Origin of the sequence: Thalassovita aquimarina (assembly GCF_018219815.1) — a bacterium.
Taxonomy (GTDB): domain Bacteria; phylum Pseudomonadota; class Alphaproteobacteria; order Rhodobacterales; family Rhodobacteraceae; genus Thalassobius; species Thalassobius aquimarinus.
In genome coordinates this window covers 170,390-223,434 of the sequence record NZ_JADMKU010000006.1, presented here as the reverse complement: position 1 = coordinate 223,434, position 53,045 = coordinate 170,390, and the positions used below count along the sequence as shown (strand labels likewise).

Sequence of the window (53,045 nt, the reverse complement as noted above, 5' to 3'; positions counted from 1 at the left end):
CTCGTTCGTTTCATTGTCCGTCCTCATGTTGGGGCGGACTCTAGTTCCAAATGGTGGAAAAATCCCGTGGCAGGTCACCACATCCCTTATCGGGCGCAACTGTACGCCTCACTCGGCACGCGATACACTTAAGGTGCTTGGGGACGAGCTCAGCACCTCTCCCAAAGACCGTAAAGCCTTGTCCCTCAATCTTGGCCATACCACCGAAAAAATCATGGAAACCTACTATGGCAAAATGTCTGATCAGCAACGCCGCAGCATCATCGAGGGGCTCTCCGCGGATGGCTTGCTAACCGCCAAAGAAAACGCAATGGTACTCGACTTCTACGAAAGCCGCTTCGAGCGTGGCAGCGACGAGCACAACATGGCCAAACGTCTGCCGACAAACGCGCAGCCGCCCGCGACGGAGATGAAGTGCTGGAATAGGCATTACTTAGTCGGGCGCCTCTTTACCCTAAGGTTCTATGAACCATCCGTTGCGCTACTCCCCTGTGGATGCAGCATCTGGCCTGGATGACCGCTTGAATGAACTTCCGCCGTTACATGAGGCGCGAGAAAATATGGCCAGTGGACAATTCCTTTGTTCTTCACTCATTTACATTGACCTTGCCACTAGCGACCGCCACGACACCTGCCAGCCCAAAGCCAATTCCCTTTTTCAGAGAGCTTGGCAAAAAACGTGGCCCGGAAATTCAACCGAGCCACAATGCCATCACGTCCAGTGTGCGACAGATCTTTTTTCGAAGCTTTCGCGAAACTGTTTTGTCGAATTGGACATCAACTCTCCGGTTCCCCAATCCAGAATGACTGCATATCTGCGCACCGCGTCCATCTCATTGATTTCACCGTCCTTGTACATCTGGGCGACCTTTTCGGGATTCATGCGCGCCCAGCCGACCCGGTTGGCCCGAATATGGGCGCGGGCCTTTTCTGTCGCTTCCAAGTCCAGTTCATAGTCCAGCATGTCGGTGTCGATTACTTTGATCACCACTCCATAGTCCAGTTCTGCCCGTTCGACAGAGACGTATTCGTCTATCACGTCCTGGCGAACGCGCTCGGGGTCGCGCTCCAGCGGGTCACCATACCCCCCACCGCCCGCGGTGGGCCGAGTGAACTTGTCACCGCTCTTGATCTTATAGTTCGAGAACACCGAGCCGAGCCACTTTTGTTCACGAGTTTCGGCATGCTCGACCATCAGGCCGTGTGGCATCGACGGCAGGCCACCTTCAATACCCCAGACGACGGCACGCTCGCGGTCGCAGATGTAAGACATCACGGTGTTGTCGGCTTCCAACAGCGTTGATGCCTTTATGACACCTGCACCGCCCCGCCATTTTCCGGGTCCGGGGCTGTCCTGCTTGATCTGGAATTCGTCCGCACGTGTTGGGTTCACACGTTCGTTTCCTTCGGAAGGCTGCGACATCAAGCCGGTCCCGAAACAGGCCGTAGTAACATCACTGCCGTCTTTGCCATTACGCCCGCCCCAGCCGCCTGGCAACCATTCGTAGAACATGTAAATCGGCTTTTCCGGCTTGCGCAGATCATTACCTCCGGCAAGCAGGTATTCCAGGTTGAAAGCGCAGGCAATTGCTCGTTCTGGCATGATCTGCGACCACATCTCGAAGATCGCGTTCATGATCTTTTCAAATGGCATCAGGAAACCGGTAACGGCCACGGGCCACTCGGCACTCACGACGCTGTTCTTCGGCGCCTTCACCTCTACCATGCGGTAGAAACCGCTGTTGAGCGGAAGATCGGGGAAAAAGGTTTTCATCCCCGCCACAACCGCCGAGAAGGTCGCCCCAGCAGCGGAATTGTAAATCGAGGCAATTGTCGGATGGCTGCCCTCGAAATCATAGGTGATCTGGTCACCCTTGATTGTCATCTTGATGTGGATCGGGATCATTCCCTCGCCCGCGCCAGGATCACGGTCGATATAATCCACCGACTCCCAAGTACCGTCAGGCAGATCCGCAATCCGCTGCCGCACAGCGCGTTCGACATAGTCCTGCACCGCATCCATACCGCTGGTGACCTGATCACGGCCATACTTGCCCACCAGACGGTGAAGCTCGCGTTCTGCCACTTGGGTGGCCTGAGCCTGTGAATGGATATCCCCGATTATGGAGGCGGGGTCACGCGTATTGGCCGCGATCATGTTTGCAACGTCAGAACAGAACTTCCCCTTGTGAAACAGGCGGATTGGCGTAATTCGCACGGCTTCACCAAACATTTCGTGCGCTGTCACGTTGAACGAACCGGGGACCGATCCGCCCAAATCCGACCAATGGCCGTTGGACTGGGAAAAACCAATCAGCGTTTCTTCGTCAAAGATTGGGCGGATAAGGCGGACATCACTGAAATGCGTGCCGCCCGCATAGGGATCGTTAATCGCGTAGACATCACCTGGATACATGTCACCCCTGAAAGCGCGAATCACGTCCTTGCAGGTGTAGTGAAGCGTGCCGACATGCACCGCTATGTCAGCATTGCCCTGCGCGACGCAATTTCCCTCGGCGTCATGCAGGCCGTTCGAGAAATCGCGGTTGTAGATCACGAAAGAATAGCAGGTTCTGAGCATCTGCTCGGCCATTTGGTCGACCGAGGTGATGAACGAGTTCTTGAGAACTTCGAACGTGACCGGGTCCAATTCTTGTTTGGTTGTGCTATTCATGGCTCAGGCTCCCACGCGGATAAGAATGTTCAAGTATTGGTCAACCTTGGCGGTGGCCTCGGGCGGGACGACGACGGTCGAGTCGACCTGCTCCACGATCGCAGGCCCGGCGAATTCCGCTCCGGCCTTCATCTGCGCGCGATCGTAAGTCGATGCCTGGCGTTTCTCACCTTTGAACCACACGTCGCGCGTGCCAGTCGGCTCGGGCGTGTGCTGGACCACCTCGAAAGACGGCAGTTCGGCCTTCTGAACGACGCCAGTCGCCTTGACACCGACGCGAAAGATGCTGACGGGGGCGTCTTCACGGCGGAAATTGTATTCGCGCTCGTGTTCGTTGTGAAAGCTATTCACCAGGTCCTGCGTATCGATGATTTTGGATGGCGCCGAGACGGCAAGCGAGCGCCATTGGCCCTGGTACATCATCTCGACCGAGCGTTGCAGAACGGTATTCTCGGGCGATACGCCTTCATGGCGCAGCCGTTCGATGGCCTCTTCCTCGATCTTGGAAAAGGCCGCTTCTAGATCTTCAGCCGAGGTCGTAGACGCATCCGCCATGAAGCTGTCGGAAAAGTCGTGCTGGATGTCGACCAGCAGGCACCCCATGGCCGACGTCACGCCCGGGTTCGGCGGCACGATGACAACCGGGATCGACAGTTCCTTGGCCACAGCCGCGCCGTGCAATGCGCCGGCTCCTCCGAAGGCGACAAGCGCAAAGTCACGCGGATCGTGCCCGCGGCTGATCGACAAAAGCCGCACGGCGTTCGCCATGTTGGCGTTGGCGACATCGATGATCGCCTCCGCCGCCTCGTGCAATTCCATGCCGAACGGTTCGGCCACCGTCGCGCGCACGGCCGCTTCGGCCAGCGCGGGATCGAGGGTGATATCCCCGCCCGCCAGACTGCGCCCCAGCCGGCCAAGCACCACGTTCGCATCGGTATTGGTGGCAACTTCGTTCCCGTTCGAATAACAGGCCGGCCCTGGATTGGCGCCCGCAGACTGCGGACCGTTGCGCAGCGAACCGCCTTCGTCTTTCCAGGCGAGCGAGCCCCCGCCGGCGCCGATCGTCAGAACCTCGATGCTGGGAAACCGGATGGGATAGCCGTATTCGATATACCAGTCCTTGGTTACTGTGGCCTCGCCGCGGTAGGTCAGGGACACGTCGGTGCTGGTGCCGCCCATGTCGAAACCAATGGAATTCTCATAGCCGCAGAGATTGCCTATGAAACGGCTGGCGATGGCCCCTGCCGCGATCCCCGAGCCAGCGAGGCGTGCCGCGAAATCCTTGACGCTCGCCGGTGTCATGACGCCCCCGCCGGAGTGAAGAAGCAGAAGGTCGCGCTGGTATCCGCCGGCCTCAAGCTTGTCGCCGAGCCGAGAGACATAGTCGACCACGACCGGCGACACGGCGGCGTTGACCATGGTGGTCGAAAACCGTTCGTGTTCGAAGATCTCAGGCATGATATCTGACGAGATCGATATATGAACATCGGGCATGATCTCGCGCAGGATGGCGCGCATGCGCACTTCGTTCTCGTTGTTCACGTACGAGTTGATGAAGCAGACCGCAATCGCCTGAACACCGCGCCTTTTCAGGATCGTGGCCACTCGGCGCGCGTCCTCTTCATCCAGCTTTTGCAAAACCTTTCCGGCTGCATCAACGCGTTCCTTGACCGTCAGGCGATCACGGCGCGGGATATACGGTTTGGCGACGTCCTTGTAGGTATCCCACAAGTCTTCCTTGTTGGAGCGGCGTATCTCCACGACATCCCGAAAGCCTTCGGTACAGACCATCGCAACGCGCGGAAGCTTGCGGGTGATCAGCGCGTTCGTGGCGACGGTGGTACCGTGCGAGAACATCGTGACGTCCGCTAGGTCCACATTCGCGTCGGACACGCCGGTCATGATGGCGCGCATGGGATCATCGGGTGTCGACGGCGTCTTTTCGATCCGGATCTGGCCGGATTGCTCGTCCATTATACAGACATCGGTAAACGTACCACCGACATCCACGGCGACTCTGGTTTTTGTCATCAAACATTCCCATCCTGTTGTGTGCGTGCTGGACGCCCGAAAAACATTCTCCGACAACACCGCGGCACCGATGCCCGACCGGTTTCCTAGTGCTTGCCGGAAGTGACTGCCGCCTCCACCCGCGTGTTCTTACGCGTGTCCGAAGGCGTACATCCGTATTTAACCCTGTAATACTTGCAGAACTGCGCCTGATCGTAGAAACCCCACCTGTGCGCGATCTGTGCCAAGGTTGACGACTCGTGCACCATCCTCAGCGTTTCGTGGCAGCGGGCCAGCCGCTGCTCGCGAATGTAGCCCACGACCGAGTAGTCGTTTTCGGCGAACAGGCCCTGGAGATACCGCAATGATATCCCACAGGATTCCGCGACCATCTGAGAATTGAGGTTCGGGTTCGCGAGGTTGTCGCGAATGAATTGTTCCGCGCGCTGCAAATGCGCGGCGCGAATACTGGACGACGCGCTATCGAGGATACGGTCGTCGCTTCGCATCGACAGGCAAAGCAAGTCCAGCAGGTGCTGGCCAGCCATCTCGCGCGCCGCGCTGTCGATGGCATCTATACTTTCCAGGGCATTGCGCACCGCACCCACGAAATACGAGCCTATCCCGGATGTTGCGTCGAAAGTCAGCGCACCCAGCCGATCGGTGGGGCCGAGGCGGGATTGCACGCTGGATGTCGGCACCTTCAGCACCCAGAGCTTGTTTCGCTGGGCATGAGAGAACTCGTAGGGCATGTCGCCCCGCTCGACGAGGAAACTGCCAGGCCCGCAACTGGTCTGACGCGAGGACTGTTGGAAATGCACGTCAACTCTATGCGGTATCGTGATCAGCAGGCTGTTGTCTTTCTCCTCTTTGAAATGGCTCTTGTTGCGACGGTACATGACGCTATCGCACTCCATCTCGGAAAGCCCCACGACGCCGAGCGCCCAGGATTTCAGATTGCCCTTGAAATCCACCGGGTTCCGGCATTCCGCGGACAGCGGAAAATAGGTGCTCGACAGAGTCTCAGACCACACCTTGTTCTTGTCGATATCTTCACAATGGTCGGTAGAAAAAAACATCCTCTCCCCCCGGTCAGAATGAGCATCGCAAGCATTGTTCCCTTGGTGTTCGACAAACCTTAGCCGCTGATGCCCAGAAAACTTGGTGATTTACGCATAAAAGTTTGCAACCTGCGTGCGCTACCTCTTTGCAGCCTAGAGAAACTCGACTTCGATAAAGGCGAACTCGAAATCGTTGCCGTTTCTCACATCGTGTTCCACGCCGAGTTTCCGGAAATAGGGCACACCCGCCTTCAACTCAGAAAGTGTGGTGTCGCCATTCTTATCGACGATCTGCAGAACACCGTCTTGCATTGGCACCACGACGTAATCGTATTCGTGCCGGTGCCAACCCGTGTTGTCGCCGCGTTGCGCAAAGCGCCATTCCGTCACGCGCGTCCGCGCGTTGTCGACAAGAACCTTCGGCGTCGCCGTCCCCTTATCGGTTGAATTGCACATTATTCACCCTTTCCGCTTACATGTCCTTCACCGCCCTCAAAGGCCATTCTACCCAACGGCATCGGCGGCCATTGCGCATATGCTAACCATCAGTTTGGCCCCAGTCGAATGCAATTGAAAAGCACCACATCAGAGGTGCGCGGTTTTCCACCTTGTCACCGTGGCGTTTGCTGCCGCCACGCAACGCCAAAGTAGACTGGCAAGGGAGGGAAAGCCCGGCGGCAATGCGATCATCCCCCACTAAACACGCAGCTCGTCGAAACCTCAGGTGAGCAGGGAAATCACGACCGGCAGTGTCATCGCGGAAAGGGCCGTTCCGTAAAGGACCGTGCGCGCAGAGAGCGATACGCTGATCCCTTCTGCACGGGCCATAACGTAGACATTGGCGGCCGGTGGCAATGCCCCCATTATAATTGCGGTCGCAACCCAGACCGGATCGAAACCCGAAATCAGCGTAAAAGCCAAGGCAACCGCAAGCGGGTGGCCGACCAATTTCGCCGCAAGGCAGGCCGCCAGCCGGTGCTCCAATCGTCCTGCCCGGCTGCGAGCTAAAGTCAGACCGAGCGAGAAAAGCGCAGCGGGGGCGGCTGCGTTCTGAAACCCGGTCAGGGGCGTGTCGATGAAGGCGGGCAACGCGCCCCCGGAACGCGCAAAGATCAGCCCGGCCAGAGTCGCCAGGATGAAAGGATGGGTGAGGACCTTGCGCAGGGACTGGACGATGCGCGTCGCTCCCCGCGCACCGGTGCCGATCATCAGTGGCCAGATGCTGAAGATAAGCAATACGTCGGCGCAAAAGATAAAGGCCGCCGGCGCGCCCGCCTCGGGACCAAGAACCGCGACCGTCAGGGCCGGCCCCATGTACCCGATGTTCGAATAGCTGGCGGCCAGGCCGAAAACGGCCGGATGATCGCCGGTTTCGTTCCTCCTGCCGATTAGCCAGCCCAGCGCGAACATCGTACCCGTGATCGCGGTGGTTATCGCAAGAAAGCCAAGCAAGCTGTATGCACCGGGCGGCACGATCCGAACAGACTGAAACAGCAGCGCTGGCAAGGCCACGTAGAAAATGAACGCGTCCAGCCAGCGCTGCTGCTCGGCACTGTGCCGCAAGAGGGTTTGGGCAACGACCCCGACAATGATGTAAAGAAAGAAGGGGGCGATCAATCCAAGTCCGACAATCATGGGGCAACTTTCGAAAAGCCCGGCGTGACGCGCACAGGGGTGTCGGGGCAGATGACCATGGCGCGATCTTATTATCGATGCATCGCCTAAGCACAAGTCGGCACTGTTCAGAATTGCAGTTTGGGCGACAGAAAACTGGAGGAAAAATACGATTTCAGCGCCTTCATTGTGGGTGTTAGCGCCGTGGCGCGATTGAATGCGAGCCCCACATCCATCGTCGGAATTTCCACGTCCATAGGCACCGTTTCGATGCGACGCCCCTCAAGCGACCACGGCCGATAGACCATGTCAGACAGGATTGTGACACCCTGCCCGTTGGCGACCAGCGAGCGGACCGCCTCGACTGAGGATGTGCGCAGTTTGATGTTCGGATGGGCGTCGTGGCTGTTCCAGTATTTCATGCTCGAATGGGCCGCCTCGTCCACCGTCAGCATAACATAGGGTTCCTGCGCGAGCTGGCTTAGCGACACCTCTCTTCTTTTGCAGAACGGATGGCCGGCGGGCACCCAGGCGCGTCTGGGCGATTTCAACAATGTCAGCGTTTCTATGCCCTCGCGGTGGATGTTCGAGGTCAGAGCCACCGCCATGTCGATCTGACTGGTCAGCAGTTGTGCTTCTATACTCTGCCGGTCCAATTCGACGATCTGGATATCAATGCGCGGGAAGAGCTGCGCAAGCCGCCCCAAGTGGTAGGGCAGGAAATACCCGATCACAGTGTAGGTCGCGGCAAGCCTGAGGCTTCCGCTAATATCCGACGTGCCGCGGTTAATCTGGTGCGCCGCGTCCACCTTTTCGAGAATGTCGCGCGCGACCTGCAGGAATTCCCGGCCGGCCTTTGTCAGTTCCATCCCATGTGCCCGGCGATTGAACAGCGAAGTGCCCAATATTTGCTCAAGTTCGCGCACGGATCCGGTGACCGAAGATTGCGAAATCGACAGCAACTTGGCCGCCCGGCTGATCTGTCCAGTGTCAGCTGTCGCAACAAAGTACTTCAACTGTCTGAAATTCATGGAATTTTCCACCTCTCTCGCAATTCCATAAAGGTATCTGAAAATTCAATAATGCATCAATGAAAAAAAGAAATACCAATTTCGCTCCGAATCGCGATGGTATGAGCATGCCAACAGAAGTGGTATGGGCATTCCAACAGGAGGACGTGACCATGAAAGAAGCAGTCGATCTTAATTGCGACATGGGTGAAGGCTTCGGCCAATGGCAACTGGGCGACGCCCCTGATGATGAGATCATGCAGATCGTCAGCTCGGCCAACATTGCAGCCGGCTTTCATGCGGGAGATCCCAACTCCATGGATCGCGTAGTCAAGCTGGCGCAGGAGCACGGCGTGGGTCTTGGTGCGCATCCGGGCTATGCTGATCTTCAGGGATTTGGACGTCGTTACATAAAGACGACCACAGCCGAGCTCATCAATGATATCATCTACCAAATCGGAGCCATTCGCGAATTCGGGCGGCGTCACGGTGCCCCGCTGCAGCATGTCAAACTGCATGGCGCACTCTATATGGAAGCTGCAGTTAATGAGGACCTATCGCAAATGCTGGTCGATACGCTGCAGGGCACCAGCCCCGACACGTTTCTTTTCTGCATGGGTATATCAAAGACCTATGCCGCGGCGAAAAGAGCCGGACATCCGGTAATCCGGGAATTCTACGCGGACAGGGACTACGACAATTCGGGCTCAATCGTCTTTCGTCGTCAAGTCGACCGTCCCGATCCTGCGCAGATCGCGGCGAAATGCGTGAAGGCCTGCAAAACCGGCAAGGTCACAACGGTCGAAGGCGACGAGATCGAAATCGAGTTCGAGTCTATCTGCTTTCACTCCGATACGCCCGGCGCATTGTTGATGGGTCAGGCCATCCGGAACGGCCTGCAGGATGCGGGCATCCGTATCGCTCCCGCGGCAGAAATCGTTAAAACCCCTCAATAACATCATCCAACAGGAGACCTAAATGGCACAGGTTCTTTCCCCCGTCCCCGGCACCTTCTACACGCAGGCAGCCCCGGGCGAGCCGCTGTACAAACAACCGGGCGACGCGGTCGCGCAAGGCGACACCATCGGGCTGATCGAAGTCATGAAGACCTTCATCGAAGTCAAGGCCGAAAACGCGGGCACATTCAACGGGTATAAGGTTGAAAACGGCGCAGCGATCAACGCGGGCGAGCCCCTAGCGGAGCTCGAGGACTGAAAATGCCGATCGAGCGCTTGCTGATTGCCAACCGTGGCGAAATCGCGGTGAGAATCATTCGTGCCGCCAAGGCGATGGGTCTCCACACGATCCAGGCTCATTCCGAGGCTGACGCCAATATGCTGGCGGTGCGCATGGCGGATGAAGCCGTCTGCATCGGACCGGCGCATGCGGCGCAGTCTTATCTCAATATCGACGCTGTCGTCGCGGCGGCGCAGTCGACCAAAGCCGACGCGGTGCATCCTGGCTACGGCTTCATGGCCGAGAACGCGCAGTTCGCGCGCGCTTTGGAGACTGCGGGCATCACGTTTATCGGCCCCTCGGCGGATACCATCGACCGGATGGGCGACAAGGTGGCCGCGCGGCAGGCTGCGATGGCCGCAGGGGTCCCCGTGGTGCCCGGATCGAAGGGACGGCTGGATACGGTGGAGGACGCGGTGAATGTGGCCGCCGAAATTGGCTATCCAGTGATGATCAAGGCCGCCGCAGGAGGCGGTGGCCGAGGCATCCGTATCGCCCAGACCGAAGAGGAGCTTCGCAAGATGGCGCCGCAGGCGCAAGCCGAGGCCAACGCGGCATTCGGCGACGGCGGCCTTTATCTGGAACGCGCGATCATCTCACCCCGCCATATCGAGGTGCAGATCATGGGGGACGGCACAGACGCGGTTCACTTTTTCGAGCGCGAATGCTCAATGCAGCGTCGTCGCCAGAAAGTTTGGGAAGAAGCGGGCGCTGCATGTCTTGAAGAAAGTACGCGCGCCCATCTGTGCGATACTGCCGTGGCGTTGGCCAAGGCCGTGAACTATGTGGGCGCCGGAACGCTCGAGTATCTTTACGACAGCAAAACCAAGGAGTTCTTCTTCATCGAGATGAACACCCGCATCCAGGTGGAGCATCCGGTCACCGAAATGCTTACAGGCATCGACTTGGTGCAGGAAATGATCCACGTGGCCGGTGGCGGCAAACTGCGGCAGACCCAAGCGGACATCACCCGTACCGGCCACGCCATCGAGGTGCGCGTGAACGCCGAAGACCCGTTCATGCAGTTTCTGCCCTTTCCGGGACAGGTCGGCGCATTGCGCGTCCCACAGGGGGATGGCATCCGTTTCGATCACTTCCTTTATGAAGGCTACACGATACCGCCGTTCTACGATTCCCTTCTGGGCAAGCTGATAGTGCATGGCAAGGACCGGGACACCGCCATCGGCATGATGGCTTCCGCGCTCGAGGAACTCGAGATCGGCGGTATCAAGACAACGAAACCATTGCATCTTGCCTTGGCCCGGGATCCTTCCGTGCAAGCGGACGATTTCCACACGCAATGGCTGGAACCGTGGCTGACTGCGGGCAATCTCAAACCAACTCCCTAACCACAGGAGGAACATCGTGAAGACACGCTATACCTATGGCGGCGACGAACACATCTATATCGAGATGGATGATGAAATGTCGCTCGATGCCTTTTTCAAATCCTTGTCGATGAGCAATGCGGTGCGTGAGGCCAACATCAAGGGCGTGACGGAAATCTGTCCCGCGAACGCATCGTTCCAGGTCCGGTTCGACCCGGATGTGATCGCGCCAGACGAGATGATGGCGAAAATCAAGGAACTGGAACACCGGGCCGAGAACGCGGAAAAGCGCCTCACGACCCGTATCATCGAAATCCCGGTCTACTACCAAGATCCGTGGACGCATGAGACGTTGATGCGGTTTCGCGAACGCCACCAGGATCCGTCGGGAACGGACCTGGATTATGCGGCGCGGATCAACGGATTCGACAGTGTCGAAGCCTTCATCGAGGCGCATCACTCGCAACCCTGGTTCGTGTCGATGGTGGGTTTCGTTGCGGGCCTGCCGTTCCTCTATCAGCTGGTCGAGCGCGAAAAACAGCTTCAGGTTCCCAAGTACCTGCGCCCGCGCACTGACACCCCCAAACAGACGGTTGGCTATGGCGGCTGTTTTTCCTGCATCTACTCGGTGCGGGGCGCTGGCGGCTATCAGATGTTCGGCGTGACACCGATGCCGATCTTCGACCCCAAGCAGAAGCAAAGCTACCTCAGCGACTTCATGGTCTTCTTCAAGCCGGGTGACATCGTGAAGTGGAAGCCGATAGACCGCGCAGAATACGACCGCATCCTGACCGAGGTCGAGGCGGATACCTACGTGCCCCGAATCGCCGAAGTTGAATTCGACCTGGACGCATTCAATGCGGATATGCCCGGAACCAATGCCAAACTGATGGAGGCGCTCAATGTCGCTTAAAGTCATTCAACCCGGCCTGTCGACGTCGATTCAGGACTTGGGCCGCCCCGGCTATTTCCACCTTGGCATTCCGATCGGCGGCGCGATGGACCGTTTCGCGCTGCGCGTTGCCAACATGCTGGTCGGCAATCCCGAAGGTGCGGCAGGGCTGGAAGTTGTCTTCATGGGCCCGACGATAGAGTTCGAAAGGGATGCGCTAGTTGCCGTGACCGGTGCGGACCTGCCCCCCAAGGTCGACGGTGTCGCCCAGGAAGGCTGGACCGCGTTCGAAGTCAAGGCTGGCCAGACCCTGAGCTTCGACTTTCTGAAGTCCGGTGCACGGGCCTATGTCGCCATAGGCGGCGGAATTGACACTCCCCCTGCTCTTGGCAGCCGGTCCACCTATCCCATCGGTGCACTAGGTGGCGTCGACGGCCGCAACATTCAGGCTGGCGATGTCATCCCCTTGGGTGAGGCGGACACGATCGAAGCCGGGCTGAACGTGCCCGAAAACCTGCGACGCCTGCCGGGGAAACCGACCGAACTGCGTGTCCTGCCGGGACTTTATTGGCACCGCCTGACCCCGGCCGCGCAAGAAGGTTTCTTTGCCGATGACTGGTCGGTGGCGCTCGAAGCGGATCGCATGGGATACCGGTTCAAGGGGGGCAAGCCACTCGAATTCGTCGAGCGCGAGCAACCCTTCGGTGCCGGCGCTGACCCATCCAACATCGTGGATGGTTGTTATTCCTACGGCTCCATTCAGGTGCCCGGCGGGCTTGAACCGATCGTCCTGCACCGCGACGCGGTGTCCGGGGGTGGGTATTTCACGCTTGGGGCTATCATCTCGGCGGATATGGACCTGATTGGACAACTGCCACCGCATACCCCCGTCAAGTTCCGCAAAGTCGATATGGACGAAGCCCTGGCTGCCCGGGCCGCACGCAAGAAGATGCTTGCCGAAGTGCGGACCCATCTGGGCTAGTGCAGCCACGAAAGCGTCCGGCGCCCCGCCCAGCCTGCAGGCGCCGGACAGACCGACCGCTTGAGAACGACATTCCTAGTAAACGGCCGACTTATCCCGTACCAGCCTGAAAGAGGCATTTTCGGTCTGGCAACGCAGGCCAAATATCTAGGTTGGGGTCGATGCCTGCCCCGCGTTAGGGAAACCAGTGCTCCATGTCTGACACGCCTCGAAAACCGGACAAACTCACATCACCGCCGCAATCCAAGCGGCGCGTCCTGCGGATACGGGGCACCGATGTAACTCTGCTGGAAGAAGTGCGTCAGATGGCGGTGGCGGATCTCGGGTTCGATATCGAACATGAGTCACTGGATTTCCTGACCTGCCAGCGCCGGGCGGCAATTGATCCGCTGAATTACGACATCTACGAACAGTGCTTTCACAATCTCGATATCGTCTGGTTCTGGGGGGCGCTTCAGCCGATCGAAACCAGCCGCATAAAGCAATGGGACAATATCGGCGATCTCGCCAAAGCGGGCGGCATCAGTAAGTATACGTGGCAAGGCCACGGCGACGCCCCGGTCCGCAAGTTATACGTCCAACCTGACGGCACGCTTGGCCAGCAGCCGATGCCCACGATCAGCATGTTACCGACGGCACATAACGTCGATAGTTTCGGCTTTGACCGCCGCCTTTTCGGGAACGAAGGCGCAGAAGGCTCAAGCTGGGCCTGGCTTCTGGACCGCAGAGCCCGAGGGCGGATCGCTTTGGTTGACGAGCCCGCAATCGGCATATTCGACGTCGCCCTCGCGGCTGAAGCGAATGGCGATCTCACTTTCAACGATATCGGCAACATGACCGTAGAAGAGATCGACAACCTTATGGGCTTGCTCGAAACGCTGCGCCAGCAGGGTTTCTTTGTCGGCAGTTGGCTGACCCCCAATCAGGCCGAAGCGCTGGTCCATGCGGACCGGGTGTCGGTACAAAGTATGTGGTCGCCCTCGTATAGCAACCTTGGTGCGATGGAGGCCACGTTCTGCGAAAGCTGCCCCCGCGAAGGTTATCGCGCCTGGCACGGCGGCGCATCGCTGGCGCGGCATCTGACGGGCCCCAAGCTCGACATGGCTTATGAGTACCTGAACTGGTGGCTTTCGGGCCCTGCCGGGGCCGTGATGGCTAGACAGGGGCACTACATGACCAACGCGGAAGGCGTGCGCGAATACCTGAGCCCCGAGGAATGGGGATATTGGTACGACGGGGACGTGGCTCGATGCGACCTGAAAGGTCCGGACGGCAGGGTCGCGGTCCGTGCGGGCCGGCGGCGTCCCGGCGGTGCCTACCGCGAGCGCGTCAGCCGGATCGCTCTGTGGAATACGGTGATGGACGAATACAATTACGCGGCGCGCGCCTGGAAACGGTTCATCGCCTCCCTGGGGAGTTCCGCGCAATGACGTCAAAGCCCAAAAGCCCAGGTCAGGAACCCCTGTACGAAACCATCAGCCGGGTTTTGCGCCATAACATCGTTTCCGGGCGGTTGCCCGACGGCCTTGTCCTGGTCGAAGGCCCGATCGCCAAGCTGATGCAGACAAGCCGCGCGCCGGTGCAGGCGTCTTTGCGAATTCTATACGCCGAAGGATTGATCCACCGTTTCCGCGGGCGCGGCTACCTTGTGGGCCAGGGCACCAACAGCCCGGCGCCGATCCGGAAACCTTTGGATGAGTTCGATTTCGAAATACCGCCAGCCTCGCGGTCTTCACTTGCCGTTCGCGGCACCTGGATCAGGGTGTATGACATGGTCGAAGCGGAAATAGCCGCCTGCCAGATCTTTGGCGAGTTCCGGGTGATCGAAACAGAGCTGGCAAATCAACTGGGCGTCAGCCGTACCGTGGCGCGCGATGTGCTGAGTCGGCTAAATGAGCGTGGCCTGATACGCAAGGGGGCGACCTCGCATTGGCTGGCGGGTCCTCTGACCGCGCGGACGTTGCGCGAGAAGTTCGAGCTGCGCAGCATCATGGAACCAGCCGCGCTGCGGATGGCGGCCGATTTCATCGACCATGCGCAAATCGCGCGAATTTCTGCGCAGATCGAAAACGGCCAGATCAAGGATGCGGCCGCACTGGAGGATGCTCTGATGCGGCACTGTCTGGGCCGTGCCCCGAACAGCGCCCTGGTCGAGATCATCGCCAACAACCGGCTGCTGCTGTCGGCGATGGACAAGGCTCTGAGCGACCTGGGCCTTCCGGTGGATACAGTCGCCCTGGAACAGTACGGTACCCTGTTCGAACTGATCGGATCGCGCCAGATCAGCGCGTCGACCGAGTATCTCAGGGAACATTTGCGCATCCTGTCCTATAAAAGTCTGGCCAGACTGAAGATCGTGGCGCTGATCCCCGAGAGCGAGTCGATTCCAAAATATCTGACTCGGGTGTGAAAACGGATACTGTATGCGTGATTCATTTTTTTAGAGGCCGATTTCTTGAGGTTTCGACATATTTTCTAGTTTAGATCGTCTTATCTGGGCCTGAAATTGGCAAAGATGACTCTTGCAACAAATCCTAATCAGTTATTTCATACGTTATACATTTTGTTTTGAGGCGCAAACCTAGGTGCCCAAAACGGACCGCGCCGCTCGAAACCGGTATGCGTTCGCAACAATGAGGGCTTGATGAAGCAGAGTGATCCTATCTTCCGACTTGACGGCGTCACGCGCAGATATGGAAATCTGACCGCGCTGGACAGCATTGATTTCACCGCAGAAGACAACAGCTACATTTCGCTTCTGGGGCCTTCGGGATCGGGAAAGACGTCTCTGTTGCGCGTGATCGCGGGCTTCGAGGCGCCTGATTCGGGGCGCATCTGGTTTCAGGGGCGGGACATCACCGATTTACCGGCGCACGAGCGCGGCATCGGATTCGTTTTCCAGAATTTCGCCCTGTTCCCGCACCTCACGATATTCGAGAACGTGGCTTTCGGCCTGCGCAACGGAGCGATCAATCCTCCCGAGGCCGAAATCATCCAACGCGTCAAAGAGACCATCGAAATGGTGGGGCTGACCGGGCTTGAAGATCGCAATCCGGACCAGATTTCAGGCGGCCAGAAGCAACGCGTGGCACTGGCGCGTTCGCTTGTGATGCAGCCCAAGCTTGTTCTGCTCGACGAACCGCTGGGCGCGCTGGACGCTAACTTGCGCGAGCGCATGCAAACCGAACTGCGCACGATCCGCGAACGGCTGGACGTGACCTTCCTTCACGTGACCGGCAGCGAAACAGAAGCCCTGGCCATGGGCGACAAGGTCGCTGTTCTGGACTCGGGCAGGATCGTTCAGTTCGGAACGCCGGAGGAGATTTACGATGCCCCGATCATTTCGGACGTCGCGCTGTTTCTGAACAGGTTCAATCTTTTCGACGGCACGTTAAAGGATGGCGTCTTTCACGGAGCTTTCGGCTCAGTGCCGGTTTCGGGGGCGAGAGCCAACGAAACCGACGTCTATGCGATCCGGTATGACCGTACGCAGATATTCGACACTGGCTCCACCGATCTGCCAGGGCCCGCCCTGCCGGCACGCTACCTTGCAAGCGAATACCTCGGGTCGTCGATCGTTTTCCTGTTCGAAACCGAAGATAACAAGACGGTCGAGGTTGACCATCATCTCAGCTTGGGAGAGCCGCGCGATCTGGAAGTCGGCCGGGATTACGTCCTGTCGTGGAGCCCCGAACAGGCCATCGTATTCGGCAAGGAGTTAGCAAGATGAGCGCTGCAGGCACCAATACTAAAAAGACGCACTCGTTCCAGCTGCTTGCCCCGGGCGTGGTCTGGATGATCCTGTTCCTGGTCGCACCGATCATGATGATCGTCTACGTCTCGTTCTGGACGCAAACGACCTTTGCGATCAATTCCACCCTGACATTGGACAGCTGGCGGAACTTCTTTGCGTCCGAGGCCTATGTCGGTGCGCTCTGGACGACGATCCGGCTGTGGCTGATCGTCCTGACGCTGACGTTCATCGTCGGCTACCCAGCGGCGCTTTACGTCGGCCTTCTGGTAAAAAGTAAAACCGTATCGACGGTCCTGCTTGTCCTGTGTGTCATCCCGTTCTGGACGTCCTTCCTTATTCGGGTGCTGGCATGGCGCCCCATGCTGGGCAAAGAGGGAGCGATCAACATCATTCTCCAGAAAATCGGCCTCATCGACACGCCGATCGAAGTGTTGCTTTTCTCGGAGCTCTCGGTGATCATTGGCATGACCCAGATCTACGTGGTCTTCATGGTCGGGCCGATCGCCTTCATGCTTGGACGGATCGACCGCAACATCATCGAGGCAGCGCGCGATCTGGGCGCAGGGTTTGGACGAATTTTCTGGAAGATAATTTTTCCGCTCAGCCTGCCCGGTGTCGTCGTCGGCGCCATCTTCGTCAGCGTCATGGTTCTGGGCGAATTTGCCACCTCCGGGGCTTTGTCCGGGCGCAAGGTGAACCTGCTGGGCAACATCATCGTCACCCAAGTGGGATCTCTGAAATGGGCCATGGCCTCTGTCGTCGGGGTGATTCTGACCATCCTACTGGGCATCGTCGTCGCGGGTTTTCTCCGTATCGTCGATCTGAAACGGGAGATTTGAGCGATGGAATCTAAGGTTCTGAAACCCGTCCTAGCCGTCTATGCCGGTTTGTTCATACTGTTTCTCTACGGTCCGTTCATCGTGCTGGGCATCTTGTCCTTTCAGCAGGGCCCGGAGGGTGGCCCCCAGTTTCCGATCATCGAATGGTCAACCTACTGGTACAAACATCTGTTCGGGCTGACACCTCCGTCGCGGATCGCTCCGCTGCCGGTGGGAGAAGCTTTGGTGCGCTCGCTGACGTTGGCCTTTATGACGATGGTGACATCCACAGTCTTGGGCGTGATGGCTGCGCAGGCTTTCCGCAAGCGGTTCCGCGGCGCCGGGCTAGTGTTCTACTTGATCGTTCTCGGTATGATGGTGCCCGGCGTTCTGACCGGCCTTGGCACCTCGCTTCTGGCCAATAACGTGGTCGGGATCGAGCGCCACTGGTGGAGCACGGCCTTCGTCGCCCACGTGGTTTATACGTTCCCGTTCGCCTTCCTGGTGATGCTCGCGATCCTCAACCGTTTTGACGGCTCTGTAGAAGAGGCGTCGTGGTCGCTGGGCGTCTCGCCCATCACGACATTCCGGAAGGTGACATTTCCGCTGATTTTCCCAGGTGTCCTGTCGGCGATGCTGTTCGCCTTCACGCTCAGCTTCGATGAATTCCCACGGACCCTGTTTGCCTCGGGGCGCGACCAGACATTGCCACTGGCGATCTACGGCACCTTCTCGGTCGAGATTCACCCCAACATCTTTGCGTTTGGCGTCATGACGACCCTGTTCTCGTTCGCCCTGCTCAGCGTCTACGGCATCCTGATGGCGCTGAGCGTGCGGCGCGCCAAGAAGATCGCAATGCAGGAAGATATCTCATGAACACCGTGATCGTTACAGGTGCGGGATCAGGGATTGGCCTCGCCATTGCAACGAAGCTCGCCTCGATGGACTTCAACGTAGTCGTGAACGACTACGACGGCGACGCCGCGAAAGCCGCGGCCGAGAAGATCGGCGGCTTTGCAGTGCAGGGCGATGTCTCGAACGAGGCCGACGTTGCGCGCCTGGTAGAGACCTGCCTCTCGGAATACGGCGCGCCCAGCCACTTGGTCAACAACGCGGGTCACGTTCATCAAGCCCGCTTCGTCGACCTGGAGCCCGCGGATTTCGATCGCATGATCGCGGTGCACCTGCGTGGCACGTTCCTGTGCTCCCGTGCTGTGCTGCCTCACATGATCGCGCGAAAGTCGGGATGCGTGGTGAACATGGCCTCTCAACTCGGGCAGATCGGCGGAGTTGAGCTGGTGCACTACTCTGCGGCGAAGGCAGGGATCATCGGCATGACCAAGGCACTGGCCCGCGAGGTTTCGATCCAGGGCGTGCGGGTCAACGCGGTGGCCCCCGGCCCAATCAACACGCCTCTGGTGCGCGCGCTTTCGGAAGAATGGCGCACGGCGAAGGCTGCCGAACTTCCACTGGGACACTTCGGAGAGCCCGAAGATGTCGCCGAAACAGTTGCATTTCTTTGTTCAGACTCGGCGCGCCTCTACGTGGGCCAGACGCTGTCGCCAAACTCGGGAGACGTAATGCTATGACATCAGTTTCATTGATCACCGGCGCGGGCATCGGTATCGGACGCGCGACGGCCAAAGCACTGGCGGCACGCGGTGATCATGTCGTAGTAACCGACGTGCTCGAAGATGATGGCCGCAGCGTCGTCCAGGAAATCCGCAATGCCGGGGGCGAGGCCGAGTTCCAGCACCTTGATGTCCGCGACACGGACCGTGCCAAAGCGGTCGTCAAGGATATCGAAACCCGGTTCGGACGGATCGACACGATTGTCGCCAATGCAGGTATCGCCCACCGGGTCCCGCTGGAACAGCTGACCGACGAAAAATGGGACCATACCTTCGATATCGACCTCAAGGGCATGCTACGTGTAATCCGGCCTGCGGTTGCTAACATGAAGGCGCGCGGCAGCGGCGCGATCGTCTGCCTGTCCTCAATTATGGGCGTTGCTTATGGCTGGGATGAACATGTGCACTATTCGTCTGCAAAGGCCGGCGTGGTTGGCCTTGTGCGTGGTCTGGCGGTAGAACTTGGAGGCCATGGCGTTCGGGTAAATGGTGTCGCACCGGGATATATTCGCACCGCGCAACTTTTGTCCGAGAAACACTCACTCGGCCCCGAGGGCGCCAAGACCGTGGGCGATATCGTTCCTCTTGGTCGCATCGGGCAACCGGATGACATCGCGGATGTCGTGAAATTCCTGGCGTCAGATGCTGCTCGGTATCTGACGGGACAGGTCATTACTGTGGACGGTGGGCTTACGGTCGGGCGCTACTGAACACACGAAGAAGGGCAGCCTTCCAAATAACAATACGAATGAAACGACCTCAACAAGGAGAAGACAAGTGACACGTTCAAATCTCTCAAGAAGGAACTTTCTGAAAACCACGGCAGGGGGCGCAGCGCTGGCAACTGGCGGTCTGCCGTTCCTCGGCGCGCAGCAGGCCTTTGCCGCCAACCTGGCGAACCAGGAGCTGCGGACCGTGGGTCTCTCGGTTACAGTTCAGGAACGGATCCTGAACGATTTCCAGGAAAAATCCGGAGTCGGCTCGGTGAGTGGCAAGGCGGATATCTTCCCCAACACCCAGACAGAAATCCTGTCCGGCTCGGACGCCTATGACTGCTGGGAAATCATCGGCGAGCGTCTTGCCGCGATGGTTGCTACGGACAAACTGGCGCCAGTCGCCGCGGCCGACCTAAAGAACTGGGCCGGTATCCGCGACACCTTCACCAAGCCATCGGACCGTTGGGCGCTGAACCAGCAGATCGTCGGCCAGATCTGGGAAGACGAAAGCCAGACGCGCCTGAACATGGTGCCGACTGTGTATAACTACGACTCCATCGGCTATCGCCCTGACCTGGTGGATGCCGAAGAAGCATCGAACTGGTCTTCGCTGTTCGATCCCAAGTTCAAGGGCAAGACCGGCCTGAACGTCGACCCGCTGATCGCGTTCGGCCAAGCGGTTCTGGCAATGAATGAACTGGGCCTTCTGGAAGTGTCCAACCCCGGCAACCCGGATGCGAACGCCATCGAAGAGGCCGCCAAGTTCTTGATCTCGAAGAAGAAAGAAGGCCAGTTCCGCGCCCTGTGGGGCGATTTCGGAGAATTGGTGAACTTGCTGGCTTCGGGCGAGATGGTCATCGCGGATGCCTGGCAGCCGGCGGTGATGGCGGTCAAGGCACAAGGGGTCGAGTGCTCTTATGCCACGATGAAGAGCGGGTATCGCGGCTGGGCTATCGGTATCTCCCCGCTCAAGACCTCGCCCAACCTCGAGGCAGTCACGGCCTATGCCGACTACTGGCTGTCCGGCCCGCCCGCGATCGCCGTATCGGAACAGGGCTATTACTCGCCTACCACCAACGTCAAGAACGTGATGGATCCCGACAAGTACGCATTCTGGTACGAGGGCAAGCCCTGGGTCGGCGCGACCGAGCGTGGCATCAAGGAAGGCGACCTGCGCGACGGCGGCTCGCTGGAAGAACGCGCAGCCAACGTCGCCTACTGGCACCAGTGGCCCGACGAGTACGACCTGCTCATCCGCAAGTGGGACGAATTCCTCTCGGCGTAACACGCGATCGGTTCAGCCGGCCTTCCGGCTGAACCCCCTCCCTTTTCCCAGGAACAGGATTGATTTCCCTTGGCCTACGATCTTCAACTCACAAATGTCTACAAGACCTATGACAATGGAACTCCGGCCGTCATCGACTTCAATCTCGATGTCGAAAAAGGGGAATTCATTGCCTTTCTGGGCCCGTCGGGATGCGGGAAATCCACAACCCTTCGAATGATTTCAGGGTTTGAGACAGTGACGTCCGGCGATTTGATGATCCGTGGAAAGCGCGTGAATGATCAATTGCCTGAGAAACGGCCGACATCGATGATCTTTCAGAACTACGCGCTGTTTCCGCACATGAATGTTCGCCAGAACGTTATGTTCGGTCTGGAAGTCAAGAAACTGCCCCGGCCAGAGGCGAACCGCAAGGTCGACCAGATCCTCGAAAAACTCGGCCTGAGCGACATTTCCGAGATGCCGACGGCGCGCCTGTCTGGCGGGCAACGCCAGCGCATCGCGCTTGCACGCTCGCTTGTTGTCGAGCCCGATATCCTGCTTCTAGACGAGCCGCTGGGCGCACTTGACGCGAACCTGCGCAAGAGCATCCAAAACGAGTTAAAGCTGCTCCAGCGCGATCTTGGCATTACATTCGTCTTCGTGACCCACGCCCAATCCGAGGCGCTGGCGCTATCCGACCGGATCGTGGTGATGAATGCGGGGCGCGTGGAACAGATCAGCCCCCCGCGCGAACTTTACACCCACCCAAGAAGCCAGTTCGTCGCCCGCTTCATCGGGTCAAACACGATCCTGCCCGGTATCGTCCGGGGACAGCAGGACGGCAATATCATGCTGGAAACCGCGTTCGGCGTGTTGGGCGGCGCGAACCGTGCCGGCATCAAGGTCGAGGACGGGCGCGAAATGAGTATCATTTTGCCCGCCGAAGCCGTGGATCTGGTTCCCGCCGATTTGCCCGAAGAGGAAATGCGCGCGAGCTTTGGCTCGAATACCATACCATGCACGATCGAACGGCTTCAGATCGTCGGGCATATCATGCACATGATCGTCCGTTTCGCTGACGGCAAACAGATCAATATCGAAGGGCATGTAGACAAATACCGCAACCGCCTGAAGGCAGGCGGCAGCGCTTTTGTCGCCTGGAAATCTGCCAACGCCACAGTGATCGACCACTAAGGGGGAGACCAATGGAACATGCAACCGCATGTGAGATGTCGCATGGCCTGCAATCCGGCAAACTTGATCCCGTCGCCCTGACCGAAGAGGTATATGACCGGCTCGAGCGGCACGGCGACAACGCGATCTACATCGAAACGACCCGTGCTCGCGCCATCACCGAAGCGAAAGCATCTCGCCTGAGGCTTCAGGCTGGCCTGCCCGCCAGCCAACTGGATGGTGTGCCGGTTGCCTGGAAGGACCTTTTCGATCTGAAGGGGCGCGTGACGACGGCCGGAGCCGTCGTCACGAAGACGGATGCGCCCGCGGCAGCGGATGCGCCGGTGATCGCAACGGCACACAGGGCCGGTATGATTACGACCGGCACAGTCAACATGACCGAATTCGCCTATTCCGGCATCGGATTGAACCCGCACTATGGGACACCGAGAAACATCCATGCCCCGGCCAATCAAAAACGTAGTCCAGGCGGATCCTCCTCGGCATCCGGCGTGGTCGTGTCGGCGGGTATCGTGCCCTTGTCTATGGGGTCGGACACGGGAGGGTCGGTACGTATCCCGGCCTCGTTCAACGGCGTTGTCGGGTACAAGACCTCGACGGGACGCTATCCGATGGCCGGCGTCTATCCCCTGGCGCCGTCGCTGGACACGATCGGCCCGCTCGCCAACACAGTCGCCGATTGCGCGTTGTTCGATGCTGTCCTGCGAGGCAAGGGCGCGCCCGAGGCAACGCCATCCGAGCCCAGATCGTTGTCCTTCGCCATTCCGGATCAGATCCTGCTCGAGGATCTCGCACCGGCCGTCGCGGCGAATTTCGATGCGACCGTTTCGCGGCTAGAGGCGGCGGGGGGCCGTATCACCCGCCTTTCCCTGCCCGAGTTGTCCGAGCTGACCGACCTTATCGCGCGCCACGGTTTCTTGGCGGGTGCCGAGGCATTAGCGCTGCATCACGATCGTGTACTGGGACCGGCAGCCGAAAAAATGGATGCCCGCGTCGTGCGTCGCATAAGGCTGGCCGAAAGCATGAGCGCTGTCGACATCCTTGTGCTGCAACAGGCCCGTCTACGCATGCAGGCCTCAACTGCAGCACGGATTGGAAATACTATTTTGCTCTGCCCGACCACAGCTACAACAGCGATGGAGACCTGCTCGCTTGAAGCTGATCAGGAAGAATTCTTCCGCCACAACGGCCTCACATTGCGCAATACCTCTTTGGGAAATTTCCTTGATTGGTGCGGCGTTTCGATCCCGAACGGCACGGACGCAGATGGCATGCCGACGGGCTTTTTGCTTTCCGCTCCGTCGGGCCAAGACACCGCGCTACTAGGAGCGGCCTTGGGGTGCGAAGAGATTATCCGCGGCTAGCGCCGCGTTACCACCAACTTAAGGAACGAAGAGGAGACAGAAGTATGACCAAGAAAATCTATTGTGCCTTCGGCACGGATATCGACTCGGTTGCGGGCCAGATCGGCTCTTACGGGGGTGGAGACTCACCGAACGACATCCAGCGGGGGATTTTCGCGACCGAGGTTGGCGTGCCGCGTCTGCTGCGCCTGTTCAAGAAATACGAAATGCGCACGTCTTTCTTTATTCCCGGCCACTCGCTCGAGACATTCCCAAAAGAGATGGACATGATCGTCGAAGCGGGACACGAAATCGGCGCACACGGGTACATGCACGAAAATCCGGTTGCGATGACCCCTTCGCAGGAAGAAGACGTGCTGTGTAAGTCGATCGAGCTGATCAAAGGCCTGACAGGCGAAGCGCCCAAAGGCTATGTCGCACCCTGGTGGGAAATGTCCAACGTGACCGCGGCCTTGCTCGGAAAATATGGCTTCTCCTACGACCACAGCCAAAGCTACCGTGACTTCCAGCCCTTCTATGCGCGGGTCGGCGATGAGTGGAACGTGATCGACTACTCCAAGACCGCCGCCGAATGGATGCATCCGCTGAAACACGGCAAGGAAATCGACCTCGTCGACATTGGCGCCAACTGGTACGTCGACGACCTTCCGCCGATGATGTTCATCAAGAACGCCCCCAACAGCCACGGCTTTGTCAGCCCCCGAGACATCGAGCAGATGTGGAAGGATCAGTTCGATTGGGTCTACCGCGAAATGGAATATGGCGTGTTCCCAATCACGATTCACCCCGACGTGGCAGGGCGTCCGCAAGTCCTCTTGATGCTGGAACGCCTCATCGATTACATCAATGGGCACTCGGGCGTCGAATGGGTGGACTTCAACACCATTGCGGACGACTTCCGCAAGCGTTACCCTTTCGATAGCGACAAGCGCCCCGAAGTGATCTGAACCGGCAAGGGGCAGCGCGACAGCTCGTTGCCCCTTTCGCCAAGGTACGAGGTTTTCCGATGTGTAATGCATGTGGTTTCCCTACGCGGCCCGGACACTGGACCGATGCGGGCGCGGATAACGCCGGCGACAGGTTACGTTTGCAACATCGCCGAGCACAGATTCTCAACAAACTGCTCAATGGCTATGGGCTTACCGCCCGCCCTCCCGGGCATGGCCCTGGTTTCGCAGTATCGTCGTTTTCCGGTCGTACGGCTCTAGTGCCCGACCTCGAAGCAGTTTGGGATGAGGCCGCGCGCCAGGTAGGTCATCCTCTTGACCCGCTCGATCCCCGGTTCACCGCTCCCGCCGATACCGGCCCATGAGCCGTTTTCCCGATGATGGCCGATTGCGGCTGACGATCCTCGGCGGCTACCTCGGATCAGGGAAAACGACGTGGCTCCGCCATCAGCTGTTCGAAGGCGTTTTTCGCGGCGCGCATATCTTGGTCAACGAAGCCGCTGAAACACCTGTGGACGACACGCTTCTAGCATCACAAGCGGCGAGCGTGACGATGCTCGCCGGCGGATGCGCCTGCTGTACGGGCAAGGACGATCTTGTCGCCGCATTGCGAATGCTGAGCGACAGCCAGAGCCGAAAGCGCACCGATGACCGTAGCACTAGGCGGATCGTTCTTGAAACCAGCGGCCTAGCCGATCCGGCGGCCATTCTGGACGCCATACAAAAAGATAGCGTTCTGGTGCATCACATCCGAGTGGACGAGATCGTGGTACTCGTGGACGCGCTGAACGCCGCAGATCAACTACGCACCGAATATCTTGGTCGCGCCCAGATCGAAGCTGCCGACCGCATTATCCTGACCAAGGTCGACTTGGTTCCCGATCCGACGCTTGCCACCGTTCTGGCAACCGTGCGAAAGCTCAATCCGGCAGCCAAAATCGAGGCCGCCGTGAAAGGCCAAGAATTCGCCTTGCCCGACCTGCCAGAGGTGCCACCTTACAACCTGCCCCGGATCAAGGATGCTGGCGAAGCGATTGCGCCGACCAGAATCGATATTCCCGATGACGTGGACTGGGCCGGTTTTTCCGTCTGGCTCTCGGCGCTGCTCTATGCTCGCGGTGATGACCTGGTTCGCGTCAAGGGGGTTTTCGAAACCCCGGCCGGCCCTTTGCTTATCCAAGCTGTTCGCAAGTCCGTCCAACCGCCCGAGTTGCTACCACCTGAGGCCGGTCAGCGCCAGAACCAGATCGTTTTCATCGGACGAGGCTACACGGGCGACGAATTGCGCCGGTCGCTGAATTATTTCGCACGCTGTTGAAGTTTGGACTGCCACCTTGACGACGATTAGCCGGTTCCCAGGATTGATTTCAATGCGCTCTCTGCTACCAATCGGCGTATCAACCCAAAGGGCTCCGGTTCCGAACGGATGAAAGTTCAGTGGCAGGTCAAGCTTAGTTGGACGCAACGCCGGTGAACTGCTGGCCGCTGCGTGCTGGCGATGGGAATGGGGGCCGCGTGGAGGTTATCGCACTGACGAAACATGCCTATCCGACGCTGTCGGAAACCGTGGCCTTTACTTCCGAACGCGCGCTTGGCACGCTGACGGACCTGTAAACTATGACGGAGCTGCACCCCATGCCCGGCGCGCGCATCGACCTACTCGGACAAACCGCCCTTGTCACCGGCGCAAGCCGGGGCATCGGGCGGGCCATCGCCAAGGCGCTGGCGACATGCGGTGCGGATGTGATCGGCGTGGGCACGGCGATCACCGGGCAAGCGGACGATCTGCAACACGAATTCGAGGGGCTGGCGGGCAGCTTTCGGCCCCTAGATTGCGACCTGTCCGACCGGGCCGCGATAGACCGGATGATCGTGCATCTGGATCAGGCGGGGCACAAGATTGACATCCTCGTCAACAATGCCGGGATCATTCGCCGCGCACCAGCCGCGCAGCATCCGATCGAGGATTGGGACGCGGTGATGGCGGTGAACCTTGACGCCGTCTTCCTGCTCAGCCGCGAACTGGGCCGCCGAATGGTGGAGCGGGGGCATGGCAAGATCATCAACCTTGCCTCGGTGCTGTCCTATCAGGGTGGCATTCTGGTGCCCGGCTATGCGGCGGCCAAGGGGGCGGTAGCGCAGTTGACAAAATCACTGGCCAATGAATGGGCCGCGCAGGGCGTGAACGTGAACGCCGTCGCGCCCGGCTACGTCGCGACCGATAATACCGCCGCGCTGCAAGCCGACCCCGAGCGGGAGGCAGCCCTGATGGCGCGCATCCCTGCCGGATGCTGGGGGCAGCCCAATGATATCGCATGGCCCGTGGCGTTTCTGGCCAGTGATCTTGCCAAGTTCATCCACGGGGAAACCTTGGCTGTCGACGGGGGATGGTTGGCCCGATAGGGCGCCATTCTCCCCGTGACGCAGGAAGGCTGGCGACGCTCAGGTCGCGCCGCCAACAGTGATCCAGCAATGTTCCTGCGACGATGTCTGCATGGCTTCGACCGTTTGCTGCACCGCCCAGGCCTCGCGGAAATCGGGTGTGCATTTTCCACGCGACATATGCGCGTCAATCAGTTCGGCCACTTCGATGATCTTGAGGTCATTGAACCCCAGATGGTGGCCCGGCGCGGGGCAGAAACGGTCATACGGCGGGTGGGAGGGTCCTGCCTCGATCCGTTTGTAACCTGCCCCGGCACCAGACCCCGAGTAGACCAGAAGTTCGTTCATGTTCTCCTGGCTGAATGAGATGGCGCCCTTGGACCCGGTCACTTCGAATGACAGATCCATGGTCCGCCCGGTGGCCGCCCAGTTTGCCTCGATACTGCCCGCCACGCCGCTGTCGAACCGGACCAGCGCGTGGGTCATGTCATCAACCACCACTGGGCTGCGCTCGGTCGCCCCGGCGGCCACGGGCCGGGTGGGATATATGGTCTGACAATCGGCGCTGACCTCGGCTATCGGGCCCAGCAGGTGCCGCGCCATCGAAATGATGTGGCTGCCGATATCGGCCAGCGCACCGCCGCCCTGCGGATCGGTGCGGAACGAATGCGGTGCATCCGGATTGGCCATATAGTTTTCGGCATGGCGCCCGCGAAAGCCTGTCACCTCGCCGATCTCGCCCGAGGCTATGATCTCGCGCGCAAGCGCCACCATCGGGTTACGAAGGAAGTTGAAGCCAACCGAGGTCACGACGCCTGAGACCTCTGCGGCTTCGGTCATTTTCAGAGCGGAGGCGGCAGTGGTCGAAAGCGGTTTTTCGCAATACACCGTTTTGCCCGCCGCAATGGCGGCCAGCGCCATCGGCTCATGCAGGATGTTGGGCGCGGTGATGGCGACGATGTCGACCGCATCATCGGCGATCATCTCCTGCCAGTCGGATGTGGCGCGTGCAAAGCCAAGCGCGCTGGCACCTGCCTGCGCGATTTCGTCTGTTGCATCCGCCAGCATGGCCTTGACCGGTTGTGCCGGCAGATCGAACAGCCCCGACACCGCCCCGAACGCATTGGCGTGACACCGCCCCATGAAACCCGAACCGATAAGCCCAATCCCGAGTAGTGATTTTTCTGTTGTGCTGCTCATGGATCACTCCGCCGCGACTTGTTGTGTGTGATGCGACACCGCATCGATCAGGTTTTCCTCGGTCATCTCATCGCCTGTAAACTCGGCCACGACATCCCCCTCGGACATCGCCAGAACACGGTGACTGACCCCCAGAACCTCGGGCATCTCGGAGGAGATCACGATCACCGCGAGCCCCTGTTCGGCCAGATCGGCGATCAGTTCGTGAATGGCCGACTTCGAGCCGACGTCGATGCCACGGGTCGGTTCATCCAGGATGATCAGCTTGGGGTCCGCGCAAAGCCACTTGGCCAGCACGAATTTCTGTTGGTTCCCGCCCGAAAGCAGCGAAACGGGCTGATCGGGGCCGGTGGTCTTGATCGACAGGGCCGATCGGTATTTTTCGAACACCGCCATTTCCTTGGTCCGGTTCATCACCGACAGTTCGGAAAACAGCCTGAGATGCGGCAGCGAGGTATTTTCGCGTCCCCCCATCATCAGCACCAGCCCCTGTTCCTTGCGGCTTTCGGGGACCAGCGCCATGCCCATGTCAATCGACTGGCGGGCTGCTGGCAGATCAATCTCGCCCTCTTTCCAGTAAAGCGTGCCCGCATCGGCCTTGCGCACGCCAAAGATCGTTTCGACCACCTCTGAACGCCCCGCACCGACCAGGCCGTAGAGCCCCAGGACCTCGCCTTCATGAACCGAGAAGGACACATCACGAAACAGACCCTGTTTGCTGAGCCCCTCGACACGCAGAACCTCGGCGCCGAACTCTTCCTTGGCCTTGACGAAGAACGTATCAAGCGTGCGCCCGATCATCATGCGCGTGATCTGGTTCAGGTCCGTCTCGCTCGTATCCAGAGTACCCTGCACCTGCCCGTCACGCAGGACTGTGATGCGATCGGTGATGTCGAAAATTTCGTCCATCTTGTGCGAGATGTAGACGATGCCCACGCCGCGCTCTTTCAGGCTACGGATAGTATGGAACAGCTGATCCTTTTCCGTATCGGTCAGCGACGCGGTGGGTTCGTCGAAGATCACCACGTTGGCGCTGAAGGCTTCGGCGCGGGCGATTTCGACCATCTGCTGCATGGCAACCGACAGCGTGCCAACCCGCGCATCCGGCCCGAAGCCACAGCCCAGAGCCTCGAGCGCGGCGGTCGCGTTGCGCCGCAATTCGCGCTTTTTCAAAACGCCGAACCTGTTGGTGGGCCAGGCGCCAAGGTAAATGTTCTCGGCCACTGAAAGTTCGGGTGACAGCGACAATTCCTGGTGTATCAGCAAGATGCCCTTCTGCCGCGCATCCAGCGGACCGGCCACCTGGATCGTCTTGCCCTGATACACGATTTCCCCGCTATCCGGCTGATGCAGCCCGGCAAGCGTCTTCATGAGGGTGGATTTGCCGGCACCGTTTTCACCGACGAGCGCATGCACCTCGCCGGGGCGGATATCGAAACTGACCTTGTCCAAGGCTTTCACGCCGGGAAAGGTCTTGGTGATGTCTTTTACCTTGAGAATAGCATCGGTCATCACGACCCCTCCCGATGGTTCAACAGTTTGTCGAGCGCGAGGGCCAACACCAGAACGGCGCCCATGACCATCAGTTCGACGTAGTTGGGTGTATTGAGCAGGCGCAGTCCGTTGCGCAGCACGGCCAGCGTCAGAACGCCGCCGATGGTCATCCACAGGCTGCCGTAGCCGCCTTGAAGGCGCGTGCCCCCCAGCACCACCGCGATGATGGTCCAAAGTTCCCAGATCTTGCCCGCATTGGGTTCGGCCGTCCCCAACCGCATCGACAGCAGGATGCCACAGACCGCGGCCAGCGTACCACAAAGGGTAAAGTTGATGATCTTGTGGCGCTTCACGTTGATGCCGGAATCATGCGCGGCCTCGATGTTGTCGCCCACGGCGTAGGTTTCGCGCCCGTGCCGGGTGCTGGAAAGCACCCATTGGAAAAACAGCGCCAGCGCGAGAAAAATCATCGCGGTTAGCGAAACCGGCCCAAGGTAGACTTCCGGGATCTCGGTATAGCTGAAATCCTGCACCATCAGCGCGTTCTCGCCCGAATAGACGAAAACAAGCCCGCGAATGCCAATCAGCCCGCCCAGCGTGACGACAAAGGAATGCATTCCCGACAGCGCAACCAGCGTGCCGTTGACGAACCCAAGCGCCGCACCGGAAAGCAGACCAAGAATGACGGCTGGCCAGACGCCCATGTGATCTTGCAACCCGATTGCCAGCGCCGAGGCCAGCGCCAGGATTGCCCCAACCGACAGGTCGATCTCGCCGTCGATCATCACCAGCGTCATGCCGATGGCAAGGATGCCGATGAAAGCGCCCTGCGTTAGAAGATTGCCCATGTTGTTGAGCGTCAGGAAATAGGGGCTGGCCAGCGAAAAGACCAAGACAGTCAGCGCCAGAAAGACCCAGATGTGATTTCTCAGAAGCCAGGACAAGGCGATATGCAAGGCCGAGCCGGTCCGCATGGGTGAAGAAGCGTGGCTCATGCGAAGATCCTCCCGCGTTTGGCGCCCAGATCGATCCAGACAGCGATAATGATGACAGCCCATGTGACGAGCCATTGAACGTAGTAGGCGAAACCAAGCAGCAGCAGTCCGTTTTGGATAAAGCCCAGCATCGAGATGCCGAGCACGGTGCGCCAGACGCTTCCCGAGCCCCCCAGCAGAGAGGTGCCGCCAAGGATGACACCGGCCAGAACCGTCAGCTCATACCCCTGCCCGATGGTATTTTGCGCGCCCATGACGCGGCTGCCCATGATGATGGCGGCGACACCGGTGGTGAAGCCCGAGATGACGTAGGTCCAGAACACGGTCCAGCGCGCGTCGATGCCGGAAAAAATACTGGCGGTCTCATTGCCGCCAACACCGTAAATCCGGCGTCCGAGGGTGGTGAATTGCAGCACCAGCCCGGCAACAAGCGCGCCCAGCAGAAACAGGATCACCGGCACCGGGATGCCCAGAAAATCGCCCCGCCCGAAGACCGCGAACCACGTATCCTGCGCGTTGGCGATGTTCACGTTCGACCCGCCCGAATAGAACAGCACAAGCCCTTGCAGGAAGGACAGCATTGCCAATGTGACGATCAGGGCGTTCAATCCGATGAAACCGACCAGAATCCCGTTGAAGGCCCCGATTGCCAAACCGGCCCCCAATGTCATCACGATGGCCGCGAATGGCCCCGCCGAATTGTGCTGATCGACCACGATTACCGTCAGCAGCGTCAGCAGCGACCCGACCGAAAGATCAAGTCGGCCGGTCAGAACCACGAAGGTAACGCCCAACGCCATCATGCCGGTTATGGACACTTGGCGCAGCACATCCAGAATGTTGCCGGCCGTCAGGAATGCATCGGCATTCAGCGCGACGCCAGCAAGAAACACCAGGAATGCAACAATTAGTCCATGTCGGCGTAAAAGACCGCTCAGTGATATATCCATGCCAGAAAATCCTCCCTCCGACGACGATAGGCGGGCTTGAGCCCCCGAAAAACTCTCGAAAAATCCAAAATGGATCATCCACAGGGAAGCGATCACGATTTGGGCTATTAATAGGACGAAACGGGGAAGCCGCACAAAATCAGATTTGGACATTTCAGCGATTGAGCGTGTGCCCCTTCTGCCGAACATTGGCATGCAAGCACCCCGCAGCGCTGCCGACGGGGATGGCGATGAGGAGAACGAGGCGGCCTTTGGAGGAGGACAACATGACCAAATTTACGAAAGCACTGGCTGTTGCCACGACCGTTGCGCTTGGCGCAGGTACGGCAATGGCTGGCGATGCGCCCGACTGGCTGGATGGCGAACTGAAAAAGCCCCTGTCCGAAACCCGCATCGGGATCACCGTTCTGTATCCGGGCTCGAACGCTTACCAGGCCAAATACGCCGAAACGGCCGAGGCCTACAGCAAGGAACTGGGCATTCAGGCCACAGTGATGGACCCGCAGGGCGACCCCGCTGTGCAGTTCGACCAGATCCAGGACATGGCATCCCAAAACCCCGATGCGCTGGTCGTCTGGCCCACGTCGCAAAACGCCTTGATCCCGGCAATTCGCAACGCTGCGCGCGGTGGTATTCCGGTGATCACCTCGAATTCGCCCATCGGAGAAGCGGGTCGCCGCTATGTCAAAGGGCACACCGGCCCGGACGATTGCGCCCAGGCAGAACAGTCGGCAGAAATGCTGGGGGATGCATTGGGTGGCGAAGGCAACATCGTCGTCGTGGAAGGCACGCCAGGCTACTCGGTGTCGATCCTGCGCAAGAACTGCTTCCTCGACAAGCTGGCCGATCAATACCCGAACGTAAACATTCTCGCCAGCCAGACCGCGGAATGGAACCGCGAGAAGGCGCAAACGGTGATGGAAACCTACCTGACCCAGTTCGGCGACAAGATCGACGGCGTCTACGCCTTTGACGACGGCATGGGTCTGGGCGTCGTCAGCGCGCTGCAGAGTGCCGGCAAAAAGCCGGGCGAGATCAAGGTTGTGACCTGCAACCAGTTCGGCGAAGGCTGGGACAAGATGAAAGAAGGCTGGATGACCGGCACCAACAAGCAGTCACCGATCGACGACGCGATCCTTGCGATCCAGACGGCCGTGAAGGTCGCCAACGGCATCGACGTTCCGGCGCTGCAGGGGATCGACACGCCGAAGGTCACACCTGACAACGTTGACGAGTTTGAGCGCCCCACCTGGTAACACCGGGCGCAAGGACATGACGATGGACCGCGTCTTCGGATGCGGTCCTTTTTCATTGGGGGATCCGCCGATCCGTAAAGAGGGGGCCGCGGTGTTTTAATCAGGGCAAATCCTTACCGCTCTTTCGAGCCTCAGCACAGGTTCGCAAACCTCTGCGGAAAACTCACGCGCGATCGCTTGGACATGGTCGCTTGCCCGGAATTACCGGAAAACTCTTGGACCGGCGTCTGCCCGTCAGCCCTGTGGCGCCAATAGCCGAAGCCGATCAGTAATGCCCACGATCGCGCATGATCGCGTCGATCCGGTTCTGGGATTTCGCCAATGCGTCTTGCACCGACGATGTCCCCTGCAACATCAGATGAATCTCATCCCCCAGCACATTCAGCACGTCGCTGAATTCGGGAATTGACGGGCGCGGCCAGATCTGAAGTTCCCCGCGCCGGTCCATCGCGTCGACCTGCGTGATGATGTCGCTGCTGGCCTGCACCTCGGGGTCGGCGCTGGTGGAAAAGCGCGGGCTGGTCAGGTTGCCATTGAGCACATACCATTTCAGCATTTCCGGCCGGGTCAGGTATTCCATCACCTTCCAGGATGCTTTCTTGCGCTGCGGGTCCAACCCTGCAGGTATGGCCAGAGAAAACCCGCCGATGGGCGACACGGTGCGCTGGCCCGGCGCAGGCGGGTGCGGCACGAACTGCACCTTGCCATGCGCGGGCGAGCTTTCGTCACGCTCAAAAGCGGCGGCACGAATGCTCCAACCATAGGTCATCGCCGCCTGCCCCTTGGAAAAGATGCCGATGCGACGATCCCAGTTGCAGATCATGCTTTCATTGTGGGAAAACTCTGCCAACTCCAGCAGGAACTCTGCCGCCTGTTGTGCGGCGTCGGTATCAAGCTTGGGGCGATAGTTTTCTTTCTCGATCACGGTCAGGTCATATTCGTCGCCCAGGGGCGTCAGGTTGATGATCGGCTGCCCGAAATCCGCCAGCGTCTGGATGAACGTATGCGCCACCGGTGTGCCGCGCCCGTAATTCATCACGATGCCAGACTGGTTGAACCCGGCCCGGTGCAACACGCGGGCGGCAAACAGCACCTCTTCGGTGTTTTGCGGAATCGAAAGCCCCGCCTCGGCGAACAGGTCCGAGCGGCAGAACAGAAGCTCGGCAGTCGGCTGGATCGGCAGCCCGTATTGATGATTGTTCCACGAAGAACCGCGATAGGCAGCGTTGTGAAAATCCGACGGGTTGTATCGCTCTTCCTGCATCAATGCATCAAGCGGCTCGATCACCCCTTCCGTGGCCAGTTGGCCGATCCATGGCAGGTCGACAGCGACGAGATCATATTTCGATACCGGATTTTTCGCGTTCTTCATGATCTCGCCATGCAGCTCATCCAGCGGCAGATTTACGATTTCCACATTGGTCCCGCAGAGCTCGTCCAGATTGGACGAAAACTCACTCAGCGTTTTGAATGTCGGATCGCTGGGAGACAGGATGCGGAAAGTGCGATCCACCCCAACGCCGGCGCGCATCGCGTTCGGATAGGGCAGTATGCGCGACGCCATGTAATAACCACCGAAGTAGAAATCGCCGATTTCTCCATCACCGGTGGTAAAGCCGAACGTGTTGCCCACCATCGCCTTGAGCTGCATCGCGAAGCTTTCGAATTCGGCGATCAGCTTGCGCGTGGGATGCAGCGAAAAAGACTTGCCCGATTTGGACTTGGGCCGCTTGAGCAACATCCCTTCGTCTATCAGTTCGGTGATCCGCCGCATCGCGGTGCCATAGGGCACATCGGCGGCCATGGCAGCCGACGTTATGGTCAGCAGCTTGCCCTCGAAATGCCGCCGCATCGCATAGGAAATGATGTTCCAGCGCGGGTCGACCGTCGCAAGGGACGTGCGCTTTTCCGATATCTCGCGATTTGAGTCCACGAAGGTAAGAATCCTTAAAAGCTCTTCGCGGGTCATTTCGGGCCTCCTGGAATTCAGCGTTGACGGATGAACAGCCCCACCAAACCTGTGTTTGAAGGCTCTTCGCCAGCAGCGATTTATCCAAATCTGATATTTGATCTATTCTTTGGTCAAGCGCTGCCGTGCAAATTTCCTGTCGAACCAGTCACGACAGGAGGCAAGAGCATGGGCAATATAGAGTACGATTACATTGTGATTGGGGCGGGGTCGGCAGGCTGTGCCGTTGCCGGCCGCTTGGGCGAAGCCGGGCACAAGGTGCTGTTGCTCGAGGCCGGAGGCAAGGACCGCAACCCCTTCATTCACATCCCGCTGGGTTATTCCATGCTTTACGCCAACCCGAAGGTGAACTGGTGCTATGAAAGCGCGCCCGAACCGCATTTGAACAATCGCCGCCTGTTCCAGCCGCGCGGCAAGGTTCTGGGGGGGACCGGCGCGATCAACGGCATGATCTACATGCGCGGCCAGCCGGAAGATTTCGACGGCTGGGAAGCACAAGGCTGCACCGGCTGGGGCTGGGACGGGGTCCTGCCCTATTTCAAATCCTGCGAAGATCAGGAACGCGGCGCGGACGATTACCACGGCACCGGCGGTCCGGTGGCGGTGTCGGACGTGCGCACGGAACACGAACTGGGCGAGGCGTTCCACGCTGCCTCCGCGGCGCTTGGCGTGCCGCGCAATGACGATTTCAACGGCGCCCAGCAAGAGGGCACCGGATACGTTCAGACCACCACCAAGAACGGTTGGCGCTGGAGCACGGCCGCAGGTTACCTGCGCGGCAAGGCCAAGCGAAACATCGACCTGCGCGTACATGCAATGGTGCAGCGGATCGAGCTGGAAGGCCGCCGTGCCACCGGTGTCAACTGGACCGACAAGCGCGGATCACATCGCGCCACCGCGCGGCGCGAGATCGTCCTGAGCGGCGGCACCTTCAATTCGCCTCAGCTGCTGCAAATTTCCGGTATCGGGCCAAGCAAGGTGCTGCGTCGCAACGGCATAGAGGTGAAACACGAACTGACAGGCGTGGGCGAGAACCTGCAAGACCATTTCGGCATCGGGGCCGAGTATCGCTCGACAGTGCATTCCACGGTGAATGACCTTTACAACAACAAGCTCAAAGGCGGGTTGCAACTGCTGAGGCATCTGATTTTCCGCACCGGTCCCTTTGCCGACAACGGCAACTACTCGAACACCTTCATCCGTTCGAGCCCAGAGATCGACCGTCCCGACATGATGGTAACCTTCATGGCCTGGTGCACCGACGAGCAGCTCAAGCCCCATCCGTTTTCGGGCTTCACCATCCTGGCCGAACACATGCGCCCCAATTCGCGCGGGCATGTGCATATCACCAGTCCCAGACCGGATGTGCAGCCCGAGATCCAGTTCAATTTCTTCGCCGACGAGGCCGACCAGCGCGCCGCCATTGCCGGGCTGCAATTCGGCCGCAAGATTGCTGCAACCTCCCCGATGGCTGATTGCGTGGAGTACGAACTGCAACCGGGCAAAGACGTACAAAGCGAGGCCGAGTTGCTTGACTACTGCCGCGCCAATGGGCTGTCATTGCTGCATCCGGTAGGGACCTGCAAGATGGGCGTCGGCGACGACGCGGTCGTTGACCCGCGCCTGCGGGTGCACGGCATCGAAGGGCTGCGGGTGGCCGATGCCTCGATCATGCCGCGCATCGTGACAGGCAACACCAATGCCGCTTCGATCATGATCGGGGAAAAGGCGGCTGCACTCATACTGGAAGACGCGAAGGTGACCGCATGACACAGACGCTTGGCATCGCCCTGATGGGCACGGGCCGCATGGCACATGTCTATGGCCCCAAGATCAACGCCCATCCGGGGTTGCGGCTTGAAGTGATCTATAACCCCCGCATCTCGTCGGCCGAAAAGGCCGCTGCGCAATATGGCGGTCGAGCGATGGATGATCTCGATGCCGTCCTGTCGGATCCGGGTGTCGACGCGGTGATCATTGCCACCCCCACCGACACCCATGTCGATTACATCGAACGGGTCGCGCGCGCGGGCAAGCCGATTTACTGCGAAAAGCCGCTGGATCAGACGCTGGAGCGGGTCGAGCAGGCCATGACTGCGCTGAAAGAGCATCCCGTGCCCTTCATGCTGGGCTTCAACCGGCGCTTTGACCCCGACAACGCAGCGCTGCGCAACGCGGTCAAGACGGGTGAGATCGGTCGGCTGAACATGTTGATGAGCTGGTCGCGCGAACCCGCCCCGCCGCCCATCGAATATGTGCGCGTCTCGGGCGGTTATTTCGTCGATGCCACGATCCATGACATCGACCTGCTGTGCTGGATCGCGGGCGAACGCCCGGTCGAAGTGCAGGCCGCCGGCTCATGCATGTTCAACGAACAGATCGGAGCAGAGGGTGATTTTGACATGACCATGACCACCCTGAAAATGCCATCGGGCGCGCTGGTGCACATCAACAATTCGCGCGCCTGCGCCTATGGCTTTGACCAGCGGCTCGAGGCATTCGGCAATGACGGCATGGTGCAGACGCTGAACCACCGCGACGACAACCTGGTGCGTTGGAACAATCGCCGCACCGCAGCCCGCGAGCCGCTCAAGCACTTCTTCCTCGAACGGTATGACCAGTCTTTCTACAACGCGCTTGACGAGTTCCACGCAGCAATCACCGAGGGCCGATCCCCTTCAGCCACCGCGCAGGATGGCCGCGCCGCATTGGCCATTGCGCTGGCCTGTGCCCGTTCCGCAAAGGAAGGCCGTGCAGTGCGGCCCGATTCCGCCTTTGGTTAGACCCGTAGACGCTTCAGCGCAGCTTCGCCAAAGCAGCCGTTCACGAAGCAAGCAGCATTTCGAGGTCTAGGGGCATCGGCAGCTCGGGTATGCTGGAAGCATTGTGCAAGGGGTCATGAGACGAGGGCCCGCGCATCCGAAAACGACAACAGCTTGCGGCTTTTATCGTCCCAAAGGTGAAGCCTCGCGCACCAAAACTCACCCATGGTGTGATGCGCTTTGACTGCGCGAGGATATCATGATCACGGACCACATCGCTCAGCCGACAGAAGGGGATGCTGCTGGCAGCGTGATGCACATGGTGAACTCTGGACTTGCTTCGAAAAGTGGAGAGCACCAACTGAACGGACAGGAGGTGTTCAATGTACCGCGGAAGCAGACCGACGCCAAAATTTCTGCGCCGGGGTACCTTTGCGGATATCAGAAAGATTGTGATGACAAATTTTAAAATAGACAAATTGCATTGCTTCTTAAGTTCCGCCCACGGCACCACTTCTTGCGAATAAGGGCGGTGTTTTGGCCGCTTTCACTTCCCCCGCTGTTTTCGTCGCCGGGACTGCCCTGTGTCTGAAAACAACATCCAGACAAAGCGTGGGTGGAGAGCAACATCATACGGGATCGGCCTGGGCCTGAAGCTCACTTCGTGGCTCAGAAGGCCTCAATGAACGGTTTCGGATGCACGCATGCCACGAAAAAACCAGCGCCAGCCTTTGTAAATATTTTGAAAATAAAATATGTTGCCACCTTGAAGAAGAAGGGCATACCCCAAGGCTGTGATGGACTGCCGCGCAAAGTGGCCCCGAATTGCCCCGGAACACAGCACACAATCCAAGGTTAAAAAAGTCACGTCGATCAGCCGACCTTAGTCTCCCCTCAGGACGCCGCATGAGGCAATCAAGAAAACAGGGGCGTAAAATCCTTATTTATCTGAGATATAGCGATCCAAGGACTTTCAGGACAGGCTTCACGCCGCGCCGCAGGCGATCGGCGCCATGCCTCGATCCGTTTGTGCCAATTTCGTCTCACAGCAAAGCGGCCCGCTTGCCGCGCGACACATGGATTGACGCGCAAAACTACGCTTGACTATTTTAAGGTTAAAGAAATAACAATCCAGACAGAGGAGAGACAAATGAACGCACATTCCCTAAGACAGGTGATCGACCCGGCGCTAAGAATCTCCGGCTTCGTGTCCGCCACGACCGTTGCCGCGCTGGCGATCCTTGTAGTCACCGACATCGTCATCCGGAATCTGGAGCTTGCCTCTTGGCCCTGGCTGAACGAACTCACCGAATACCTGCTGACGATATCGACCTTCTTCGGCGCGCCGTGGATTTTGAGCCGGAACGGGCATGTGAATGTCGACGTGCTGCTGCGGATGGTTCGGCGCTCTACCGTTACTGTTCTCACCCATGTTTCCAACGCCATCGGGCTGGCGGTCTCGGCGGTCATGGCGTGGCTGGCTTTGACGGCCCTGCTCGACGCGCAGAGCACCGGGGCCCTCATCTTCAAGAACATCATCTTTCCGGAATGGTACATGATGGTGCCGATCCTGAGCTGTTTCACGCTGTGCGGTCTAGAATTTCTGACCCGGCTTCTGCCGCGGGGGACGGACGCATGATCTGGTGGCAGATACTTCTTCTTCTGGTCGGTGTTCTTGCGGTGCAATTCGCCATCGGCCTGCCTGTCGCCTTTGCCTTCCTAGGGGCCAACCTGATCGGGGCGTGGATGTTTCTCGGCGGCGAAGCCGGGCTGGTGCAACTGGTGCGCAACGCGTCGGGGTCGGTGAATTCCTTCGCCCTCGTGCCGATCCCGCTGTTCATCCTGATGGGGGAATTGCTGTTCCATACCGGCCTTGCCTATCGCGCGATCGACGCGGTGGAAAAGCTGCTTATCCGCCTGCCGGCCCGGCTGGCCTGCGTGACCGTGGTGGGCGGCACGACCTTCGCCGCGCTTTCGGGATCGTCCATCGCCAATACTGCGATGCTGGGCGGGACGCTGTCGCAGGAAATGCTGCGCCGGGGCTATTCGCCGACGCTGACCTTCGGCCCGGCCATGGCGGTCGGCGGCATCGCCGTGCTCATTCCGCCCTCGGCGCTGGCGGTGATGCTGGGATCACTGTCCGGCATCTCGATTTCGCAACTGCTGATCGGGGGCATCCTGCCCGGCGTCATGATGGCCGCCGCATTCCTGGCCTTTGTCATCCTTTCCGCCGTGATCTTTCCCACTAGCGCGCCGCGCGAAACCGAAGCCGATCAGCTGAGCTTCGCGGAGCGCGCCAAGCCCTTCCTGCGCGACGTGGTGCCGCTTTCGGGGATATTCATCGCCGTTATCGGCGGGATGCTCAGCGGGATCGCCACCCCCACCGAAGCCGCAGCGCTCGGATCCGTCGCGGCCTTCGTGGCGACGCTGGCCTATCGCCAGCTCACCCTTGCCAACCTGATCACCTCGCTTGCCGAAACGGCAAAGGTTTCCGTCTCGATCCTGTTCATCATCGTCGCCTCGACGACCTTCTCGCAAATCCTGTCCTTCTCGGGCGCGACAAGCGGGTTGCTGGGCATGATCCGCGCGGTCGAGCCGACGCCGATGATGCTGGTCCTGACCATGCTCGGCATCATCCTGCTGCTCGGCTGCCTGATCGACCAGATCTCTATCATGATGATCACCCTGCCGTTCTTCATGCCGCTGGCACACAGCGCGGGGATCGAACCCGTCTGGCTCGGCCTGATGATGCTTGTGGCGATCGAACTGGGTCTGCTGACGCCGCCGTTCGGCATCCTGCTGATGGTGATGCAGGGCGCCAGCCGCGCCACCCCGCTGGTGCAGATCTATCGCGCGGCGCTTCCATTCATCGCGATCGAGCTCGCGATCCTCGCGCTGATGCTGTTCCTGCCGGGGCTCACCCTGTTCCTCCCGTCGCTTCTCGAGTGACCCGGGCAACCTTCTCAAGACCAAGACAAAACCAACACACCAACAGGAGACAATCCCATGACCTACCGTTTTTCCGCCCTGCTTCCCGCCGCGGCGCTTGCGCTTGCCGGATCGGTCCAGGGCGCCAGCGCCGAAGAAGCCGTACTGCGCGCGATCTCGGCCTTCCAAGCCAGCACGGTCTTCTATGACCCCTTCCAGCTTTTCGTCGACAGGGTGAACGCGAATGGCGAAGGGCTGGTGAAGATCGAGGTGATCGGCGGACCCGACGCCATGCCGCCGTTCGAAATCGGCAACGCGCTGCGCTCTGGTATCGTCGATCTGGCCAACACCACGGCGGTCTATCACGCCAACCTGGTTCCCGAGGGTCTGGCGATGACGCTGACCAACCGCCCGATGTCCGAATTGCGGGAAAACGGCGGTTATGCGCTGTTGGATCAGATCCACAAGGACAAGGCGAAACTCCACTGGCTGGGCCGGCTGTCCGAAAACATCCAGTATCACATCTACCTGTCGGATTACCCCGAAAACCTGGACTTCGGCGGTCTCAAGGTGCGTTCCGCGCCGACCTATCAGGCCTTCTTCAACGGCCTGGGCATCACCCCCGTCCAGACCGCCCCGGGCGAGGTGTTCACCGCGCTGGAACGCAACACGATCGACGGCTACGCCTGGCCCTCGATCGGCCTGTTCGATCTCGGCTGGCAGGAAAAAACCGCCGCGCGGATCGAGCCCGGCTTCTTTCAGGTCGAAACCGGCGTCTATTTCAGCGACAAATCGTGGCAAGCGCTCAGCGAGGAACAGCAGGATTTCCTGACCGAGCAGATGCTGGAACTCGAAGCCGAAAACGGACGTTTCACCGAACTGGCGAAGACCGATTTCGCGCGCCAGGAAGAAGAAGGGATTCGCGCCTATGAGCTTCCGGCAGAGGAAGCCGCGGAATTTACCGCAATGTCGCTCGAGCAGGGCTGGAAACCGGTGCTTGCGGCGAGCCCTGAAAATGGCGCGAAGCTGCGCGACCTGTTCGTGAAGTGAGTTTTGGCGCGGCGCCGGGTATTCCGGCGCCCGCCAGATTCAGACATCCCGCAAGTCCGCAATCGTCTCAATTCGATCAATGAATGCCTGCTGTTCGAGACGATCGGCATAGGCTGGTCAATCACCCTTCAAAAAAGGCAGCACCTCGGATTTCCGCGATGCTGCCCGTTATTCGTTTCAGTCCCGCCCGGGTGTCACAATCCCGGCAGCCACAGCGCCAGTTGCGGGAAGATCACCAGCAGGATCACCAACAGCAACGCACAGCCCATGTAAGGGAAGGCGGCGGTGTAGATATCGCGCATGGTGGTCCCCGGCGGCGCCACCCCCTTCATCACGAAGAGAAGCAGCCCGAAGGGCGGCGTGGTGAAGCTGATTTCCAGCGACAGCAGCATGATCAGCCCGAACCAGATCGGATCGAAGCCAAGGGTCTGTGCCAGCGGGAAAAACACCGGCACGGTCAGCAGCATCATGCTGATCTGTTCCATGAACATGCCCAAGAGCAGCAGCACCCCGAACATCACGATCAGCATCATGATCGGATCCAGTTCGAACCCCGTGGCCCAGCGGATCAGGCCGCGCGAGGCGCCCGAGAAGGCCAGAAGCTGGCTGAACGTGGCCGACCCGAAGACGATCAGATAGGCCATCAGCGTCACCCGCAGCGCGCCGACGATGGATTTCTTCATCGCTTCCCAGGTCAGGCAGCGGAAGGCGATAGCCAGGACGATCACGCCCAGGGCGCCGAATGCCGCGGCTTCGGACGGGGTGACGATGCCGCCCACCATCATCGCGACGATGATCACCATCACCGACAGCATCGGCACGACGTCGCGCAGCAGCAACTTCATCTTCTCGCCGAAGGCCATCGGCTCGACCTCGTAGGCCGGCGCCGCTTCGGGATCGATCCGGGTCTGCAGCCAGATCAGCCCGATATAGAAACCGGCAAGGATCAGCCCCGGGATTATGCCCGCGATCAGGAGCGCCCCGACATCGATCTGCGCCAGCGTCGCCAGCAGCACCGCCAGCGCTGAGGGCGGGATGATGATCGCCAGCCCGCCAGTGCCGAGGATCGGGCCGATCGACATGTATTTCTTGTAGCCGCGCGCGGTCATTTCGGGGACCATCAGGCTGCCCAGCAGCGCGGTCGAACCCATCGAACTGCCCGACAGCGTCGAAAACCCGGTGCCACCCAGAACCGTGACATAGCTCAACCGCCCCGGCAGCTTGCCCAGCAGCCGGTCGATGGCATTGAACATCCGCGCGCCAAGCCCGGTGTAGAAGAACACCTCGCCCATCAGCAGGAAGAGAGGGATCGGCACCAGGGCGAATTTCGTCAGCGATCCGAACCCGTTATTCAACAAGGCCGAGATGCCACGTTCACCGCCCATGAAAACCCATGCGCCGATGATATTGGCCGCGAGGAAAGCCAGCGCCACCGGCATCCCCACCGCCATCAGCACAAGAATAGAGCCCAGAAGAAGGGCCAGCGCTTCGAACCATTCCATTATTCGTGTATCCCCGCCTCGCCCGAATGCATTCTTTCTTCGCCGAAGACGAAGCGTGCGAATTCAACCGCCATCAGGGTAAAGCTGATGGGAAAGCTGATCGTCAGTATCCAGCGCGGGAAATAATAGGCCCGCACGTCGTAATCATTCCGCTCGATATTGGTCATCACCAGCTCGAGCCCCTTCCACGCCAGGATCAGGCTGACCAGAACGCAGCCCGCCGCCACCAGCCGGCTGACGATGTCCTGTGCTTTCGGCGGCAGGGCCGAAGTCACCAGTTCGATGTGAACATGACCCTTTTCCCGCACCAGCCAGGGCGCGCCCAGCATGGTCATGTACAGCAAAGCGTACTCCGACGAGGTGAACAGCCAGGCGAAGGGCTGCAGCCCGAGGTTCCGCATGAGCACCGACACGACCACCGACACCATCAGCCAAAGCAGCATCGCCCCGGCGATAAAGGCCATGAGATAAAGAACCGCCGTATAAAGACGTGAAATCTGAGCCATGTCCCGATCCGTGATATGGCCCCCTCGTTGCCGAGGGGGCCCAGTTTCGTTGAGGTCCGGTTACTTGTCTTTCGCCGGATCGTAGAACTTCGCGATCAGCGCATCGTAATTGCCGTCACCCATCGGGCTTTCGGCCATCAGGCCCTTCATCCGCGCCCAGGTCTTTTCACGGGCGGCGGCAAGATAGTTGGCCTTGGCTTCGCCTTCGAGGCTGACAACCTTCATTCCGGCGGCTTCGAGCTTGGCGAAGTCATCGTCACGCTTGGCGGTCAGCGCTTCCACGCTTTCCTTTTCGTGGGCGATCGCCACGTCCTGCAGGATCTTCTGCGATTCAGGGCTCAGGCTGTTCCACTTGTCGAGGTTCACGATCACGCCCAGGTCGGTAGAGAAGAAGCACGGCTCGATCCGGTAGTTCAGGAACTCGTTCCACTTCAGATCGATCAGGCCGATCTGGGTCCAGCCGGTGGCATCCACCACGCCGCGTTCCAGTGCCGAATAGACCTCGGTTGTGGGCAGGTCGATCACCTGCGCGCCAAGGTAATCGGTGAAGAAGGCGTTATATACGGCGTTGCCGCGCAGCTTCAGCCCTTCGACCTTCAGGTTGCCTTTGTCGTCGAACTCGGGTTCGTTGCGGGTCCAAAGGTTGTAGCACACGCCGCTATCGAACCAGCCGAGGTATTTCACGCCCATCTTGGCCTGATGGATCTGGTCGATCATTTCGATGCCGCCATTTGCGCGGGCTTCGGGTGCGGTCAGGTTCGATGCAACCAGCGCATCCTTTTCAGGCAGCGCCCCGCCATAGAAGGATCCCGGCGTGTACACCATGTCGACGATGCCGTCGCGCACAGCGTCGGGCTGCTGGAACATGCCGATGGCTTCGGGGCCACCGCGCACTTCGATCTGGACGACGCCCTCGCCCGCCTCGTTCACCTTTTCGACGAAAGACAGGAACGACTTGGTATAGATCAGCGTTTCGGGAAAGGCGTGCACCGCGGTGATGGTGTCTTCGGCCTGCGCCGCGCCAGCGATCAGCGTGCAAGACGCAATCAGCCCGCCAATAAACGTGTGTTTCATTTTCGATCTCCTTTTCGGGGCCTGCGCCCCGCCCTGTTGTTGAGGGGTTTTCCCCCGTTTCGTCCCCGCGCATGGTCGGTATCCCCGCCCGGGGTCCTTGTTAGCTGGGCCAAGCCCAGCCGAATTCGGCGCGCCGCGCAGCGCGGAAGGCCAGAATTTCCTGCTGACGGTCGCGCGTGAGATCAATGTCGTCCCAGCCATTCATCAGTTTTTGCCGCCACTTGTCCGGAAGGTCGAAACCGTGGCGGTCATCGCCAATGCAAAGCGTGCAGGTTTCGAGGTTGATCGTTGCCGTTGCGCAGTCCCCGCCCAGTCCGACGAGGATTTCCTCGACCACCTGGGGGTCGAGCTTCAGCGGCAGCAATCCGTTATTGACCGCATTGGAGGCGAAGATATCGCCAAAACTGGGGGCAATCACCGCGCGGAAGCCGAAATCGACCAGCGCGTAAACCGCCGCTTCGCGGCTCGACCCGCTGCCGAAATTGCGCCGCGCGACCAGAATGCTGGCCTCGGGGTGGCGGTTGAGAGGCATGTCGGCAATCGCCGTGCCGTCCTTGTCCCGGCGCATGTCGTGCAGCAGGAACCGGCCATAACCCTCGGACCGTGGCGTCGACATGAACCGCGCCGGAATCAGCTGGTCGGTGTCGATGCTTTCCAGCGGCAGCGCGACGGCCTGCCCGGTATGTTCGGTCCATCCCGCCATCAGCTACGTTCCTCCAGCAGCGGCCGCACATCGGTCAATTTTCCGGTCACGGCGGCGGCGGCCACCATGGCGGGGCTCATCAGATGGGTCCGCGCGCCGCGCCCCTGCCGGCCGCGGAAATTGCGATTGGTCGACGAGGCACAGCGTTTTCCGGGCGCGACCAGATCGCCGTTCATGCCCACACACATGGAACAGCCCGCATCGACCCATTCAAGCCCGGCCTCTTTGAAAACGCGGTCCAGCCCTTCCTGTTCGGCCTGCCGCTTCACGATCTCGGACCCCGGGCTCACCAGCCCCGGCACCTGCGCCTTGCGTCCTTTCAGCACGGCGGCGGCGAGGCGCAGATCCTCGATCCGGCCGTTGGTGCAGGACCCGATGAAGACCTGGTCGACCGGCGTGCCCGCGATCGGGCGGCCCGGTTGCAATCCCATGTAATCCAGCGCATCGCGGGCGCGCGCAGCCTTGTCGGCGGGCAGATCCTGCAGCGCGGGAATGGTGCCGGTGATCGGCAAAGCCTCTTCCGGGCTGGTGCCCCAAGTGACGGTGGGGGCGATTTCGGACCCGTCTATGGTCACTTCGCGATCGAAAACGGCACCTTCGTCGCTGGGCAGCGTCGCCCAATATTCCATCGCACTGTCCCAATCGTCGCCTTTCGGCGCAAAGGGGCGGCCTTTGACATAAGCAAAGGTGGCCTCGTCCGGTGCGATCATCCCCAATCGCCCGCCGCCTTCGATCGACAGGTTGCACAGGGTCATCCGGCCTTCCATCGACAGCGCGCGCACCACCGGCCCGGCATATTCGATGGCGTAGCCGCTGGCCCCGTCGGCGCCGAGCTTCGAAATCCAGTTCAGCGCGACATCCTTGGCCGACACCGCCGGGCCGAGTTCACCGGTCACGGTGATCCGCATGGTTTTCGGACGGGTTTGCCAGATCGTCTGGGTGGCCAGCACATGCGCAACCTCGGTCGCACCGATGCCGAAGGCCAAAGCGCCGAATGCCCCGTGAGTGGAGGTATGGCTGTCGCCGCAATTGATGGTAAGCCCCGGCAGCGTGATCCCCTGTTCGGGACCGATGACGTGAACGATCCCCTGCCGGGGGTCGTTGAGCCCGAAGATGCGCAATCCGTGAGTGGCAGCGTTGCGTTCGAGCGTTTCGATCATCCGCGGCACATCCCCATGTACCTGCGACAGATCGCGGGTTCGCGTGGGGGCATAGTGATCCACCACAGCGAATGTCAGGTCCGGTTCGGCCACCGGCAGCCCGCGTCCTGCGAGCTTGGCAAAGGCATGATGCGATCCCTCATGCACGAGGTGGCGGTCAACCCAGAGCAGCGACGCGCCATCGGCCTCTTCGAGGATCACATGTTGCGACCAGAGCTTTTCGAACAGAGTCCGGGCCGTCATATACCACCCTCCCCGCCGTTCTGCCCGGCGATTACCGGCTGCCAGTGACGGCTGTCCTCGTCTCCGACGCGCGCCATCGACATTTCCAGCCGGAACAGGTCGGACCGGTAAAGCGCCGACAGGTATTCCACCCCGCGCCCCTCGGCATCGCGGACCACGCGGCGCAGCGACAACAGCGCCGATCCGACCGACACGCCAAGCGCCTCGGCAACGTCGGGCGAGGCCAGCGCCGCCGACACCGATTGCTGCGCATCGGCCACCTGCACGCCGGACCGTTCCATCAATTTAAACAAAGGCGTGGTCGCCAGGTCGGCCTCGGTATAGTTGGCGGCGATTTCTTCCGGCACATAGGTGGTCAGGTGGGAAAACGGCTGCCCGTCGATCAGGCGGATTCGGACGGCGGTCTGCACCCGCGCCCCAGCCGACAATTTCATAGCGTCGACAACCCGTTGCGGCGCATCGCCATAGGAAAAGGACAGCAGCCGCGCGGTGGTGCGCTGCCCCATGTCGACCAGTTGCGGCATCAGGGTGGCGAAATCCACGCTCATCCCGGCGGCGGCCCCGTTGCGTTCGCGCACAACGGTGCCCGAACCCGCGCGCCGTTCGATCAGCCCGTCAGTGTTCAGCGCATCCAGCGCCCGGCGCACGGTGACCCGGCTGACCCCGAACTGTTCGGCCAGCCGCTGTTCACCCGGCAGGGTGGTGCCGGGACGATAGCCACCCGAGGACATTTCATCCCTCAGCAGCAGATACACCCTGCGCGCCTTACCTCCCTCGGGCAAACTGGACTGACCGTTGAGCACCCTGAGCCCCCCTGAAAACGTTTAGAATCGAACAGAACGGTACCACCGGATTTTTCAAAAGCAACAAATCAATCTCCTTTTGCGCAACTTTTTTGTACTATTCATACAGCAAAACCTGTATTACAAAAAATACATCTAACAAACAGGGGGGGGGGATTCATGCCCATCATCGAAACCCACGTGCTGAAAGGCTATTCCGGCGAGGTGAAGACACGTCTCGGACGCGCCCTGACAGACGCTGTGCGCCTGATACTGCCGGCTTCGCCCGACGCCGTGACAGTGATGTTCCATGAAATGGAAGAAGCCGACTACATGCGAGGCGGCGAACACAAGAAACCCGCCACGCCCCTGCCCGATCCGTGCGACACGATCCGGGACTACCTGGGCGCGATGGAAGCGCGCGATCTGGACAAGGCGCAGGCGATGCTGGGCGACGGTTTCGTGATGAACTTCCCCGGCGCGCAGGGCATGACCACGCTGCAGGACCTGATCGAATGGTCGAAACCCCGCTACCGGTTCGTGAAGAAAACCTATGAAGGCTTCGAGGCGCTGCAATCGGGCGACGTCACCGTGGTCTATTCCACCGGCACGCTTTACGGCGAATGGCCCGACGGCACCCCTTTCGAAGGCATCCGCTATATCGACCGGTTCGAACTGACCGGTGGCAAGATCACCAAGCAGGATGTCTGGAACGACATCGCCGAAGTGAGGGCACAAGCATGAGCGACATCGACCCGATCACGCTGGCGGTCCTGTCCGGCCGGATGGAACAGATCGCCGACGAAATGGACGCGACGCTGTTCCGCGCCGCCTTCAACCCGATCATCGCCGAGGCGCATGACGCCAGCCACGGCCTGTACCACGCCACCAGCGGCGACACGCTGGTTCAGGGCAAGTCCGGCCTGCCGATCTTCGTCGGTGTGATGTCATTTGCCGTCAAGGCGGTCATCGACAAGGCGGCGGCCGAGGGAGATCTGGCCGATGGCGACATCTTCATCTTCAACGACGCCCATATCGGCGGTACCCACCTGTCGGACATGCGACTGGTGCGGCCCTATTTCCGCGACGGCGAATTGTTCTGCTACCTCGCCTCGGTCGGGCACTGGCACGATCTGGGCGGCGCGGTGCCTGGCAACTACAACCCGGCGGCCACCGATGCCTTTGCCGAGGCCTTCATCCTGCCCCCCGTTCGGCTCGCGCGCGCGGGCGTGGTCAATCAGGACATCATCGACATCCTGATGCGCAACACCCGCCTGCCGCAATCGGCGCAGGGCGACCTGAACGGTCAGCTGGGCGCGCTCGATCTCGGCGTCAAGCGGATGGACGAATTGCTCGACGAATACGGCGCGGACACCGTGAAGGCCGCGCTGGATGCTTTGGGCGGTCGCGCCGAAACGCTGATGCGCTCGGAACTGAGCGAACTGCCCGACGGCCGCTGGGAAGCGGTGGATTACCTGGACAATGACGGCATCACCGACGAACCGCTACCGATCAAGGTGTCGCTGGAAATCAAGGGCGACCGGATGGTGCTGGATTTCGACGGCACCGCGCCGCGCTGCGCCGGGCCCGTCAACATCGCCTATCCCACCGCCGTCGCCACCGCCTATGTGGCGATCAAGCATATCTTCCCCGCCCTGCCCGCCAACGCGGGCGTGATGCGCCCGATCGACGTGAAGATCCCCGAAGGGTCGCTGCTGTCGGCGGAATTCCCGGCGCCGGTGGGCGGCTATACCGAAACCATCCTGCGGATGATCGACGTGATCTTTTCCGCCATGGCGCAGGCCGCACCCGACATCGTGGTCGGCAACGCCTATGGCACGATCAACGCGCTGTCGATCGCCGGGCGGCGCAAGAACGGCCAGCCCTGGGTGATGTTTTCCTTCTATGGCGGCGGTCACGGCGGCACGCCGGAAGGCGACGGTCTGAACCATGGCAACGCGCCGATTTCCACCGCCACCATCCCGCCGATGGAAATTTTGGAAGCTGCCTATCCGGTGATGTTCCGGCAATGGGCCCTGCGCCCCGACAGCGCAGGGGCAGGCGCGCAGCGCGGCGGCCTGGGCGCGATATATGAAATCGAGGTGCTGGAAGAAAACGGCGCCGATGCGTTCCTGTTCGGCGAACGCGGCCGGTTCGCGCCGCAGGGCGTGGCGGGCGGCGAGGCGTCGGTCACCAACCATTTCAGTTACGAACAGGACGACGGCTGGCACGAACCGCCGATGGCATCGAAAATGCGCGGCATCAAGCTGAAACAGGGCCAAGCGGTGCGACTGGAAACCCCGGGCGGCGGCGGTTACGGCCCGGCAGAAACCCGTGATCCGGTGAAAGTGGCGCGCGATGTCGCGCTCGGTTTCCTCAGCCCCGAAAGAGCGACCGAGTTTTACGGGACGGCCTGGAAAGAGGTGAAGGCATGAGCAACGTGATGATCGGCGTCGATGTGGGCGGGACCTTCACCGACGTCTTCGTGATGGACGAAAAGACGGGTGAGGCGCGCGTCGCCAAGGTGCCCACCTCGCGCCCCGACCAGTCGGGCGGGTTCCTCGACGGGATTGGCAAACAGGTCAGCGACCTGTCCACCGTGGCCGTCGTGGTGCACGGCACCACCGCCGGCACCAACGCCCTGCTGGAACGCAAGGGCGCGCGGATCGGGGTGATCACCACCGAGGGCCTGCGCGACGTGCTGGAAATGCGCCGCCGTGACCGGCCCCATACCTGGGGCCTGCGCGGCAATTTCGACCCCATCGTTCCGCGCGACTTGCGATTGGAAGTGCCCGAGCGGACGCTGGCGGATGGCACCATCCGCACCCCCGTGGATCTGGAGGCGGTGAAGGCCGCCGCGCAGCATTTGCTGGATCAGGGTTGCCTGGCCGTGGCGATCCTCTTCGCCAACGCCTATGCCAACCCGGAAAACGAAACCAAGGCGGTCGAAGCCGTCCGCGCCATGTGGCCCAACCCGCATGTGTCGGCGTCGTCGGAAATCCTGCCGGAAATTCGCGAATACGAACGGTTCTCGACCACCGCTTTGAACGCCTATCTGCAGCCCGAAGTGTCGGGGTATCTGAACCGGCTGGAAAACGCGCTGACCAAGGGCGGGTTCGACGGCGAATTCATGATCGTGCAATCGAATGGCGGCGTGATGGCGGTCGATACCGCCTGCCGCCTGCCGGTGCGCACCGCCCTTTCGGGCCCCGCCGCCGGGGTGATCGCCGCAGGCTACATCGCGCAGACGGCCGGGTATCCTGACGTCATCACCGGCGACATGGGCGGGACCAGCTTCGACGTGTCGCTGATCGCGGGCGGGCAATCGATCCTGTCGCCGCAGACCTCGATCGATTTCGGCATGGTCGTGCGCACGCCGATGATCGAAATCACCACCATCGGCGCCGGTGGCGGGTCCATCGCATGGGTCGACAAGGGCGGCTTGCTGAACATCGGGCCGGAAAGCGCCGGGTCCACCCCCGGCCCCGTCGCCTATGGTCAGGGCAACACCCGCCCCACCGTGACCGACGCCAACGTGGTGCTGGGCCGGATCGATCCGGACAACCCCATCGGTGGCAAGTTGGACCGGCTGGATGTCGAAGCAGCGGGCCGCGCAATCGACGAACATGTGGGGAAACCTTTGGGCCTTTCCACGCTGGAAGCGGCCGAGGCGATCCTGACCGTCGCCAATTCCCGCATGGCCGGAGCGATCCGGCTGGTGTCGATCGAACGCGGTTTCGATCCAAAGAAATTTGCCTTCATGCCCTTCGGCGGCGGCGGCGCGCTTCATACCGGCGCGATGCTGGACGACGTTGGGCTGGGCCGGGCCATCGTGCCGCGCTACCCGGGCGTGACCAGCGCCATGGGCTGCGTCATCGCAGATATGCGGCAGGACTTCGTGCAGACCATCAACGCCTTCGTCGACCAGATCGACGAGGAAGCACTGGCCGGTTATCTGCAGGATCACGTCGACAAGGGGCACGCGATGCTGGATGCCGCGCGCAGCAGCTTCGAGGCGCGCGAGGTGATCGTGGAACTGGACATGGCCTATCTGGGTCAGACCCACACGGTCGCCGTGCCCGTCGCGGTCACCATCGAGGGCGGCAAGGTCACCCCACCGACCCGCACTGAGATCGCCGCGGCCTTCGACGACGCCTATCGCGCCACCTATGGCCGGCTGCTGGACAAGGGCGTGCGGCGGGTGATGAACCTGCGCACCGCCGTGGTTGGCCGCCGTCCCAAATTCGACCTCGAAACGCTGGCACCCGAAGGCGGTAGCATCGAGGCTTCGCTCAAGGGATCGCGCAAGGTGCATTTCGCATCGCAATGGTACGATACGGCGATCTATGACCGCTTGTCGTTGCCCGTTGGGACGGTGATTGACGGGCCCGCGATCCTGGTGCAACCCGACACCACCGTCCTGGTCGATCCGGGGCTGCGCGCAACGGTCGACAAGTACGGCAACACCATCATCACCCGCACGGGGGACGAATGACATGGGCAAGATCACGCATATCGACCCGAAGAAAACGGCGCTTCTGACCATCGACCTGCAGAATGATTTCCTGCATCCCGAGGGCGCCTATGGCCGTGCCGGTCAGGGGGCGGAGGCGATCACCGCCCTGCCCGACCGGATCGCGCCGCTGCGCGATGCGTTGCGGGACAAGGGCGGCATCTATATCAGCGCCCAGTTCACGCTGGTCCCCGGACCGGGAGGCGAACCGTTGATCGCGCCGCATCTGAAACAGCTGCGCCCGTTCCTCGGCAAAGGCGATTTCGCCCCCGGTGAATTCGGTCACCAGTTGGTCGATGAACTGCAACCGGCCGATTACACGGTGGAAAAGGTCGCCTATTCGGCCTTCTACCAGACTCGGCTGGAATACATCCTCAACGCGCTCGGGATCGAATTGCTGCTGATCGGCGGCATCGTCACCAATGGTGGCGTCGCCAGCACCCTGCGCGACGCGCATCAGCGCAATTTCGACACCGTCCTGCTGACCGACGGCTGCGCCGCCTTCAAGCGGGAAGTCCACGACGCCACGCTGGTTTCGCTTGGATCGCTAGGGGCGCAGATGACCTGCAACGACACCATCGCTTTGCTGGAGGCAAGTAAATGACCCTGAAGATCCGCCTGCAACAAAACGAAATCCTCGTCGCGCCCGGCGTCTATGACGGGCTGACCGCCGCCTTGGCCGAACAGGCCGGGTTCGAGGCGCTGTATCTGTCCGGCGCCGCCGTGGCCTATACAAGGCTGGGCCGTCCCGATATCGGACTGACCTCGGTCACCGAAATGGCCGACACGATGGCGCTGATCCGCGACCGCGTGGACCTGCCGGTGGTGATCGATGCCGATACCGGCTTCGGTAATGCCCTGAACGCGCAGCGCACCATGCGGCTTTACGAACGCGCCGGCGCCAACGCGCTGCAGGTCGAGGATCAGACCTATCCCAAGCGCTGCGGCCACCTGTCGGACAAGACGCTGATTTCAAAGTCGGAAATGGAAGGCAAGCTGAAGGGCATGGCCGATGCGCGCGCCAGCGAGGACACGCTGATCATCGCGCGCACCGATGCCATCGCCGTCGAAGGGTTCG

Annotated in this window: 47 protein-coding genes (1 of these 47 cut by a window edge); 30 read left to right on the top strand and 17 right to left on the bottom strand. The window is 60.3% G+C overall.

All coding sequences use genetic code 11. The annotated features are described in order from the left end of the window. On the top strand, positions 1 to 517 hold a 517-nt coding region (locus tag IT775_RS09580), incomplete at its 5' end, for a hypothetical protein (protein WP_212700877.1). A gap of 195 nt (positions 518 to 712) precedes the next feature. On the opposite strand, the gene IT775_RS09575 is transcribed toward IT775_RS09580, so the two are convergent. The 6 genes from IT775_RS09575 to IT775_RS09550 form a co-directional block, all read right to left on the bottom strand. Next, entirely contained in the window at positions 713 to 2,674 is a 1,962-nt protein-coding gene (locus tag IT775_RS09575; RefSeq protein ID WP_212700876.1) for a hydantoinase B/oxoprolinase family protein, read from the bottom strand. Positions 2,675 to 2,677: 3 nt separating this feature from the next. After that, positions 2,678 to 4,705 (bottom strand): hydantoinase/oxoprolinase family protein, encoded by a 2,028-nt coding sequence (locus IT775_RS09570; RefSeq protein ID WP_212700875.1) that lies wholly within the window; start codon positions 4,703 to 4,705, stop codon positions 2,678 to 2,680. 86 nt (positions 4,706 to 4,791) lie between these two features. After that, positions 4,792 to 5,763 carry an AraC-like ligand-binding domain-containing protein gene (locus IT775_RS09565; protein WP_212700874.1) on the bottom strand — a complete coding sequence of 324 codons (972 nt, stop codon included), beginning with the start codon at positions 5,761 to 5,763 and terminating at the stop codon, positions 4,792 to 4,794. Between the two features lie 135 nt (positions 5,764 to 5,898). Continuing rightward, on the bottom strand, positions 5,899 to 6,201 hold the full coding sequence (locus tag IT775_RS09560) for a cupin domain-containing protein (protein WP_212700873.1): 303 nt from the start codon (positions 6,199 to 6,201) through the stop codon (positions 5,899 to 5,901). Between the two features lie 264 nt (positions 6,202 to 6,465). Continuing rightward, entirely contained in the window at positions 6,466 to 7,380 is a 915-nt protein-coding gene (locus IT775_RS09555; protein WP_212700872.1) for an AEC family transporter, read from the bottom strand. 107 nt (positions 7,381 to 7,487) lie between these two features. Then, on the bottom strand, positions 7,488 to 8,390 hold the full coding sequence (locus tag IT775_RS09550) for a LysR family transcriptional regulator (protein ID WP_212700871.1): 903 nt from the start codon (positions 8,388 to 8,390) through the stop codon (positions 7,488 to 7,490). A gap of 152 nt (positions 8,391 to 8,542) precedes the next feature. Between IT775_RS09550 and IT775_RS09545 the strand changes: the two genes are divergently transcribed. From IT775_RS09545 to IT775_RS09460, 18 genes are all read left to right on the top strand, one after another. Continuing rightward, a complete protein-coding gene (locus IT775_RS09545; protein WP_212700886.1) occupies positions 8,543 to 9,325 on the top strand; it encodes a 5-oxoprolinase subunit PxpA in 783 nt (260 codons plus the stop codon). A 22-nt stretch (positions 9,326 to 9,347) separates the two neighbouring features. After that, a complete protein-coding gene (locus IT775_RS09540; RefSeq protein WP_212700870.1) occupies positions 9,348 to 9,584 on the top strand; it encodes an acetyl-CoA carboxylase in 237 nt (78 codons plus the stop codon). A 2-nt stretch (positions 9,585 to 9,586) separates the two neighbouring features. Next, on the top strand, positions 9,587 to 10,954 hold the full coding sequence (locus IT775_RS09535; RefSeq protein ID WP_212700869.1) for an acetyl-CoA carboxylase biotin carboxylase subunit: 1,368 nt from the start codon (positions 9,587 to 9,589) through the stop codon (positions 10,952 to 10,954). 16 nt (positions 10,955 to 10,970) lie between these two features. Then, positions 10,971 to 11,846, top strand: coding sequence for a 5-oxoprolinase subunit B family protein (locus tag IT775_RS09530; RefSeq protein ID WP_212700868.1), 876 nt, complete (start codon positions 10,971 to 10,973; stop codon positions 11,844 to 11,846). Next, complete coding sequence (locus IT775_RS09525) at positions 11,836 to 12,807, top strand: 5-oxoprolinase subunit C family protein (RefSeq protein ID WP_212700867.1); 972 nt, start codon at positions 11,836 to 11,838, stop codon at positions 12,805 to 12,807. Before IT775_RS09530 ends, IT775_RS09525 begins: the two co-directional genes overlap by 11 nt. A gap of 305 nt (positions 12,808 to 13,112) precedes the next feature. Continuing rightward, on the top strand, positions 13,113 to 14,237 hold the full coding sequence (locus IT775_RS09520) for an ABC transporter substrate-binding protein (protein WP_246525434.1): 1,125 nt from the start codon (positions 13,113 to 13,115) through the stop codon (positions 14,235 to 14,237). Next, entirely contained in the window at positions 14,153 to 15,217 is a 1,065-nt protein-coding gene (locus IT775_RS09515) for a GntR family transcriptional regulator (RefSeq protein WP_212700865.1), read from the top strand. Before IT775_RS09520 ends, IT775_RS09515 begins: the two co-directional genes overlap by 85 nt. Positions 15,218 to 15,451: 234 nt before the next feature. Beyond that, a complete protein-coding gene (locus IT775_RS09510) occupies positions 15,452 to 16,537 on the top strand; it encodes an ABC transporter ATP-binding protein (protein WP_212700864.1) in 1,086 nt (361 codons plus the stop codon). Next, entirely contained in the window at positions 16,534 to 17,400 is an 867-nt protein-coding gene (locus IT775_RS09505; RefSeq protein WP_212700863.1) for an ABC transporter permease, read from the top strand. The genes IT775_RS09510 and IT775_RS09505 overlap by 4 nt, the downstream gene beginning before the upstream one ends. Before the next feature lie 3 nt (positions 17,401 to 17,403). Then, complete coding sequence (locus IT775_RS09500) at positions 17,404 to 18,255, top strand: ABC transporter permease (RefSeq protein WP_212700862.1); 852 nt, start codon at positions 17,404 to 17,406, stop codon at positions 18,253 to 18,255. Beyond that, positions 18,252 to 18,968, top strand: a complete 717-nt coding sequence (locus IT775_RS09495) for an SDR family NAD(P)-dependent oxidoreductase (protein ID WP_212700861.1) — start codon at positions 18,252 to 18,254, stop codon at positions 18,966 to 18,968. Before IT775_RS09500 ends, IT775_RS09495 begins: the two co-directional genes overlap by 4 nt. Continuing rightward, entirely contained in the window at positions 18,965 to 19,720 is a 756-nt protein-coding gene (locus IT775_RS09490; protein ID WP_212700860.1) for an SDR family NAD(P)-dependent oxidoreductase, read from the top strand. The genes IT775_RS09495 and IT775_RS09490 overlap by 4 nt, the downstream gene beginning before the upstream one ends. Before the next feature lie 67 nt (positions 19,721 to 19,787). After that, the gene (locus IT775_RS09485) at positions 19,788 to 21,011 is read left to right on the top strand and encodes an ABC transporter substrate-binding protein (RefSeq protein ID WP_212700859.1); all 1,224 of its coding nucleotides are present in this window, start codon (positions 19,788 to 19,790) and stop codon (positions 21,009 to 21,011) included. Between the two features lie 69 nt (positions 21,012 to 21,080). Next, positions 21,081 to 22,187, top strand: a complete 1,107-nt coding sequence (locus IT775_RS09480; protein WP_212700858.1) for an ABC transporter ATP-binding protein — start codon at positions 21,081 to 21,083, stop codon at positions 22,185 to 22,187. 11 nt (positions 22,188 to 22,198) lie between these two features. Then, positions 22,199 to 23,551 carry an amidase gene (locus tag IT775_RS09475; RefSeq protein ID WP_212700857.1) on the top strand — a complete coding sequence of 451 codons (1,353 nt, stop codon included), beginning with the start codon at positions 22,199 to 22,201 and terminating at the stop codon, positions 23,549 to 23,551. A 44-nt stretch (positions 23,552 to 23,595) separates the two neighbouring features. Further along, positions 23,596 to 24,498: a polysaccharide deacetylase family protein gene (locus tag IT775_RS09470; RefSeq protein WP_212700856.1), complete on the top strand. Its 903-nt coding sequence runs from the start codon at positions 23,596 to 23,598 to the stop codon at positions 24,496 to 24,498. Between the two features lie 361 nt (positions 24,499 to 24,859). Continuing rightward, entirely contained in the window at positions 24,860 to 25,816 is a 957-nt protein-coding gene (locus IT775_RS09465; RefSeq protein ID WP_212700855.1) for a CobW family GTP-binding protein, read from the top strand. 299 nt (positions 25,817 to 26,115) lie between these two features. Beyond that, positions 26,116 to 26,901: an SDR family oxidoreductase gene (locus tag IT775_RS09460; RefSeq protein WP_246525433.1), complete on the top strand. Its 786-nt coding sequence runs from the start codon at positions 26,116 to 26,118 to the stop codon at positions 26,899 to 26,901. 39 nt (positions 26,902 to 26,940) lie between these two features. Here IT775_RS09460 and IT775_RS09455 read toward each other — a convergent pair whose 3' ends face one another. From IT775_RS09455 to IT775_RS09440, 4 genes are read right to left on the bottom strand one after another with little or no spacing between them, the layout of a single operon-like run. Beyond that, positions 26,941 to 28,080, bottom strand: coding sequence for a Gfo/Idh/MocA family protein (locus IT775_RS09455; protein WP_212700854.1), 1,140 nt, complete (start codon positions 28,078 to 28,080; stop codon positions 26,941 to 26,943). Between the two features lie 3 nt (positions 28,081 to 28,083). Further along, positions 28,084 to 29,592 carry a sugar ABC transporter ATP-binding protein gene (locus IT775_RS09450; RefSeq protein ID WP_212700853.1) on the bottom strand — a complete coding sequence of 503 codons (1,509 nt, stop codon included), beginning with the start codon at positions 29,590 to 29,592 and terminating at the stop codon, positions 28,084 to 28,086. Beyond that, positions 29,592 to 30,569 carry an ABC transporter permease gene (locus IT775_RS09445; protein ID WP_246525432.1) on the bottom strand — a complete coding sequence of 326 codons (978 nt, stop codon included), beginning with the start codon at positions 30,567 to 30,569 and terminating at the stop codon, positions 29,592 to 29,594. The genes IT775_RS09450 and IT775_RS09445 overlap by 1 nt, the downstream gene beginning before the upstream one ends. After that, positions 30,566 to 31,672 (bottom strand): ABC transporter permease, encoded by a 1,107-nt coding sequence (locus IT775_RS09440; RefSeq protein ID WP_343231125.1) that lies wholly within the window; start codon positions 31,670 to 31,672, stop codon positions 30,566 to 30,568. Before IT775_RS09440 ends, IT775_RS09445 begins: the two co-directional genes overlap by 4 nt. 113 nt (positions 31,673 to 31,785) lie before the next feature. Here IT775_RS09440 and IT775_RS09435 point away from each other — a divergent pair, with 113 nt between their 5' ends. Then, positions 31,786 to 32,775 (top strand): sugar ABC transporter substrate-binding protein, encoded by a 990-nt coding sequence (locus IT775_RS09435; protein ID WP_212700852.1) that lies wholly within the window; start codon positions 31,786 to 31,788, stop codon positions 32,773 to 32,775. Positions 32,776 to 33,040: 265 nt separating this feature from the next. Here IT775_RS09435 and IT775_RS09430 read toward each other — a convergent pair whose 3' ends face one another. Then, positions 33,041 to 34,744, bottom strand: a complete 1,704-nt coding sequence (locus IT775_RS09430) for an extracellular solute-binding protein (protein ID WP_212700851.1) — start codon at positions 34,742 to 34,744, stop codon at positions 33,041 to 33,043. 168 nt (positions 34,745 to 34,912) lie between these two features. Between IT775_RS09430 and IT775_RS09425 the strand changes: the two genes are divergently transcribed. The 5 genes from IT775_RS09425 (at position 34,913) to dctP (IT775_RS09405) (ending at position 41,484) form a co-directional block, all read left to right on the top strand. Then, complete coding sequence (locus tag IT775_RS09425; RefSeq protein WP_212700850.1) at positions 34,913 to 36,514, top strand: GMC family oxidoreductase; 1,602 nt, start codon at positions 34,913 to 34,915, stop codon at positions 36,512 to 36,514. Next, positions 36,511 to 37,527, top strand: a complete 1,017-nt coding sequence (iolG, locus tag IT775_RS09420; RefSeq protein ID WP_212700849.1) for an inositol 2-dehydrogenase — start codon at positions 36,511 to 36,513, stop codon at positions 37,525 to 37,527. Before IT775_RS09425 ends, iolG begins: the two co-directional genes overlap by 4 nt. 1,129 nt (positions 37,528 to 38,656) lie before the next feature. Further along, entirely contained in the window at positions 38,657 to 39,145 is a 489-nt protein-coding gene (locus IT775_RS09415) for a TRAP transporter small permease (RefSeq protein WP_212700848.1), read from the top strand. Then, entirely contained in the window at positions 39,142 to 40,455 is a 1,314-nt protein-coding gene (locus IT775_RS09410; protein WP_212700847.1) for a TRAP transporter large permease, read from the top strand. The genes IT775_RS09415 and IT775_RS09410 overlap by 4 nt, the downstream gene beginning before the upstream one ends. A gap of 57 nt (positions 40,456 to 40,512) precedes the next feature. Further along, positions 40,513 to 41,484: a TRAP transporter substrate-binding protein DctP gene (gene dctP, locus IT775_RS09405; RefSeq protein WP_212700846.1), complete on the top strand. Its 972-nt coding sequence runs from the start codon at positions 40,513 to 40,515 to the stop codon at positions 41,482 to 41,484. A 194-nt stretch (positions 41,485 to 41,678) separates the two neighbouring features. Here dctP (IT775_RS09405) and IT775_RS09400 read toward each other — a convergent pair whose 3' ends face one another. The 6 genes from IT775_RS09400 to IT775_RS09375 all read right to left on the bottom strand — a co-directional run bounded on the left by IT775_RS09400 (position 41,679) and on the right by IT775_RS09375 (position 47,427). After that, complete coding sequence (locus tag IT775_RS09400; RefSeq protein WP_212700845.1) at positions 41,679 to 42,986, bottom strand: TRAP transporter large permease; 1,308 nt, start codon at positions 42,984 to 42,986, stop codon at positions 41,679 to 41,681. Further along, positions 42,986 to 43,492 carry a TRAP transporter small permease gene (locus IT775_RS09395; protein WP_212700844.1) on the bottom strand — a complete coding sequence of 169 codons (507 nt, stop codon included), beginning with the start codon at positions 43,490 to 43,492 and terminating at the stop codon, positions 42,986 to 42,988. Before IT775_RS09395 ends, IT775_RS09400 begins: the two co-directional genes overlap by 1 nt. Positions 43,493 to 43,552: 60 nt before the next feature. After that, the gene (dctP, locus tag IT775_RS09390; protein WP_212700843.1) at positions 43,553 to 44,566 is read right to left on the bottom strand and encodes a TRAP transporter substrate-binding protein DctP; all 1,014 of its coding nucleotides are present in this window, start codon (positions 44,564 to 44,566) and stop codon (positions 43,553 to 43,555) included. A 100-nt stretch (positions 44,567 to 44,666) separates the two neighbouring features. After that, on the bottom strand, positions 44,667 to 45,269 hold the full coding sequence (gene leuD / locus IT775_RS09385; protein ID WP_212700842.1) for a 3-isopropylmalate dehydratase small subunit: 603 nt from the start codon (positions 45,267 to 45,269) through the stop codon (positions 44,667 to 44,669). After that, positions 45,269 to 46,672 carry a 3-isopropylmalate dehydratase large subunit gene (leuC, locus tag IT775_RS09380; RefSeq protein WP_212700841.1) on the bottom strand — a complete coding sequence of 468 codons (1,404 nt, stop codon included), beginning with the start codon at positions 46,670 to 46,672 and terminating at the stop codon, positions 45,269 to 45,271. The genes leuD and leuC overlap by 1 nt, the downstream gene beginning before the upstream one ends. After that, positions 46,669 to 47,427: a GntR family transcriptional regulator gene (locus IT775_RS09375; protein WP_343231124.1), complete on the bottom strand. Its 759-nt coding sequence runs from the start codon at positions 47,425 to 47,427 to the stop codon at positions 46,669 to 46,671. The genes leuC and IT775_RS09375 overlap by 4 nt, the downstream gene beginning before the upstream one ends. A gap of 207 nt (positions 47,428 to 47,634) precedes the next feature. Here IT775_RS09375 and IT775_RS09370 point away from each other — a divergent pair, with 207 nt between their 5' ends. The 5 genes in view from IT775_RS09370 to IT775_RS09350 are tightly spaced (at most 1 nt apart) and all read left to right on the top strand, a layout consistent with a single transcriptional unit that may run on beyond the window. After that, positions 47,635 to 48,198 carry a tautomerase family protein gene (locus IT775_RS09370; protein ID WP_212700840.1) on the top strand — a complete coding sequence of 188 codons (564 nt, stop codon included), beginning with the start codon at positions 47,635 to 47,637 and terminating at the stop codon, positions 48,196 to 48,198. Beyond that, entirely contained in the window at positions 48,195 to 49,889 is a 1,695-nt protein-coding gene (locus IT775_RS09365; RefSeq protein WP_212700839.1) for a hydantoinase B/oxoprolinase family protein, read from the top strand. Before IT775_RS09370 ends, IT775_RS09365 begins: the two co-directional genes overlap by 4 nt. Continuing rightward, positions 49,886 to 51,949 carry a hydantoinase/oxoprolinase family protein gene (locus tag IT775_RS09360; RefSeq protein WP_212700838.1) on the top strand — a complete coding sequence of 688 codons (2,064 nt, stop codon included), beginning with the start codon at positions 49,886 to 49,888 and terminating at the stop codon, positions 51,947 to 51,949. The genes IT775_RS09365 and IT775_RS09360 overlap by 4 nt, the downstream gene beginning before the upstream one ends. 1 nt (position 51,950) lies before the next feature. Continuing rightward, the gene (locus IT775_RS09355) at positions 51,951 to 52,571 is read left to right on the top strand and encodes a cysteine hydrolase family protein (protein WP_212700837.1); all 621 of its coding nucleotides are present in this window, start codon (positions 51,951 to 51,953) and stop codon (positions 52,569 to 52,571) included. Next, positions 52,568 to 53,045: the 5' portion of an isocitrate lyase/PEP mutase family protein gene (locus IT775_RS09350; RefSeq protein WP_212700836.1), read on the top strand. Its footprint extends 389 nt past the window's final position; only the first 478 of its 867 coding nucleotides appear in the window; the start codon lies at positions 52,568 to 52,570; its stop codon lies beyond the right edge, outside the window. Before IT775_RS09355 ends, IT775_RS09350 begins: the two co-directional genes overlap by 4 nt.

Bases quoted from the DNA above. Each gene is read 5' to 3' on its own strand.
- IT775_RS09505 (WP_212700863.1), top strand. From the start codon at position 16,534: ATGAGCGCTGCAGGCACCAATACTAAAAAGACGCACTCGTTCCAGCTG.
- dctP (WP_212700843.1), bottom strand. From the start codon at position 44,566: ATGAAACACACGTTTATTGGCGGGCTGATTGCGTCTTGCACGCTGATC.
- IT775_RS09450 (WP_212700853.1), bottom strand. From the start codon at position 29,592: ATGACCGATGCTATTCTCAAGGTAAAAGACATCACCAAGACCTTTCCC.
- IT775_RS09435 (WP_212700852.1), top strand. From the start codon at position 31,786: ATGACCAAATTTACGAAAGCACTGGCTGTTGCCACGACCGTTGCGCTT.
- leuC (WP_212700841.1), bottom strand. From the start codon at position 46,672: ATGACGGCCCGGACTCTGTTCGAAAAGCTCTGGTCGCAACATGTGATC.
- IT775_RS09430 (WP_212700851.1), bottom strand. From the start codon at position 34,744: ATGACCCGCGAAGAGCTTTTAAGGATTCTTACCTTCGTGGACTCAAAT.
- IT775_RS09500 (WP_212700862.1), top strand. From the start codon at position 17,404: ATGGAATCTAAGGTTCTGAAACCCGTCCTAGCCGTCTATGCCGGTTTG.
- IT775_RS09550 (WP_212700871.1), bottom strand. From the start codon at position 8,390: ATGAATTTCAGACAGTTGAAGTACTTTGTTGCGACAGCTGACACTGGA.
- IT775_RS09460 (WP_246525433.1), top strand. From the start codon at position 26,116: ATGACGGAGCTGCACCCCATGCCCGGCGCGCGCATCGACCTACTCGGA.
- IT775_RS09365 (WP_212700839.1), top strand. From the start codon at position 48,195: ATGAGCGACATCGACCCGATCACGCTGGCGGTCCTGTCCGGCCGGATG.
- IT775_RS09440 (WP_343231125.1), bottom strand. From the start codon at position 31,672: ATGTCCAAATCTGATTTTGTGCGGCTTCCCCGTTTCGTCCTATTAATA.
- IT775_RS09400 (WP_212700845.1), bottom strand. From the start codon at position 42,986: ATGGAATGGTTCGAAGCGCTGGCCCTTCTTCTGGGCTCTATTCTTGTG.
- IT775_RS09355 (WP_212700837.1), top strand. From the start codon at position 51,951: ATGGGCAAGATCACGCATATCGACCCGAAGAAAACGGCGCTTCTGACC.
- IT775_RS09455 (WP_212700854.1), bottom strand. From the start codon at position 28,080: ATGAGCAGCACAACAGAAAAATCACTACTCGGGATTGGGCTTATCGGT.
- IT775_RS09570 (WP_212700875.1), bottom strand. From the start codon at position 4,705: ATGACAAAAACCAGAGTCGCCGTGGATGTCGGTGGTACGTTTACCGAT.
- IT775_RS09490 (WP_212700860.1), top strand. From the start codon at position 18,965: ATGACATCAGTTTCATTGATCACCGGCGCGGGCATCGGTATCGGACGC.
- IT775_RS09470 (WP_212700856.1), top strand. From the start codon at position 23,596: ATGACCAAGAAAATCTATTGTGCCTTCGGCACGGATATCGACTCGGTT.
- IT775_RS09465 (WP_212700855.1), top strand. From the start codon at position 24,860: ATGAGCCGTTTTCCCGATGATGGCCGATTGCGGCTGACGATCCTCGGC.
- IT775_RS09445 (WP_246525432.1), bottom strand. From the start codon at position 30,569: ATGAGCCACGCTTCTTCACCCATGCGGACCGGCTCGGCCTTGCATATC.
- IT775_RS09425 (WP_212700850.1), top strand. From the start codon at position 34,913: ATGGGCAATATAGAGTACGATTACATTGTGATTGGGGCGGGGTCGGCA.
- dctP (WP_212700846.1), top strand. From the start codon at position 40,513: ATGACCTACCGTTTTTCCGCCCTGCTTCCCGCCGCGGCGCTTGCGCTT.
- IT775_RS09555 (WP_212700872.1), bottom strand. From the start codon at position 7,380: ATGATTGTCGGACTTGGATTGATCGCCCCCTTCTTTCTTTACATCATT.
- IT775_RS09560 (WP_212700873.1), bottom strand. From the start codon at position 6,201: ATGTGCAATTCAACCGATAAGGGGACGGCGACGCCGAAGGTTCTTGTC.
- IT775_RS09510 (WP_212700864.1), top strand. From the start codon at position 15,452: ATGAAGCAGAGTGATCCTATCTTCCGACTTGACGGCGTCACGCGCAGA.
- IT775_RS09535 (WP_212700869.1), top strand. From the start codon at position 9,587: ATGCCGATCGAGCGCTTGCTGATTGCCAACCGTGGCGAAATCGCGGTG.
- IT775_RS09520 (WP_246525434.1), top strand. From the start codon at position 13,113: ATGGCGGTGGCGGATCTCGGGTTCGATATCGAACATGAGTCACTGGAT.
- IT775_RS09395 (WP_212700844.1), bottom strand. From the start codon at position 43,492: ATGGCTCAGATTTCACGTCTTTATACGGCGGTTCTTTATCTCATGGCC.
- IT775_RS09360 (WP_212700838.1), top strand. From the start codon at position 49,886: ATGAGCAACGTGATGATCGGCGTCGATGTGGGCGGGACCTTCACCGAC.
- iolG (WP_212700849.1), top strand. From the start codon at position 36,511: ATGACACAGACGCTTGGCATCGCCCTGATGGGCACGGGCCGCATGGCA.
- leuD (WP_212700842.1), bottom strand. From the start codon at position 45,269: ATGGCGGGATGGACCGAACATACCGGGCAGGCCGTCGCGCTGCCGCTG.
- IT775_RS09410 (WP_212700847.1), top strand. From the start codon at position 39,142: ATGATCTGGTGGCAGATACTTCTTCTTCTGGTCGGTGTTCTTGCGGTG.
- IT775_RS09575 (WP_212700876.1), bottom strand. From the start codon at position 2,674: ATGAATAGCACAACCAAACAAGAATTGGACCCGGTCACGTTCGAAGTT.
- IT775_RS09565 (WP_212700874.1), bottom strand. From the start codon at position 5,763: ATGTTTTTTTCTACCGACCATTGTGAAGATATCGACAAGAACAAGGTG.
- IT775_RS09545 (WP_212700886.1), top strand. From the start codon at position 8,543: ATGAAAGAAGCAGTCGATCTTAATTGCGACATGGGTGAAGGCTTCGGC.
- IT775_RS09415 (WP_212700848.1), top strand. From the start codon at position 38,657: ATGAACGCACATTCCCTAAGACAGGTGATCGACCCGGCGCTAAGAATC.
- IT775_RS09370 (WP_212700840.1), top strand. From the start codon at position 47,635: ATGCCCATCATCGAAACCCACGTGCTGAAAGGCTATTCCGGCGAGGTG.
- IT775_RS09495 (WP_212700861.1), top strand. From the start codon at position 18,252: ATGAACACCGTGATCGTTACAGGTGCGGGATCAGGGATTGGCCTCGCC.
- IT775_RS09540 (WP_212700870.1), top strand. From the start codon at position 9,348: ATGGCACAGGTTCTTTCCCCCGTCCCCGGCACCTTCTACACGCAGGCA.
- IT775_RS09475 (WP_212700857.1), top strand. From the start codon at position 22,199: ATGGAACATGCAACCGCATGTGAGATGTCGCATGGCCTGCAATCCGGC.
- IT775_RS09525 (WP_212700867.1), top strand. From the start codon at position 11,836: ATGTCGCTTAAAGTCATTCAACCCGGCCTGTCGACGTCGATTCAGGAC.